This is a genomic window from Hungatella hathewayi WAL-18680 (genome assembly GCF_000235505.1).
Classification (GTDB): domain Bacteria; phylum Bacillota; class Clostridia; order Lachnospirales; family Lachnospiraceae; genus Hungatella_A; species Hungatella_A hathewayi_A.
In genome coordinates, this window is record NZ_JH379027.1 from 3,238,723 (window position 1) to 3,296,393 (window position 57,671).

Below are 57,671 nucleotides of genomic sequence, written 5' to 3' on the forward strand. Positions count from 1 at the left end.
TCCTTCCGCCATAAAATGCAATTTTTTTCCAACTCAAACCTTGCAATTTTTTACGAAAGTGGGTATAATAGACTATATTACGAAGGTTGATACCTTCTGTCAGATGTTTTAGATACCGCATAATACCAATTATGGGGTATTTTTTATTTTTATGCTGTGACAGCCGCTGTCAGCCAAGCACCAGCCGCATCCGCGACATCTGCCTCCTGGGCTGTTCCTCTGTGCTCATGGTGTAAATCCGCGTCGTGTTGATACTGGAATGCCCCAGCAAATCCATCAGCCGGACCACGTCCTTTTCGATGCTGTAAAAAATTCTGGCAAACAGATGCCGGAAATTGTGAGGAAATACCTTCGACGTGTCCACCCCTGCCTCTCTCCCCAACAGTTTCATCCGTTTGCTGATATTACTTCTATCCATCAGCTTCCCATTTCTGGTAATAAAAATACTTCCACTCCGGATTCCCACTTTCCGGCAATAGCTCTTCAATATCTTCACCAGCTCCGCCGGCAGCAATGCGATTCGGGATTTCCCTTTGTTGTAAATATCCGCCCGCCCAGTTTCCAGCGATTCCACGGTAATGAACGGAAGCTCGCTGATTCGGATTCCGGTGCTCCCAATGGTCTGAAGTAGCATGCTCATTCGAATATCCCCCTTCCGCTCCGCCGTATGCACCAGCCTCGCATAGTCTTTCTCCGTCAATTCCTTCTCCTTATCACTGAACTGGACCCGCTGGATTTTGAGCAGCTTCACTTTACACTCCCCGCGGTCTATGTATTCCAAAAAGCTGTTGACAGCCGCCAGCATGGAATTGACACTAGTCGTCTTATAATGTTCCCTGAGATACTGTTTATATTCCAACACGCTCTCTTTATCCAATCCCTCTCCGCCACACCTATGCAGATAATCCTCAAATTTTCTCACATCACGAACATATTTCTCCACCGTAGCCCGGCTTCTCTCCTCCTCTTTTAAATACTGCCCGTATTGTTTTAGCATCTCCTCTGTGATACAGTTCATATTTTTGCGTTGTTCCATAATAAAAAAAGTCCCCCTTTCCTTTGTATCAATATTAAGTATATCTTATACAATCCAGGCAATTTTTTCAACAACATCTTAAATAAAAAAGTGCAGAACTATCAAACATGATAACTCTGCACTTTTGCAATTAAAATTAGCTTTCCAAAGATTTTTTTATCTTTACTATCTGTTTCATCGGAATATCAGTGTCTTTATGAATTTCTTCTGCAGTTTTATTCTTTTTTAGCATCGTAGTCACAATTTTCACCATCCCGGTCTCCATACCATCTTCAAATATCATCTGTCCTAATAATGACATTTTCAACACCTCCTCCACATTTCCCAGCTCCGTGGGATTTAAAAACTTGTTTGCAAATGCATACACAATTGATTCCAATTTCTTGATATTCTCTATGCTTAATTTTTCATTTACATTTTTTTCACTTTCTTTCAGCAATGTCAGTATCGTTTTTATCCGCTCTTCTATACTGCCTGTTCCGGACATTAACGGCGTCAAAACTAATGGCAGCAAATTTTGTTTAGTCAATGGGACACCCTCATTGAGTTTCTCTTGCACACCTGCAATAATTTGGTCTCCATCCTTCTCCCCCATTAATATTGGGATTATCCGATATGTATTCACTCCCTCTGTAAAGGAGGTCATCGGATTTCTCACATTGCCTGTGTAAACCACATAAGTTGTTACTGCCACGCCATAAGTGCTGCTGACATTGACCTCATACTGCCGGAAGCGCTTTAAATCCTCTACTCCCCCATCTCGACTTTGAAACTCAAAATGAGACCAGCTCCCATCTTGCATCACATAATTAAAATCTTCATACATCTGCCGGATTTCCAACTCAATTATCTCCGTCGGTGCCACACTTATCGGCTCCGCCAGTCCTATAAACGGCAATAATTCCTTTCCGAAACTCTGCCCTGCATATTTCATCCCCCTATCCTCATACGGGAATGTATCTGCTCTTTTCTTCACACAGCCTGCCTTTCCGTAGGCGGCATAGTTTTTTATCTACCTTAAGTATAATTTGTTTTTTCTTCACAGACAATAGTTTTCCTACATTTGTTAATTATTTTTAATCTTTGAATTTTTTATAAGATATTGATTGAGTTTCTGATGAAATAACACCTGAATATAACTTGATAAACGGAATATAATTTGATATTCTGAATAAATAAGATAGACAATTTCTATGGCCTTCTCCTATCGTCTGCTTTTTTACTATAACACACGCCGCCTAAAAAATCCAGCATATAATTTTTGTGAGATAAATATAATAAATTCTAAAAAGAGACCGTCCAGTCATTCCAACTTTCCGGTCTCTTTCATCGAATATTATCCCTTGATTCCAAGCGTCTCCGCGATACGTTCCTTGGTCCGCTCACACTGGTTGCGGCCGTAGATGATGTCGCTGACGGTAGAATTGGCGATGCCTAAGCGTTTCGCCAGCTCCTGCTGGGGGATGTCCTGTTCTACCATTGCGATTTTCATTTTCTTGCCAAAGGGGGTGCATGGGATTCTGGTTGCCATATGGGTTCTCCTTTCTGCTTGTGGTCTTTGTTTTATTAATTCTTTCCTTAAATCGTCGGCGTCAATCCTACTGTGAAACTTGGTTTTACGGAGAAGATGTCATTCTGGGACCAGCCTTTGTTGGTCAGGCCGTAGATGTTCAGCTTCATCGTAGCTCCGGCGTCGATTTTCCCTTTGGTGGACGCTTTTAAAGTGTAATTCGCCGTGCTGTCCTTGAAACCAAAACCAGTACTCAAGGCTGCATTATTGGCCGGGATGGTTTCGGTGCTGTCTTTGATTGCCAGCAGCACGTATTTTAAGTTGGTCGCCAGAGCGACAGCATCCTTATCATCGGTCAGTGTGCAGGTAGAGGTGACTCTGCCACTTACGGTTCCCGTGGTAACCTTGCTGATATGTACATAGACCGGGGTTGCGGAATTGTTGACGATATCGTAGTTCGTTGGCGCGCCAATCTGGCGGGTCAGAAAATCTGCTTGTGATGGGTCATATTTACTTGGGTCCACATCGAAGGCCACTGTGATGGGCAAAGTCACACTCAGCGTGGTTGCGTTGATTCGTCCCAGCAGTTCTGTCTGGGTGGTTCCGACCGCTGATAGACTGGCGTCATTTTCCACCGCCGGGTCCCCTGCCTCCCCGTATGATGCCATGCTTCCTGTTACCGCCAGCCCCATGGCAAGGGCCAGGGCTGTCAACTGTTTTCTCTTCCTCATGATTCATTTCCTCCTGTATCCTTTTGTTTTTTGTTCTTTTTATTTAAACCAGCCGGACTTAATTGGCCCGTACTGCGCTGATTTTCAGTGTCGGCTTCACCGTAAACTGGTAGGCGCCATAGAAATCGGCCGCCGCCTTCCCATAAATCTGGAGCCCGGCATCCTCACCGGCCTGAAGGTCCGTTATGGGGATTCCTCTCTTTCCGGGATAAATCGCATACTGTTCAAAGTCCGCATCTCCGGTATAATGCCTATCCGCCCGTCCCAGAACCAGTATCGCCGTCCCCGGCTCCTTCACCTCCGATACCCGCTCCACCAGGCGGAAGGACTGGACCGGTCCTCCTGGAAATGTCTCCGAAAATGTGACATCCCCGGCTCCTACCGCCCCCACCTCCGCGATCTCCAGCCGCACCGGAACCACCGAGTTGTTGATGACCTTAAAGTTGCTGGCATCTGGCCCGATAATCTGTCCTCCCGGATTTGTCCTGGCGTCAAACCCGGCATCCGGGTTGACCTGAAATTCTACTCCGTCCGACGGCAGTGTCACGGAAATCAGGGAAACCGCAATGGTTCCAAACATCTCCGTCTCCAGCGACTTAATTCCCAGAGCCATATCAAACGACAGTTCCGTCTCCGTGACGGAGATTCTGTCATCCGCCCCGTACACCGCAGGAACAGACTGGCCGGTCAAACTCAGAATGATGGCTAAACTCAAGGCCGGTATCCGAGATATCTGTTTTCTTCTCACTTGCGCCCTCCTCCTCTCATTCCTGCAAAACCAGCTGTATCTGGGCCGCAGCCTGGCCGATATAGGTTTCATCTTCTTTGTATGCATAAAATCTGGCGGTACACCGGTATTCCCCCGGCGGCAGTTCCACACTCAGCGGAGCCGCTTCCACGTAGTTTCCAGGCGGGATGGCTCCTGTCTCATAGATTTTCTCCGCCGTGTCATCCCTCCACACCTCCACCCGGATCAGTTTCCCCTGATTGGACGGATTTTCAATCAGCCAGTTAATGCTTCTGTCCGCCCCGGTGGTCTTTCCGCAGGGCGTGGCATTGATGGACATGGCCAGCATTCCCTCCTCCACGATGGAATCCAGTTCCCGCTGGCGCTCCTCCGGCGTCTTCCCCGGAATATCCCCCTCCACGATGTTGGCCTCATACACCAGCCCTTCCGTCTCCACTTCCCGCTGCTTTCCCTGCAGATAGAAATGAACTGCCGCCAGCAGGGCCGCAAAGAAAAGAACCGTCAAGATCAGAAGCCCTATCTCTCTGTGCCCCCGTTTTTTCTGTCCATGCCTGTTCTGCACCGGTTCTTCCCCTCCGGATTTCTCCTGCCTGTATTTTTCCTGTATTTCCTGTCCTGCCATCCTTGTTTTCATCCTCACTTCTTAATTCTGCACATACAGGGTAATGCGGGCCGATGCTCTTCCGATATAGGCATTATCGCTGATGCGGTACGCATCGAAATTGGCGACACAGGGATATTCCCCGGCCGGCAGCTCCACATTTAACGGCGCTTCCTCTATGTACTGCTCCGGGTCCAAATACCCGGACTTATAGATTTCCTCCCCCGTATCCTCCCGGTTAATGGTCACGGTAAAGCGGTTCCCATTGTCGGGCGGGTTCTCAATCAGAAGATTGACCTCCGTTTCCCCCACTCTCATGGATGGAGTGGCATTGATAGAGAACGTCAGCATTCCCTCCCGGACAAGGGCATCCAATTCCGCCTGTCTCCCCGCCGGGTCATGGAGCGTTCCGCTCTGGACACGGGCCTCCGGCTCCAGCTGGGGGTACTGGATCTCCGTCTGTCTGTGGGTGTAGACGAAATACCCGGCGCCTCCCAGCACCGCCACACAGAATATCATGGCCAGAATGATTACCGCTATATTGGTATGCGTTCTTCTACTTCTCATCTTCCCCTGCTCCAATTTCTTATGTTTCTGAATTTCATTCTTTTATCACCCGCAATGTGATTTCCAGTTTCAGTTCTCCGGCCGGCTCCATTTCCTCAAAGAGTTCAATCTTCGCCAGCACCGGGTATTCCCCGGCCTCCAGTGTCCGGTCCAGTTCAATGGTTTCCACATACTTTCCCGGTTCCACCCGTTTTGTACCCCCGATACAGGCTCCGTCAGATGTCTCATAGAGACTTATCCGGGAACTGTATTGGTTCTCATGCGGATTCTCAAACTCGATATTGCACTCCCGGCTCCCCTCCGTCATGGTGGGCAGCTGGTTCATCACAATCCGGTACTGACCGTCTTCCACCCCATTTCCTTCTCTGGCGCGGAGCCGCCCGTCGACCGCGCGCTTATCCGGCATCATATCATTTCCTGTCTGGACGGATGCCGGAAAGCCCCACACGACCGTAACGGCAATCCCGGCGGTGGCAATTGTCACAGTCAACACCAGGAGCAGAAGGATATTCCTCTCTCTTCTCGCTGTCTCCCGCCTCTGCTTTCTTTTCCTGTGGCTGTATTTCCCCTTTTCAGATATCATTCCACCTGTCTCCTGTCTGTTGCAAAATCTCCACCTTCCTGAAGATATCCCTTTAACTTCCAACCACCTGCTTTATCTCATCGCCCACATCCCCTGTTGGGATTCCAAACTGGTAAATGATATCGAATCCGAACCTCTGCTCCGGTCCAATATGAAGCAGGCTGTATTCCATAAAATACTGATACGAAAATGTCTTCCCCCGCCCCATCTGACAGGTCATCCAGTAATTTCCCGGCGTATAATAGGCTTCCTTCTCCACAACACTTCCGCCTGTGGCAAAGTTCCCTCTGATTCCCAGCTTCACTCCCTGATTTTCATCGGTAATAGGGATGCTGTCATCAATGGTGTCACTGCCGTTCCCCAGCGCCAGCTTTACATCAATGCTGTCGGAAACTTCCTTGGCATTTACCCCGGTGATACCCAGCTGCATGGGAATATCGTTATTGTTCGTTATGGACATGCTGTCTGAGTAGGCTTTTGCCGGCGTATTTCCAGGCTTCAACGTGATGTTCGCCGTTGTTTTGGATAATGTGATATCCAGGGTGCTTCTCGTCGCCCCTTTTATCTCTATCTGCACCTCGTAGCGGGTAACCATGGTGTCGATGCCGCTTCCCGTTTTCGACGCCAGTTCCAGGAGAATGGTGCGGCTGTTCGGAAAGCTGTATGCCGCCCCGTTATATAGTTTCAGAGGACTCATGCTGCTGATAGAAGCGGATGGCTCCGCCAGGGATGCTGCCAATCCTGCCAGGTCCGTACCTCCCGCTTCCAGAGCGAGATTCTGATGGGCGTTATCTGTTCCATAGATATGGAAATTGGCGGTCACTGTGTTAACCGCTGTCAGATTAAATCCCGGCTGCGATACTGCCCCCGTCTTCTGGCTGATTCTGCGCAATAGCACGCTGGACGACGGAACGGTTCCGCTCCCCCAGACACCCACAGCACCACTGAGAACTCCGCCTGATTCCGTGACGGCAGATGGGTCAACAGTTACCGTCAGCATTTCCGGGGCGGTGAGCGTCGGCATGCCCTTGGTCGCCTCATCTGTCAGACTGGAGAACCAGATTCGGTTTTCTCCCTGAACTTCGCTTCCCCCATAGGTATTTAATCCATCTATCTGGCTCTGCCACAGGGCATCGGTTGAATGATCAAACATGAAAACTTTCCCTCTGTCTGCAAGTGATTGATCACTGTAACACTGGTTAATGTTATCGGCTCCCAATTTTCCGCTGATGGAACCGGTATTTCCGGCTGATGTCCCGGTGATACTGCCAGCAGTCAGACCGGCATAATAGCTGTTGTGAATCGTACCGGCGCTTCCGTCCCCAACGATTCCACCGGCATAGGCAGGTGTTCCGGTGACGCTGATGTCTGCTTCCAGCACGTAGCAGCTTGCCACCTCCGATGTCTCCGTAACCCGGCCTGCAATTCCTCCGGCGCAGGCCGTCCCTGTCACGGCTGCCCCACGGTTAAAGCATCTGGTAATTTTCGATGTTCCTGCGGTTATTCCCGCCAGGGTTCCTGCGGTCTGTCCACTTACGGATGACGCCGTGATGCCCACATTTCTAATGACACCACTGCCTCCCACATGTCCGAAAAGACCTGCGGCATCGTCATGTTCGACTATCATACGGCTGATTAATTTATCATTGCCTTCGAAGGTTCCCGTATAGGTGTGTGTGCCTGTTCCTATGGGATTCCAGTGAATCGGTTCATCCTCACTTCCTCCGTAAATGGCTCCGCTTAATGTAATGTCATTCATCAGTTTTGCGCAGGCATCCGGCTGTTTGCCGCTGTTTACCAGACAAGCAAATGCCGCCAGTTGTACCGCTGATTCAATCTGATATGGGGAATCCGCCAATCCATCCCCCGTGGTCAGTGCACCTGCAGTAATCAATTCATCCACCACTCCCTGTCCAATGGCTGACCAGTCGTCCGGCCGGGTGAGCGTTCCAAAACCAGGGTAACCATCGGGATTATAGGTCCATGCGCCATTCATAGACTGTCCATTTAACGCGTAAGCCAATGCCCAGGACTGCATCTGCACTGTCGTCAAACCTTTTGCACCACTGGAGCCATTAAAAGATCCTGATGGCATTACCGTTATGTCAAAATACGAATTCGGACAGCTTGAATACCTTATCAGCGGATATACCCCATTTGGACTCTCGATGATTCCAGCATTGTAGCAATCTGAAAAGACAGTTGATGTTGTCTTGTTTTTTTCATTGTTGTTTACCGGGCAGATACCACCTGCCAAACTCTCAGTTGCTGTAACCTTTCCCAGGTTATAACATTGAGTAACTATGTTTTGGCTGGAATCCACAGTTTCTATATAACTGAGAATTCCTCCTGGCATTTGTTTTCCCTCTACATTCCCCCTATTTACGCATCTCTTAATCGTCGAACTATTTTTTATCCATCCCGCGATACCACCGCAATGGATGAAGGATGTTGTGACCGAACCATAATTTGCACAGTCTTCAATCGTTCCTGAATCACATATACCTGCAATTGACCCCACCATGCTGTTACTAGTGACTATTTTGGAATTTCCCCCGATTGTCAGCCTTTTTACTGTTCCCGTCAGAGTAGTAATTAACCCGTTACTCTGATTATAAAGATAATCAATCGTAAATCCATTTCCATCCCAGACACCGCTAAAACTGGTAAGTCCAATCCAAATTAAAGGCGTATCTGCACTTCCGCCATAGGAACTGCCAGTTAAGTCAATATCTGCTCCCAGGATCATACATTTACCGATATAAGTATTGTCATGATTCACCTGATAGGCAAACCAGGCTAATGCTTCTGGACTGTTAACGACATATGCCTCCGCTTCACTTTCTCCGGATCCCCCTTCCAGCATTGGCACCGTTCTTCCATCAGGCAGCGTTACGGTATGATTCTTTAGGTAATTATCATCCCACCCTCTTTTCTCCACCGCTTCACTCCAGGTAGTCATGGGCGATTCAGCTGTCACAGCTCTCGTTTTTGCAAAAAATGTTTTCGACTCTCCATTTATTTCTGCAGTCAGACTGAAAGATTCCCCTGCTATTTCAGATTCTGGTTCCTTACTCTCTTCCACGGTATATAAACTTGCCTTCAACACTGTCGAATTGACTGGTACAAGTTCCGCCCTCTCTTCTGACTTCCATTGTATTTCCTGCCCATCCATCTCTGCCGGGAGAATCATCTCCTCCTTTCTTGACACATCACGAAGAGTCATCCCTTCCGGTAAAATCAACGCAATCGCAGAAACCTTGGAATTCGTTGCAATTATTTCCTGTTCATGTTCTGCAAAATAAGGAATCTGCGGATATGCCTGTTCTGTTGTATACCATGTTCCGGGAATCTGCATTTCCGGTCCCATCATGGCACTGGTATTCATACCTTGCAGCGTAAACTCCTCTCCCTCTGCCATAGTCGCAGGCTGCAGTTCCGGTTCCTCTTCTTCATCCACACACGCCATCTGCCTGTCATAAACGCAGCCTGACAGATTTCCATTCCCGATAGCATGAAACGCCCCCCGCACAGTTCCTGGTTCTCCAACTGCCACTGTGCTATAACTGTCCTGGATGCTTCCGTCATTGACCGCACTGAATCCTCCCGTCACTCCATTTCCATACACAAGACCGGATACATAACTGTTCTCTACCCTTGTCTCTTCTCCAATCAGCCCCACCGCGCCACCTGTATAGGTGTCAATATTTTCTAACTCTGATTCTATGGTTACCAGGGCAAAGCTATTAGAAATCAGGGTCTTTCCTGCTGTCTGGGCCACAAGGCCTCCCGCTGCAACGCGGTCCGCGGTTACCAGTATGTATCTATCATCAAAGGGGTTCCCCACATATTGGAGTTCCTCCGTCCCACTCGTCATTTCCTCCCCGGATTCCATGGCATCAGATGGGGTGCCTGCAGAGTACTCTTCCTCCGCTGCATTTGACGGGGTAGCTTCCAGAAATTCTTCTATATTGACATCCATGACGGAAGGCACCTTCATCTCAAGCAGCTGGCGGGTGACCGGATCATATCCAACGGTTTCCATTAATTCGTCTTCTACGTATATTGCTGCTGACACGATTCCTTCTGCCTTAACCGGTTCATCCGCAGAATTCCCCGGAAGTTGGGCATCTCCATCTGTTTTGTCTGTTTCTGCCGTGCCGTGGGATGTCTCTGATTGTGTCGGTTCCATTTCTACCTGATCCTGTTCTGTCTCCGTCCCGGCTGGTTTCTCCATCGGTTCCGTCCCGCCGGTCCCACTGGCATCTCCGGTCCCACTGGCATCTCCAGTCTCACTGGCACTTTCGGTTTCACTGGCATCTCCAGTCTCATTTCCCCCTCCGTCTTCACTGCCGCCTCCAGTTTCACTGCTTTCTCCAGTTTCACTGCTTTCTTCGGTTTCACTGCTTTCTCCGGTTTCACCGGACGGTCCAATTGACGGTTCTGTCTCCGTTTCCTTTTCCGGCTGTGCGGATGAGGTATCACCGCCGCCTTCCGTCATTCCAGGGCCGCCTCCAGCTTCTGTGGAAGATATCACTAAATCCTCTTCCGGCTGTGTTATTTCCGCCGTCTCCGTTTCTCCCGTCAGTTCCGGCCCACGCTCTAATTCATCTGCATGTTTCACTCCCGGGCCACTCAAAGCATCTGCATCTGACGGACTTGCCTTCTCCAATAGATATTCCGCTTCCGATGGACTCGCCGTATAGATCTCCCCATCCATCCCACAATTTCGAATCACGGAATCCACTGCATAGGCCACCAGCACACTGTATCCATCCACATAATGTTCCCCATCATAATAGGTAAACGGATTCTCTATCACTGCATTGTTCAAATACAAATTTTCTATCTCCGCATTCTTCATCACACCAAACAACGGCCTTGTAAGACCGTTTATCACATGGCCGTTACCATCCAATGTGCCGGTAAATGGCTCTAAATTTGTCCCAATTGACTGATACAGCCAGGTTAAGTCCAGGTCCTCTTCCAGCCGGTATCTCCCGTTTAGATTGTAATCTCCGCTCTCCGTATCCAGCAGATACTGTTCGAACTCTTCCTCCGTCGAGAGCAGTACCGTCTCACGGCTCTTCGCACGGGCTGTTCCGATACTATGAACCGCATAGCTTCCCACCAGCGCCAGCAATACCCCCGCAATGCCAAACAGCCACCAGCTTCGGTAATCCCTTTTTTTCTCCTTCATATGTAGTCTAAAATGGCTCATATCAATATCCTCCAGCATTTCTTTATACTTATCCGCTTGTTCTGATAATCAGGATCACTTTTCCAAGGATATCCTCCCGCGGCACCGTGCCGATCTTGCTGTCACGGCTGTCTATGGACACTCCACGGTTATCTCCCAGCACCAGATACTGGTCCTCCATCACGGTCATTGGCTGGCTCATCCGGCTCTCCATTTCTCCTTCTCCCGGTTTCGTCAAAATTACATAATTCGCCTGAACTTCCTCATGGTTCACGATCACACGTCCTCCCGATTTACTGATCTCAACCGTATCTCCTGGCAGTCCTGTCACACGTTTTACGAAGTTTTCCCCATATTTATCAAACACAATTACCTCATTTCTGGAAATTTCACTTCCCAGCTGTCGACTGTATATGACCCAGTCTCCGTTATTGAGATAGGGATACATGGAATTACCCACTACCCTGTCGATTCCAACTACAAAACCAAAGATTCCGGCCACACCGGCCGCCAACGCCAGCGTTCCCATAATCAGTTTCACATTTCTGCGCCTTCGTCTCGAAAAATAACGTCTCATCTCCACACGAAATCGAAGGCGGATCTGCTTCCCCGTCCGCTCCGCTGCTTCGGGGCTTCTCCGTTTCTTCCCCTGGTCTGCTTCCAGTGTTTTCACAAGGTCCCAAAGATAACACAGCACCTGTCCTTCTTCGAAGCCGCCAAAACAGACGGTACGAAAATGAGAACTCTTTTCTTCTTTTATCCCATGCACTTTCCGCTTCTGTCTGCGGGACTGCCCCCTGTTCTCGACCGTCTCCACGGGCTGGCACCTTCCTTTACTCTGTAATAAGCATTACAGGGTTGGCTGTTTGAAAACGGAACATATTAGATGGGGAACTTGGAGGAACATAATGGCCTTCCGGTGGCCTCTCAGACAATTATCCGGATAATTTTGAATGATTTTCAGAATACGGAAACCTGCTTTCACAAATCGTGACACGCCAAAAAGGCGATTTCAGCCCAAAGGCCCAATCACCGGGTTTCCCTGTCCATTTCACCACATTTCTGCGAACTCTCACTCACATTTTGCAATCTTTTCCATTTTAAATCTTGCAATTTTTACGAAAATGGGTATAATAGACTATATCACGAAGGAAAAATCCTTCAGAAATGATTTTTGATACCGCATAATGCTTATTATGGGGTATTTTTTATTTTTACCTCATAACCAACTGCGGTTGTCAGCCAAGCACCAGTTTCATCCGCGACATCTGCCGTCTGGGCTGGTCTTCGGTGGTCATGGTGTAGATTCTCGTTGTACTGATGCTGGAATGTCCCAGCAAATCCATCAGCCGGACCACGTCTTTTTCGATACTGTAAAACATTCTGGCAAACAGATGGCGGAAATTATGGGGAAATATCTTCGCCGTGTCCACCCCGGCCATTCTTCCCAGCTGTTTCATCTTCTTGCTCACATTACTCCTGTCCATCGGGTTCCCATGCTTCGTCACGAAGATACTGCCCGATGCAATTCCCGCCTCCCGGCAGTATTTTCCCAACACCCTCGTCAGCTCCACCGGCAGCAGCACCACCCGTGATTTCCCCTTGTTATAAATCTCCGCCCGCCCTGTCTTTAACGATTCCACCGTGATGAATTTCAGTTCACTGATCCGCACCCCCGTACTGCCAATGGTCTGAATCAACATACTCATCTTCGTATCCCCGTTCTTTCTGGCCGCCAAAACCAGCCGCTCATAGTCCTTCTCCGTCATCTCCAGCTCCGGCCTGCTGTACTGGGCCCTCTGTATCTTAAACAGCTTCACCTTCCACTCCGCTTTTCCCAGAAACACCAAAAAGCTGTTGATGGCCGCCAGCATGGAGTTAGCGCTGGTTATCTTATATCTATCCTTCAAATAGTTTTTATACTCCCTGATGACTTCTTTATCCAACGTCCGCCCCCTGTCGACCATACGCCCGTCATCATCAGCTGCTGCCCTGTTCTCTCTCCCATCCAGATACTCCACAAACGCCTTCACATCCCGAAGGTATTTCTCCACCGTAGCCCTGCTCCGCTCCTCATCCTGCAGGTATTTCCGATAAGTGTCCAGCATCTCGTTTGTAGCATTCACATTTTTGCGTTCTCTCATTTTAAAAAAAATCCTCCTCGGTAATATTCTATAATACTTACAACAATAAACGCAAGTAAGGAGAATTGCAACCATTTTACAAAATAATTTATAAAACGAAGGCCGCCTCCCACTCAAAGCTGCCTTCGTTTCTCAATTTCTCTCATAAGCCGATACACTGCCCACGCAATCACACTCCCGAGAACCGCTCCCGCCAGAACATCGGTGGGGAAATGTACAAATAAATACATTCTGGAAAATGCCAGAAGGAATGCAAAAACCAGCATCACGGCGCCGGCTTTGCGGTTTTGCAGCCAGATGCTGACGGCGCATTCAAATCCGATCAGCGTGTGGCCGGACGGGAAGGAATAGTCGCGGGGGACGCGGACCAGAAGGTCCACGGTGGGGTCCAGCCAGCAGGGGCGCTGGCGCATGAACATGTTTTTCAGCCATAGATTTCCAATCAGGAAGCCAAGCAGCATGGAGAAAAGCATGGCGGCTCCCATGGTTCTGGTCTTCTTAAACAGTAACAATATAACGGCCAGCAGCAGAAAAAATCTGCCGTGGTCTCCCAGGGATGAGATAAACACCATCGCGCTGTCCAGCCACGGGGTGTGCAGTGACTGTAAAAAATATAAAAATGCAAATTCGGTTCCTGCCATCGTAACTCTGTCTCTCCTCATTGAAAGCTGTGTGGGATAAGCGCCCTGTCATAACGGCGCTATCCATCATGATACTACCATGATATGTCAGCATCAGTTTTAGATACTATCATATCAGCTTTCCCACGAGAAGTAAACCCGGTTTCCGGCTTCTCTCCCGTTTCTACGCCAGATTGTAACAGTTCAAACGGCTCGTCTAAACTGTTACGCTAAGTTGCTATACCCCATCAGCATCTCATCCACCTCTCTGGCCGCTTCGCGGCCCTCGCGGATGGCCCAGACCACCAGGGACTGGCCACGGTGCATGTCTCCGGCGGTGAAGACCCGCTCCACATTGGTGCGGTAGCTGTGTTCCTCTGTCGCCACATTCGTCCGGCCATTCAGTTCCACGCCAAATGCTTCTGCCACATAAGTCTGGGCTCCTAAAAACCCAGCGGCAATCAACACTAAATCTGCGGGAATTTCCCTCTCGCTGCCTTCCACCGGAACCATGACGGTCCGGCCGGACTCCGGCTCCTTCTTTGGAGCCAGGCTGACGATGACGGCGGAACTCACACGGCCGTCTTTATTCTTCTTAAACTCCTTGACGGTAGTCTGGTAAATCCGCGGGTCGGCTCCGAAGACGGCTGTGGCTTCCTCCTGGCCGTAGTCGGTCTTGCAGACTCTCGGCCACTCCGGCCAGCTGTTGTCCTCCGCCCTCTCATCCGGGAGCTTCGGCATCATTTCCAGCTGGACCACGGAGGCGCAGCCGTGGCGGATGGCGGTTCCCACACAGTCGTTGCCGGTGTCTCCGCCGCCGATGACTATCACGTGTTTGTCTTTAGCCGAGATATATTTTCCATCCTCCAGATTGGAATCCAGCAGGCTCTTCGTAGTGGCTGTCAGGAAATCCACCGCAAAATGAATTCCCTCCCCGTCTCTGCCCGGAACCGCGATGTCTCTCGGATTTGACGCGCCGCAGGCCAGAATCACACTGTCATATTCCTTCATCACCTGTTTGGCCTTGTAATTCACCCCGATATTGGCCTCCGTGACAAATGTCACACCTTCCTCTTTCATCACGGCGATCTTCCGCTCAATAATGTGCTTCTCCAGCTTCATATTGGGGATGCCATACATCAACAGACCGCCAATTCTGTCAGACCGCTCATACACGGTGACACTGTGCCCCCGCTTATTTAACTGGTCCGCTGCCGCCAGGCCGGCCGGGCCGGAGCCAACGACCGCCACTTTTTTGCCAGTACGGATTCCCGGCGGGTTAGCGGCCGCGATTCCACTGGCATAGGCCCGCTCAATGATGGCCATCTCATTTTCCTTGATGCTCACCGGCTCCCCGTGAAGCCCGCAGGTGCAGGCCGCCTCGCAGGGCGCCGGGCAGACACGGCAGGTGAATTCCGGGAAGCTGTTAGTCTTTTTCAGCCGCTTGTACGCCTGGCCCCAGTTCCCCCTGAATACCAAATCATTCCACTCAGGAATCAGGTTGTTGAGGGGACACCCGGACGTCATCCCCTTTATCATCATGCCCGACTGACAGAAGGGCACTCCGCACTCCATACACCGCGCCCCCTGTTTCCGCTGTTCCGCCTCACTCAGAGGAGTGTGGAACTCGCGAAAATCTTTTATCCGGACCTTGGGGGTTACCGCCCCGCTGGTCACTCTGTCGTACTCCAAAAATCCAGTTGGTTTTCCCATGTTCTGCTCCTCCTTTCTACCCTTTTGTGTTAGCATAGAACGCTTCAATCTGCGCCTGCTCGCTGCTCAGTCCCTTTTCCTCCATCTGCACAATGGTGTTCATCATGCGGCGGTAGTCATGGGGAAGAATCTTCTTGAATTTGGGCAGATATTCCCCAAAGTTGTCAAGTATTTCCCGCCCTCTCTCCGAGCCGGTCAGGGCCACATGTTCCTCTATCATATCCTTTAACTCCGATACATCGTATTTGTTGGTCACTTCCTCTAAGGATACCAGCTCTTTGTTGAGGCGTTTGTATAAATCCCGCTTCTCATCCAGCACATAGGCGATACCGCCGCTCATGCCTGCCGCAAAATTCTTGCCCGTGGGGCCGAGAATCACAACACGCCCTCCGGTCATATACTCACAGCCGTGGTCTCCCACGCCCTCCACCACCGCGGTGGCTCCGGAATTTCGCACGCAGAACCGCTCACCGGCCACGCCGCTGATAAAGACCTTGCCGCTGGTCGCACCGTACAGCGCCACATTTCCAATAATAATATTGTCCTCGGCCTTGAACTTCACACCGGCCGGCGGATACACCACCAGCTTGCCGCCGGACAGTCCCTTGCCGAAATAGTCGTTGCTGTCGCCCACAAGCTCCAGGGTCAGCCCTCTCGGAATAAATGCCCCGAAGCTCTGTCCGCCGCTTCCCTTGCACTGAATGGTCAGCGTATCCTCCGGCAGTCCCTCCGGGTAAGCCCTGGTGATCTCCGAGCCGAGAATCGTCCCCAGCGCCCGGTCCACATTGGACACCTCAATCTGCAACGTCTTCTTCTGCCCGCTGCCAATAGCCCCTTTCAGCTTCTTCAGCAGCACCTTCTCATCCACCGTATTTTCCAGATGGAAATGATAGGGCTTCTTCTCGTGATACCCGGCCAGCTTCATCCCTGCATAAGGATTATCCAGAATATTGGACAAATCCACCCGTGACGCCCGCGGTGACGGCATCACGTCCTTCTTTTTCAGCAAATCGGTTCTTCCCACCAGTTCATCCACCGTGCGGACCCCCAGCTTCGCCATATATTCCCGCAGCTCCTGGGCCACAAAGTACATGAAATTCACCACATACTCCGGTTTTCCCTTAAAACGGGCCCTCAGCTCCGGGTTCTGGGTGGCGATTCCCACCGGGCAGGTGTCCAGGTTGCAGACTCTCATCATCACGCATCCCATGGTCACCAGCGGCGCCGTGGCAAACCCGAATTCCTCGGCTCCCAGCATGCAGGCGATGGCCACGTCGCGGCCTGTCATCAGTTTTCCGTCGGTCTCCAGAATCACCTTATCCCGCAGCCCGTTCATAATCAGCGTCTGGTGGGCCTCCGCCACGCCAAGCTCCCAGGGAAGTCCCGCATTGTAGATGGAGTTTCTGGGCGCCGCTCCGGTTCCGCCGTCGAAGGAGGACACCAAAATCACCTGGGCTCCCGCTTTCGCCACACCGGCCGCCACGGTTCCCACGCCCGCCTCGGACACCAGCTTCACGGAGATTCTGGCCTCGGTGTTGGCATTTTTCAAATCATAAATCAGCTGGGCCAAATCCTCGATGGAATAGATATCGTGGTGAGGCGGCGGGGAAATGAGCCCCACACCGGTGGTGGAATGTCTGGTCTTCGCCACCCACGGATACACCTTTCCGCCCGGCAGCTGGCCGCCCTCGCCGGGTTTCGCCCCCTGGGCCATCTTAATCTGAATCTCCTTTGCGCTCACTAAATACCTGGAGGTGACGCCAAACCGCCCGGAAGCCACCTGCTTGATGGCGGAGCATTTGTTCAGGCCATCCTCCGCCGGCTCCAGCCGCTCCAGACTCTCCCCGCCCTCACCGCTGTTGGACTTGCCGCCAATCCGGTTCATGGCCACCGCCAGCGTCTCATGGGCCTCCTGGGAAATGGAGCCGTAGGACATGGCCCCGGTCTTAAAGCGTTTCACAATCGACTCCACGCTCTCCACCTCCTCGATGGGAACGCCGCCCTTTTTATCAAATTTGAAATCAATGATGCTCCGCAGATTCACCGTCTGTCCCTCATCGTGAAGGGCATGGCTGTACTGCTTAAATATCTCGTAATCCCCGGTTCTGGCCGCCTCCTGAAGCAGATGGATGGTCAGCGGATTGTAGAGATGCTCCTCCTGCCCGGAGCGCAGCTTGTGGCTTCCCACGCTGTCCAGGGTCAAATCCACATCCAGTCCCAGCGGGTCGAAGGCGGAGGAATGAAGGACACTCACATCATTTGCAATATCCTCCAGGGTAATGCCGCCCACACGGCTCACCGTATCTGTGAAATATTTATCAACCACATCCTTGGAAATGCCGATGGCCTCAAATATCTGGGCCCCCTGGTAGGACTGAATTGTGGAAATGCCCATCTTGGAGGCAATCTTCACAATCCCGTGAAGGACAGCCGAATTGTAATCGCTGACCGCCGCATAATAATCCTTTTCCAGCATCCCCGTCTCAATTAAGTAACGGATGGACTCCTGGGCCAGATAGGGGTTGATGGCGCAGGCGCCGTATCCCAGCAGCGTTGCAAAGTGATGCACCTCTCTCGGCTCGCCGCTCTCCAATATAAGCGCCACGGAGGTCCGCTTCTTCGTCTTCACCAGATGCTGCTGGAGGGCGGACACCGCTAACAGGGACGGAATCGGCACATGGTTCTCGTCAATCTCCCTATCAGACAATATCATAATATTGGCCCCGTCCCGGTGGGCACGGTCCACCTCCAGAAACAGCCGCTCGATGGCTTTTTCCAGGGAAGTGTTTTTGTAGTAGGTAATCGGAATCACCTCCACCTTGAAGCCCGGCTTTTTCATGTATTTTATCTTCAGCAAATCCGTGCAGGTGAGAATCGGATTATCCACCTGGAGGATTTTACAGTTCTCCGCTTTCTCCTTCAGCACATTGCCGTCCTCCCCCACATAGACCGTGGTGGAAGTGACAATCTCCTCCCGGATGGCGTCGATGGGCGGATTGGTCACCTGAGCGAACAGCTGCTTGAAATAGTTAAACAATGGCTGGTGCTTTTTGGACAGCACCGCCAGCGGGCTGTCGGAACCCATGGCGGAAATGGTCTCCGCCCCGTTAAGCGCCATGGGAAGTATCATGGTCTTATACTGCTCGTAGGTGTAGCCGTAGGTCTTCTGAAGCCTTGCACGCTCCTCCGCCTCCATCTGATGCACGCCCACATTGGGGATTGGCAGATCATCCATGGTCACCAGGTTGGAGTCCAGCCACTCGCCGTATGGTTTTCTTGTGGCGTAATGCATTTTCAACTCCTCATCCTCCACAATTTCACCTTTTACTGTGTCGATGAGAAGCATTTTCCCCGGTCTTAAGCGATCCTTGCGGATGATATGGTTCTGTTCCATGTCGATGGCTCCCACCTCGGAGGCCAGAATCATCTGGTCGTCGTCAGTGATGTAGTACCGGGATGGCCGGAGTCCATTTCTGTCCAGCACCGCTCCCAGCAAATCCCCGTCGCTGAACACGATGGAGGCCGGGCCGTCCCACGGTTCCATCATGGTGGCGTAATAGTGGTAGAAATCCCGCACCTCCTGGGGCATGGACTTGTCGTGGCCCCAGGGCGCCGGAATGGTTATCATCACCGCCAGGGGCAATTCCATGCCGCTCATCATCATAAACTCCAGGGCATTGTCAAGCATGGCCGAATCGGAGCCCTCCTGGTTGATAATGGGGAGGACCTTGTGCATCTGGGACTTGAAGAACTCGGATTCCATGGTCTCCTCCCTGGCCAGCATTTTGTCCACATTTCCCCGGATGGTGTTGATCTCCCCGTTGTGGACGATGATGCGGTTGGGGTGGGCCCGCATCCAGCTGGGGTTGGTGTTGGTGCTGAACCGGGAGTGAACCGATGCCAGGGCGGACTCGTAGTCCTTATCCTGAAGGTCCGGAAAGAAGCGGCGAAGCTCCTTCACCAGAAACATGCCTTTGTAGACAATGGTCCGGCTGCTTAGGGATACCACATAAGTGTTGTCATTACTCTGCTCAAACACCCGTCTCGCCACATACAGCATCCGGTCAAAGTCCAGCCCTTTTGACACTTCCGCCGGTTTCCTGATAAAGCACTGGAGAATGCAGGGCATCCGCTCCACCGCCTTTTTGCCAATCAGTTCCGGGTGGGTGGGGACTTCACGCCAGCCAAGGAAGTCCAGCCCCTCCTTGCTCACGATAATCTCAAACATTTTCATAGCCTGGTTGCGGGATAATGCGTCCTGTGGGAAGAAGAACATTCCCACGCCGTACTCCCGCTCCTCCCCCAGATGAATCCCCAGCGGCTTCGTCACCTTCCGGAAGAATTTGTGGGATATCTGAAGCATGATGCCGACGCCGTCGCCGGTCTTGCCATCGCCGTCCTTGCCGGCCCTGTGCTCTAAATTTTCCACGATATGGAGCGCCTGCTCCACGGTCTTGTGGGTCTTGATTCCTTTGATATTGGCCACCGCCCCGATGCCGCAGTTGTCATGCTCAAATCTGGCGTCATAAAGTCCTGGCGCGCGGGCTGGTGTCTGTCTCATCTCCGTAGTCTGCTGATATCCATCCATCTATCTATTTCCTTTCTCATTTTCCATAATCGATAACATGATCCGCAACAAAAAAGAGAGCTTCGCACTGATTCCTGTGCAAAGCTCCCTCGCTTTTCTCAATTGATATTCTGTTATTACATCTCGCCCAGACCAGACTCGATTGCTCCGGAAACGGTCTCCATCGCCTCTGCCTCGTCCTCGCCGTCACAAATTAAAGTGATCTCCGTACCGGACTTGATTCCTGCCGCCATTACGTTCAGAACACTCTTTGCAACGATTCTTTTCTCTCCACACTCGATAATAACGTCACATTTAAACTTCATCGCTGTCTGGGATAATACACCCGCTGGTCTTAAATGAAGTCCTGATGGGTTCACTACTGTTAAGGTCTTTTTTAACATTGTATCAATCTCCTTTATCCTTAATTTAATACTTCCCTCTTATAGTCTTCGGTAATCTGAATCCTATTAAAAGTTTATTACAAATCCCCACCCATGTCAAGCACGAATAGAGTATACACACCCACAATAATTCTGCCGGTACAGTCCGTATTCCTCCGAGAGCTGGGTGGAGCGCTTATATCCCTCCCGTTTTTTGAAATCCGACGGCAGAAATTTCACACCGTACTCCCTTCCCATGGCCTCTCCAATCTCGTTGAGCTTCTGGGCTGACTTTAACGGGCTGATGGTCAGCGTGGTGGTAAAATAGTCGTATCCGCCCGCCTTCGCCACCTTAGCAGTCTCGCAGAGGCGCATCTCGTAGCATTTCATACAGCGGGCGCCGCCCTCCGGCTCCTTCTCAAGCCCCTTCACCACCTGGTGAAATTCCTCCGGCTCGTAGGCCCCGGCCACCAGATGCACCGGGTGCTTAAACTCCATGCGCTCAATCAGGCTTTTCTGCTCCTTCACCCGCTTCATGTACTCCTCCGTCGGGAAAATGTTGGGGTTATAGTAGTAAACCGTAATGTCAAAATACTGGGACAGATATTCCAGCACATAGCTGCTACATGGCGCGCAGCAGCTGTGAAGCAAAAGCCTGGGGACCTTCCCCTCCTTCTCCTGCTCACGGATTATGACATCCAGTTCCTTCTGATAGTTTCTCTGATGCTGGTTCTGATTCATACCCTTCTCACCGTTCATCTTCGCGACCTCCTGCGCACTCTTCCACGGCCAAGCCTGTGACAAGTCCCAGGCGGTCTTCTCCTTGTTTCGCTTGTTATGCAAAATCCGCTCGCTTATGCAAAAAGAGAGTGTAAAAACTTCTTACACTCCCCACTGTCTGCCAATTACAGGAAATCACGGATACGTTTGCTGCGAACCGGATTTCTCAGTTTCCGAAGAGCCTTCGCCTCAATCTGGCGGATACGCTCACGGGTAACATTGAACTCCTTGCCCACTTCCTCCAGTGTTCTCGGATGTCCATCCTCCAGGCCGAAACGCAGGACGATAACCTGACGCTCCCTCTCCTTCAAATCTCCCAGCAATGCATCGATATGCTCCCGCAGCATCACGGACTCCACATTGCCCTCCGGTGTCACCACGTTGCTGTCAGCCACGAAATCGCCCAGGTTGGAGTCATCCTCCTCACCGATAGGCGTCTCTAAAGAAGCCGGCTCTCTGGCAATCTGCATAATCTCCATCACCTTGTCTTCCGACATCTCAAGGGCCTCGGCCAGCTCCGTCACAGACGGCTCATAGCCCAGTTCCAGGGTAAGTTTTCTCTGCATTTTGGACATCTTGTTGATGGTTTCCACCATGTGTACAGGAACGCGGATGGTTCTTGCCTGGTCGGCCAGAGCTCTCGTTACGGACTGACGAATCCACCAAGTCGCGTATGTACTCAACTTATATCCCTTTGTATAATCAAATTTCTCGACACCCTTGATAAGCCCTAAGTTTCCCTCCTGCACCAAATCCAGGAAGCTCATGCCCCTGCCGGTATACCGCTTGGCGATACTGACAACAAGACGAAGGTTCGCCTCAATCAGACGCTCTTTCGCCGAATCATCCCCATCTGCCTTCCGTTTGGCAAGCTCCAGTTCCTCGTCTGCGCTGAGCAGCGGAACCGTACCGATTTCCTTCAGATACATGCGGACCGGGTCTTCCGTTCCGATACCTTCCAGCAAATCAATGGCGTCCAAATCAATGTCTTCTTCCTCCACATCCTTCATGAAGGTATCATCATCCACCTCATCCAGAAGCAGAGAGTCATCCACCAGAAGGCTGTCATCAATCACCGGGATTACATCAATATTGTGACTTTCCAGATAGCTGTAAATCTGCTCCATCTGTTCGGTCGAGAGATTATCCCCTATAAAAAAGTTATTAATCTCAGTTACATCTAACGCCTGGTGCTTCCCTTTCGAAAGTTCAACCAGTTTCTCCAGTTTTTCTAAAAAATTATCTTTTTCCACCAAGTAACGTCCTTTCAAATTTATAATCCCTTAAACGCCTACACAACTAGTCATTATATACTACCGTCCTCTATTTTTCAACTTTTTTTTACAAGACTCGCCATAATTTCTATCTTTCGCGATAAATTCTCCACTTCCACCTCGGTATGACTGCCTCCAAACTCCCCGTCCAGCACCCAGTCCACCGGCTCCTCCGAGGTAATCCGCAGATACGAAGTCTTGAATTTATGCACATACTCGTTCTGCTCCTCTTTTAAGAACATATAGGAAATGATATTGCTCAAATCCAGCGGCGTCTTGGGGGTGCGGATCATCAGAACCTCGAAAAGTCCGTCATTTAAAGCCACATCCTGGGTCACCAGCCCCTTAAATCCACCCACGCTGATGGTGTTGGTCACCATGCCGAAGATAAAATCGCCTTCCAGCGCGAAGTCCTCCGCCTCAATCCTCATATTGTAGGATTTCAGATTGACCAGGCTCTTGACCCCTTCCAGCATGTAGGCCTGGTGTCCCAGCACGTTTTTCTTGTCCTGGGGCGTCAGATAGGAGACCTCCGTAAATGCTCCGAACCCGGCCACATACACAAAATACCTATCCCCGCAGAACCGGCCGATGTCGATGGGATAACGGACGCCCTCCATCACATTGGCCGCCGCCGCTCTCATATTGGAGGGAATGCGAAGGCTGGACGCGAAATCGTTGGTGGAGCCCGACGGGATATAGCCGAGCACCGGCGGCTGTTCCAGCTCCATCATGCCGGATATGGTCTCGCTGAGGGTGCCGTCACCGCCGCTGCACACAATCATATCCACCCCGCCGCCGTACAGGGCCGCCCTGTCTCTGGCGTCCAGCGGGGCCTGGGTGATATGAACCTGGCACTCCCATCCCGCCTTTGTGAAAATATCAAGAATATCCAGCAGCCTGTTCTTAATCTGGGCTTTCCCGGAACGCGGATTCACGATAAACAACAGTTTACTCATGAAATATCTCTCCTCTCATGGTTCTCAAAATACCAGCTTTGTATACGCCAAAAATGCATTTGGAAGGGGATATTTCGTCTTTATCTCCTCTTTTTCCACCATCATGTAGTCTTCCGGCGCATTTCCTTCTATTTTAACACGGTATCCCGACATGTGCCACTCCACGTGGCTGAAAATATGTTTTGCCGACGGAAGGGGTATCATGCCGATAACATGTCCACCTGCCGAGGTGACAAACCGCTCGATTTCCGCCTCTCCCAAATGGCCTTCCAGATTGGGAAATTCATAGAGGGAGGCCAACAGCCCCTTATCCGGCCGCTTCTGGATGGCAATCCTGTCCCCCGATTCCAGCAGGAGAATGGTTCTCTCCTCAATCTTTCTCGGTTTCTTCGGCGCTTTGTAGGGAATCCTGTCTGTCAGATTGTGGCGTTTGGCCAGGCAGATGGACTCCAACGGACACTCGCCGCATTTGGGCTGGCCGTTTGGCACGCAGATGATGGCGCCTATCTCAATCATTCCCTGGTTGAAGGCGCTGGCCCTGCCGGCCGGTATCACCTGGCGCAGGGAATCCTCCATCTGTTTCTTCACCGACTGCTTTAAGATGTCCTCCTCGCTTGCCAGCACCCGGGACAGCACCCGCAGCACATTGCCGTCCACCGCCGGAACGGGAATTCCATAGGCGATGGAGGCGATGGCTCCCGCCGTGTAGCTTCCAATCCCCGGCAGCTTCAAAAGCTCCTCGTAGGACGGGGGCAGCTGGCCGCCATATTCTTCCACAATCACCTGAGCCGCCTTCTGAAGATTTCTGGCCCGGTTGTAGTAGCCCAGTCCTTCCCACAGCTTTAAAAGCTGGTCCTCCGGCACCTTCGCCAGATGCTCCACCGTTGGAAGGGCCTCCATGAAACGGTTGAAATAGGGCTTCACCGCCTCCACACGGGTCTGCTGGAGCATTATCTCCGATATCCACACCCGGTAGGGCGCCGGCTCCTCCCGCCATGGAAGGATACGGCGGTTCCCCTCGTACCAGGCAAGAAGCGGGCCGCTGATGGCCGCAAGACGTTCTTCCCGGTCAAGGGGGGCGTCCTCCCGCTCCAGTACCTTCAGTTTCTCATAAATGTTATTCATGTTTATCCTCTCATTCAGCAGAAAAAGGTGGCGCCGCAGATTTTCTAGCAGCTCCCCCTGATTCCCCCAAATTCCTATATCTGATTTACGTCATTGTTAATGTCATTTTTAATGTCATTTTTTCTGTCGTTGTGTAACCAAATCTACACATATCCGTAGATTCCTCTCACGGATACTTCCCCGGAAAACACATGGTTCACGGTTCCGTCTCTCAGTTGTACCAGAAGTTCCCCTGTTTTGTCAATCCCCAGACTGATTCCCCGGTACTCTCCGGCAGGCGAAAGCACCATCACTTCCCGTCCTCGGTTGACCAGGTGCTCCTCATACTCCTTAAGGAGACCGGACAAATCGCCGCACTCCAGAAACATCTGGTAATACCGGTCCATATGCTTCATCACCGCCGCAATCACCCTGCTGCGGACCACGGTCTGGCCGGATTCCAGATACAGAGACGTGGCCTTCTCCCGGATATCCTCCGGAAACTCCCGGATATTGGCATTGATTCCCATACCAATTACCACATAACTGATATGATCCAGCTCGGTACTCATCTCCGTGAGAATCCCACAGATTTTCTTCCCGTTCATCACAATATCGTTGGGCCACTTGATGCCGCTGTCAAGACCTGTGGCCTCCTTGATGCCTTTCACCACAGCCATGGCCGCCACCAGCGTCAGCATGGACGCGCCGGACGGTGGAATGTCGGGCCGGAGAAGCAGACTCATCCAGATGCCGGTGCCCCGCTCCGACACCCAGCCTCTTCCCCGCCGTCCCTTTCCAGCAGTCTGATAATCGGCAGTCACTAAAGTTCCCTCCGGCGCTCCCTCCTCACCCAGCCGTTTGGCCCGGTTGTTGGTGGAATCCAGCTCCTCGTGGTACTCCAGATGGCTACCCGCCAGTCCGCCTTCTATCTGGCTTTTCAGCTCTGCCTCCGTGATGACGTCCGCCGCCGACACCAGGCGGTAGCCCCGGTTGGACACCGCCTCTATCTGGTAGCCCTCCTCCCGCAGCTGTTTCATCACCTTCCAAACCGCCGTTCTGGATACCCCCAGACTGTCGCACAGCTCCTGGCCTGACAGATAGCCGCTGCTCTCTCTCAGTAATTTCAGTATCTCCGTCTTCAAACCATTTACCTCCAGATGCTGATGGCGCTGACCACCGCAATACCGGTCAGCACCGCCGCAATCACAATCTGACCGATAGCGGCCGCCTTCTTCCGCTTCTCACGGCCGCTCTGCCGGTAACGGTACAGACCGTTGACCAGATTCAGCACCGCCGCCAACAGAAATATCAGCGGAAACAGCATCATATACCCTTCCGGGTTCAAAAACGCCACCACGGCCATCACCACAATCAGAATTCCGATTATGATGTGCAGCCAGTCAATCATCAGCGTTAAATTTCTGGGACTCTTTCGTTTTTCCTGTCCATACATATCGTTATGCTCCTAACGTCGCCGCCATCACCGCTTTGATGGTGTGCATCCGGTTCTCCGCCTCGTCAAACACCTTTGACTGGGCGGACTCGAACACCTCATCCGTCACTTCCATATCCTGGATGCCGAAACGGCCGCTCATCTCCTTGCCAATCTTTGTCTTCAAATCGTGGAACGCGGGCAGACAGTGTAAAAAGATGGCGCTGTCCTTCGCATTACCCATCACCTTCGCTGTCACCTTGTACGGGGTCAGTTCCCGGATTCTCTCTTCCCACACTTCATCCGGCTCTCCCATGGATACCCACACGTCGGTGTAAATGACGTCGGCGTTCTTCGTTCCCTCTGCCACATCCTCCGTCAGGGTGATGGTGGCTCCGGACTGGGCTGCGTACTCCTGACACTGCTTCACCAGTTCCTCGTTGGGGAAATACTTCTTCGGCGCGCAGGCCACAAAATGCATGCCCATCTTGGCGCAGGCAATCATCAGGGAGTTGCCCATGTTGTAGCGGGCGTCGCCCATGTACACCAGCTTCACCCCTTTTAAATGGCCAAGCTGCTCTCTCACCGTCAGCAAATCGGCCAGCATCTGGGTGGGATGGTACTCGTTGGTCAGACCGTTCCACACCGGAACACCGGCATATTTTGCCAGTTCTTCCACAATATCCTGCCCAAAACCACGGTATTCAATTCCTTCATACATTCTGCCAAGAACCCTGGCCGTATCCGGAATGCTCTCCTTCTTGCCAATCTGGGAGCCAGTCGGGTCCAGATATGTGGTTCCCATGCCCAAATCGTGGGCGGCCACCTCGAAGGCGCAGCGGGTGCGGGTGCTGGTCTTCTCAAAGATAAGGGCCACATTCTTCCCCTTTAAAGTATCCGTCAAAATTCCCTGTTTCTTCTTTTCCTTATACTCTGCCGACAAATCCAGAAGATACCCTATCTCCTCCGGTGTAAAATCCTTCAGTGTCAGAAAACTCCTGCCTTTTAAATTCATAATCCCATCCTCCTAGCCTAAAGTCGTGTATTTTTATGCATTATTATAAATCATAATGCATAATTATGCAACCCTTTCTTTTGTACTCAGTCTACTATGCGTCCGCCAGTCCGGGCAGAATCCCCATCTCCTCCAGCGGGCGGCTGGTCTTGGCCAGCTTCGTCTGAATCAGCCGCACCAACTCCTCCACCGTATAGACCTGGAACCGGTTAATCTTCATCTTTTTTGCGATGGATTCCAAAATCGCGATATACAAATCCTTGTAGTCCCAATCCTCCTTCAGCTTCAATTCCACGGCCGCCGCCGGGAATATCCGTTCGGTGTAATTGCGGTAGCCCTCCAGACTCTCCATGGACTCCGCATCCAGCTCCGGCTGAATATAGGCTTTCATCAGTTCCAGCTCCGACATCATTTTATCAAAGTAATAGGCCTCCGTGTTGGGTGCATCAATATAATACCACTTTCCGTACAATCCGTACAGCAGACGTTTGGCGTCATAGTAGCCCAGCATCATATTCTTTTTGGCCCGCTTTTTGTCAAATTCCAGAATTCCGCCCAAATCCTGGCGTGGGGCGATGTGATATACCGTGCAGTCCTCCGGTATCTCCGTCACCTTCTCACTGTCAAAACCCAGGCCGTAGATACGGATGATGATAATATCCTTATAGTCATGCTCCAGCAGAATGGAGGTAGGCACATTGTTCCAGCCGCCACCGTCCATATACCGCTTTCCGTTAAGCTTCTCGTTCTTGAAGGCCGGGAAATAGGCGCTGGCCAGCAGCATATCTCCTATCTCCCCCTCCGGCGCCTCCTTCACATCCACGGTCAGCAGCCGTCTGTCGCTGACGGAGTAGGTGGTGATATAGAGCTCCCGGTCCGACGAGCGGATTTTCTCCTCATCGATGGTCTCCTCAATCAGCTCCTTCAGCGGCGTGATGTCAAAGCCCTTGTCCTTTAATATCCGCTTGGCGTCACTGATGAGGCTGCCGAAATTTAAGGATTTCAAATCCATCTTCATCACATTTTCAATGACGTCGTCCTCCACATCCATCACCTTGGAATAACTGATATTTTCCCAGATATATTCCGCTTTGTCAATATCATCCATGCAGATCAGCGCGCCGTTTAGGGAGCCCACGGACGCCCCGGCGATTCCCTTTATCCGGACACCGGCTTCCCGAAGCGCCTTCCATGCCCCTATCTGGTAGGAGCCCTTGGCGCCCCCGCCTTCCAGTACAATGCCGTATTCCTTTGACAAATCCAGCTTTAACTCCATATCGATGCCTCCTGCCTCTTAAGCCCTGCTGCATTTCTAAAATAGGGCGCCTTATTACAGGCACCCTATGATTTCCTTGCTGATTTTTAAATGATATCGATTTATGACTCCTTTGCCAGCTCGGCGATGGAGGTCACAAGACCCGCCATGTTCTGAATCTCCGACGGAATAATAATCTTGGTGGACTTGCCGTCTGCCACCTTCATAAATGCTTCCAGGCTCTTCATCTGAAGTACGGCCGCATCCGCACCGGCCTCTTTGAGGAAGCGGATACCGTCTGCATTGGCCTGCTGTACTTTCAGGATAGCGGCTGCCTGGCCTTCGGCCTCACGGATCATCTTCTCCTTCTCAGCTTCCGCACGGAGGATCGCGGACTGTTTCTCCGCCTCCGCATCCAGAATCACGGATTCCTTCTTACCTTCCGCCACAAGGATGGTGGACTTCTTCTCACCTTCCGCGCGAAGGATGGACTCACGGCGCTCACGCTCTGCCTTCATCTGTTTCTCCATGGCGTCCTGAATGGCAGCCGGAGGAATGATGTTCTTAAGCTCCACACGATTGACCTTGATGCCCCACGGGTCCGTGGCCACATCCAGGGAAGCTCTCATCTTGGTGTTGATGGTCTCTCTGGAGGTCAGTGTCTGGTCTAACTCCAAGTCACCGATGATGTTACGAAGGGTGGTGGCCGTCAGGTTCTCAATGGCCATAATCGGATTCTCCACGCCGTAGGTAAACAGCTTCGGGTCGGTAATCTGGAAGAAGACTACCGTATCAATTCTCATGGTAACATTATCCTTGGTGATAACCGGCTGTGGCGCGAAATCAACCACCTGCTCTTTTAAAATGACTCTCTTTGCCACACGGTCGATAAACGGAACCTTAAAATGCAGTCCCACGGACCAGGTTCCCTGATATGCGCCAAGACGCTCCACCACCATGGCCGTAGCCTGAGGTACAATCTTGATGCAGGATGTCAGCACCAGCAGCACAATGATAGCGATAATGATAAATCCAAAAAATCCAGCAATTGCTCCCATGTTTCATTTCCCCCTGTTCTTTTAGGTTTTATTAGTGTTCTTTGTTTTCGTTTAAAACATTCTTAACGGCAGCTCCATTTTTATTTTCCAAGCTGCTCACTATCAATTTCACTCCACGGATTTCCCGGATTACCACCTGGGTGCCTTCGGAAAAAATATCTTCGTCCCGCAGGGCCCTGGCCGTCCACTCCTGTCCGTTTACCACCGCTGCGCCGGTCCCTTTTAGGTTGTTCACCTCGGCCGTAATTCTTGCATTCCTTCCTATGAGACTGTCCACATTGGTCTTCACCGTCCTGCCGTTTAAGTACTTGGATGCAAGAGGTCTGGTAAAGAATAACAGGATAAAGGAGACAATGACGAAGACCGCCAGCTGCACTTCCACGCTCGCGCCAAACAGCGACAGAATAAACGCTAACAGCGCACCTCCGGCAAACCATATCGTTGTCAAAGCCATGGTTCCAATCTCAATTCCAACCAGAACTACAAAAGCAATTAACCAACAAATAGATGCCACGTTACATTCCTCCTTCCCGGACATTCTTATGTGCTTCTCAACCGCGGTTTCCACACGGATGAGTCTGCCTTGGCAGATGATTTATGCTATTCAAATTGCATAAGAACATTACAATTTACAGATAGTATACTATATTTTCGTTAAATTAACAACAAAGATTCTATTAACATCTTATTAAATCTTTTGACTTTCTTAATATTTCTTTCTTCGCTGCCTTGCCGTCTCATACATCAGGATAGCGGAAGCCACGGCGGCGTTTAAGGATTCCACCTGGCCCAGCATGGGAATGCGGATGAGAGTGTCGGCCATGGCGGCTGTCTCCTTCTCCAGGCCGCTGGCTTCATTTCCAATCAAAAATCCGGTCCCACCGTGATAGTCTTCCTCATCATAGCTGTTTTTACCCGCAAGATGGGCAGCATAAAGATGGATATTCTGTTTTCTTAACAGGTTCAGGGTAGCCCTCAAGTCGTCCACATAGACGAAGGGGACGCGGTAAATGGAGCCCATGGTGGAGCGGATGACCTTTGGGTTGTAAATGTCGGCGGTGCCATTGTTCATGATGATTCCCGTGACGCCGGCGCCCTCCCCCGCTCTCAGAATCGTTCCTAAGTTTCCAGGGTCCTGGATGGTCTCCAGAATCATGATGTGGGCCGGGCCTGGGCTTTTTAAAATGTCCTCCACCCGGTATTCATACTGTTTTACAAGCGCCAGAATGCCCTGGGGCGTCTGGGTGTCGGACATGGCTTTTAACACGTCCTCGCTGACGGTCTCCACTTTTCTGACGCCCTTCATCATCTCCCGGTGGGCGCTGTCCGCCAGGAATTTCTCGGTGGCGTAGACCGCGTGGATGCGCTCTTTTGGGAGCTCGGAGAACATTTTTCCGCCCTCCACCACGAAGAGGCCGGTTTCTTTTCTGTATTTTGCTTTCTTTGTCAGTGCCGCCACCTGTTTTACCTGGGCGTTGCTGGTACTGGTTATCATAGAATCTATTTCCCTTCTTAATCTAATGTGAGCTGCTCCAGCTCTTCCAGCCAGATTCTGCCGCAGGCGTCGCTTGGCATCCGCAGGTCGCCTCGCGGGGAAACGGCCACGGAGCCCACCTTAGGGCCGTCCGGCAGACAGGAGCGCTTGAACTGCTGGCTGAAGAAGCGGCGGTAAAAGACTTTCAGCCATTTGAGAATCGTTGCATTATCGTAGATTCCCTCAAAGGCATGTTCCGCCATCCGGAATATCTTGGACGGCTCATAGCCAAACCGCAGTACATAATAGAGATAAAAATCGTGGAGCTCATATGGGCCCACCAAATCTTCCGTCTTCTGGGCGATGACGCCGTCCTCCGGCGGAAGCAGTTCCGGGCTGACCGGGGTGTCCAGGACATCCAGCAGTACGGCGCTCAGTTCCTCCTCCCCGCAGGTATCCGCATAGAAGCGCACCAGATGGCGCACTAAGGTCTTGGGAACGGAGGCATTGACTCCGTACATGGACATGTGGTCGCCGTTGTAGGTGGCCCAGCCAAGAGCCAGCTCCGACATGTCGCCGGTGCCAACCACCAGGCCGCCAATCTGGTTGGCGATGTCCATCAGCACCTGGGTCCGCTCTCTGGCCTGGCCGTTTTCGTAAGTCACGTCGTGATTGCCCATGTCCTGCCCGATGTCTGAGAAATGCTGCATCACGGAGGCGCGGATATCCACCTCTCTCAAGGAAGCGCCCAACTTTCTTGTCATGGTGCAGGCGTTCTGGTAGGTTCTGTCGGTGGTGCCGAAGCACGGCATGGTCACGGCCAGTATCTGCTCTCTCGGCAGTCCCAGCATATCGAAGGCTCTGGCTGTCACCAGCAGGGCCAGCGTGGAATCCAGGCCGCCGGAGATTCCCAGCACGGCGTGGGTAGTCTTCGTGTGCTCCAGCCGTTTTTTCAGGCCCATGGCCTGAATGGAGAGAATCTCCTCACAGCGTTTCCGCCGCTCCTCCCCGTTTTTGGGAACGAAGGGGGAATTGTCGATATATCGCCTTAACACCACATCCCGCTCCGGGAGTGTAAACTTCACAGTCAGATAACCGTCATCGCAGGTCACCGGATGGGTGTTCATTCTCCGCCTGTCGCTGATGATTCTGTCCAGGTCCATATCCGCATAGATGGTCTCGTTTTGAAACCGTTTGGAGACAGCCAGGCAGGTTCCGTCCTCAGCGATAATGTTGTGGCCGCCGAACACCAAATCCTGGGTCGACTCCCCCTCGCCGGCGTTGGCGTAGACGTAGCCGCACACCAGTCTGGCCGACTGGCCGGAGATGAGGGACTCCCGGTAGGTGTCCTTTCCCACGGTCTCGTCGCTGGCGGAGCAGTTTACGATCACAGTGGCCCCAGCCATGGTGTGGGCGATACTTGGCGGACACGGGGCCCACACGTCCTCACAGATTTCCGCCGCAACCGTCAGGCCCGGCACAGTATCACAGGTGAACAAAAGACTTGTCCCCATGGGAACCAGGCCGTTCCGCCACGGAACCATGGTGATATCACGTTTTGCCGGAGTGAAATGTCTCACTTCATAAAATTCGGAGTAGTTTGGAAGATAGGTCTTTGGCACCAGGCCAAGAAGTTTTCCGTTGGCAAACAGCGCGGCCACGTTATAGAGCTTGCCGTCGTGCTGCCAGGGAAGTCCCACCACCGTCAGCATTTCCATCCCCTGGGACAGGGTGACCAGGCGGTCCAGTTCCTCCTTCGCCCGCCTCAATAAGGTGTCCTGGAGAAATAGGTCGCCGCAGGTGTAGGCCGTCAGGCACAGTTCCGGAAATACCATGATATCGGCCTGGTTTTCCACTCCCTCCTGCATTCTCTCATAGATCTGCTCTGCATTGTACGCCGGGTCCGCCACCCGGATATTCGGCGTTGACGCCGCTGTCCTGATAAATCCCTGTCTCATGATGCACTCCTTTATCTGTTATGGCTTATTCTGTTACTGTTTTTGAACTGTCTCAGCTGCCGGACACGGTGATTTCACCGGCTCCGGCGTGATGGTATAACGGGGCAGCCACTTGGCCTTGACGCAGTATACAATATCCATCAGCATGGTGGTAATCCAGGTGATGGGGTAACACAGCATGACCGCGCCGTAGCTTGGGAAAAACGGGACTGCCAGGTTGATATATATCATACGCAGGATACACATATTTCCCACGCCGATTAACATGGATACCATGGTCTTGCCGGCTCCCCGGAAGCTGCCCATCAGGATGTTGTGCACTGTCATGGTCATATAAAACGGGAGCAGCAGATACATGGTCCGGTGGCCGTATTCCAGCACCGCCGGGTCGGAGGAAAAGATTCTGAGAACCCGGTCCACCTGGAAGAACAGCACTGCCGACATGACCGCCGTGTAAACCGCGCCGATGACCAGTCCCTGAAAGATACCCTTTTTCACCCTGGGAATGTTTCTGGCACCCACGTTCTGGCCGGTAAAGGTGGTGGCCGCCATACAGAAGCTCTGAAGCGGCAGCATCACGAAGCCGTCGATTTTACAGTAGGAGCCAAACCCGGCCATGGCGGCCGCGCCGAAGCTGTTGACATTTGCCTGGACGATCACATTTGACAGGGAAATGATGGACTGCTGCACGCCGCTTGGGATGCCAATTTTCAGGATGCGGCTCATCATCCGCTTGTCAATTTTTATTTTCGATAATTCCAGCCGGTACGCCTCGTTTGAGCGGGTCAGGGCCAGCATGACCAGCATGGCCGAGATAAACTGGGCGGTCACCGTGGCATAGCCCACGCCGGCCACGCCCATGTGGAACACCACCACAAACACCAAGTCCAGCACAATATTGACCACGGAGGACACACACAGGTAATACAGCGGCCTTCTGGAATCTCCCACCGCCCGCAGGATGCCCGCGCCCATATTGTAGACCAGATTAAACAGCGAACCGCCGAAGAAGATGCGGAAATACACCACGGAATTGCTCATAACCTCCTCCGGGGTACCCATCCATCTCAGAATAATCGGGGAAATCGCAATGCCCAGCACGGTCAGGAAAATGCCGCCCCAGATACTGAGGGCCATACAAGTATGAACCGCCCAGTGCAGCTTCTGCTCTTCCTTCCCGCCATAATACTGGGAAATGATGACGCCGGCTCCGGTGGCGATTCCCATAAACATACCGATAATCAGATTGATCAGCGAGTTGCTGGAGCCCACGGCCGCCAGGGCCTCACTGCCGATATAATTGCCAACCACAACAGAGTCTACCGTATTGTATAACTGTTGAAATAAGTTGCCCATCAAAAGAGGCATGGAAAATGCCAGCAGCTGTTTCCAGATGACACCTTCCGTCATCATGATGGTCTTCGTCTTTTGTTTTCCTATCACAGATACGCTCCCCCTAACGTTTCTTGCTCTGACATGCCGCGCATGTACATCATAGGTTTTCATTATACATCTTTTGCCAATAAAATGGAAGTTTACTTTTTTGTACGCAATCGTGTACAATATGGATATCATACTAACTTGATAAGAATTATAGGAAGGCGGTATTTTCTAAATGAAAATTTCAACAAAGGGGCGGTATGCCCTGCGCATGATGTTGGAGTTTGCCCTTCACCCGGACGAATGTACGAAGATTAACCAGGTCGCCAAACGCCAGCAGATATCGGAGAAGTATCTGGAGCAGATTGTCACCATTCTCTCCCGCGCCGGCTACGTGAAAAGCATGCGTGGCGCCCAAGGTGGATATATGCTGACAAAGGAGCCATCAGAATACACGGTGGGCATGATTCTGCGCCTGACAGAGGGAAGCCTGGCCCCCGTGGCCTGCCTTGATGCGGACGAGCCCTGCGGCAGGAGCAGCACCTGCGTCACACTGGATGTGTGGCGGCAGTTAAATGATGCCATCAACCAGGTTGTGGACCATGTGACGCTGGCGGACCTGGTGAAAGAGCAGCTGGCGAAGCCGGGTTATACCTTGCTTTAGAAATTAGTATATAGTATACCCACAGGAGTCATCATTATGATAAATGAATTTTCACGAACACAGCTTTTAATCGGGGAGGAGGGACTGTCGAAGCTCTCCTCTTCCACTGTCATGGTCTTCGGGGTGGGCGGCGTCGGCTCCCACTGCATCGAGGCCCTGGCCAGATGCGGCATCGGCCGCCTGATTCTCGTCGACCCGGACGAGGTGGCACTGACCAATATCAACCGGCAGAGTATCGCGTACCACAGTACGGTTGGGCAGTTTAAGACGAAGGTGATGGAGCGGCGGATTATGGATATCAATCCGGCGGCCCAGGTTATCACGTTTGAGAGGTTTATACTTCCGGAGAATCTGGAACAGTTGTTTTCGGAGATTCCCGGAACGATTGATTATGTTGTAGATGCCATTGACACAGTCGCCGCGAAGCTGGCGCTGGTGGAATACTGCACGGCCCATGAGATTCCACTGCTGGCCTCCATGGGGACCGGGAATAAACTGCACGGGGAGTTGTTTGAGATAACAGACATCTCCAAAACCTCCGTCTGCCCCCTGTGCCGGGTGATGCGGCGGGAGTTGAAGAGCAGGGGGATATATCACCTGAAAGTACTCTACTCGAAAGAGGAACCGTTAAAACCCAAGTTCGAGAGCGAGGAAGTCACCAGCAAACGTGCCGTCCCCGGAAGTATCTCCTTTGTGCCGCCGGTGGCGGGGTTGTTGATTGCGGGGGAAGTGGTGAGGGAGTTGAGCGGAAGTTAAGCAAAAAAGGCAAGCCAGAGATGTCATGCTCCGGTTTGCCTTTTTCTTATTTTCTTATTTTCTTATCTTATACATTCGGTCCAGTCCTCATTTTCCCCGCAATTTGATATAATCCAGCAGTGCGCCGCAGCCTCTCATCACATCCCTATAAGTTGCGTCAAAATCTCCCGTATACCATGGGTCCGCAATATCACCAGGAGAATGGGTGAAATCCAGCAGCCGGAACATTTTCCCATCCGTATCTCTCCCCAGTATCCGCTCCATCTGCCTCATATTCCACTGATCCATCCCAATCAGGTAATCATACTTATCGTAATCACTCCGCTTCAACTGCACCGCCCTTTTCCCCGAAGTGTCAATCCCGGACTCTCTCAGCTTCTCCCGCGTCCCATAATGCACCGGATTCCCAATCTCCTCCGTGCTGGTAGCCGCCGACCCAATCAAAAACTGCCCCGTCATCCCCTCACGCTCTACCATATCCTTCATCACAAATTCTGCCATGGGGGAACGGCAGATGTTGCCGTGGCAGATAAAAAGTACTTTTATCATATCTTAAAAACTCCTTATATCTTCATTTTTTTAATCAATAGCTGCAACCGGATGAAAAATCTACCAAATTTGAAAAGGAAGTAAATGCTCCAGCAGGATAGCAAATATAATGCTCATTACCAATATAGGCATCATTTCTTTTAGCGGCCTGCGCAATACGGCTAAAACAGTAAGCAGTGTCAATAGCTGCAGGCTTGAGACAACAGAAATATAAATCATCCCATATGCAAATGTACAATTTATAAAGCATGCGATTATCCCTGCCGATATTACATGAGCGATAAATCCGCGGCCTCCTGCATACCAGCATAGATAGGCGAGAACAGGGGATATCGCAGTAAATACAGCCCAAATCATAGCATAGCTTTTCGGGAAGAAACCCGCTACAAAATTGCAGTATAAGTAATACCCGGAAACCATGGACGCAAAGAAGCAAAACACGTTGACGGCGGCTCTCATTGGAGTCTTACTATATACAGAAAGGCAGACAGCAATGAGCATCCAGGGGGCAAAAGAGCCTAAAAAATTGTGGAAATCAAAAGTCCTGTCAAACAAGCCCAATAAATATGGTAAATTGGCCTGACGGTAATCCAGATATTTCGAAAATACCCCCAGACAAAATCCAAATAACAGTACACCAACCGTAAGTAATATTTGTCTATAACGTGTACCCGTATTCCCTTTTTCTCTTATCAAATCAAGTTTCACCCTGAAATATCCCCCATGTCTCTTGCATTGTTCTCAACTTTTCGAAAGCCTAAGTAGTTTTGAGGCAATATAAAATTTCATCTGCAATCTCCCGTTTTCTCAATCGTTTACTGGTTTCCTAGCATGGCAGACTGGCATCAGCGGCGATTGCTGCCGATCCAGTAACACCCCGCCGCAAGGACAGCGGCCAACAGCTCAGTCGCACGAGCATTGATATCATAAACCCCAGACCCCATCAGATAAGGAGAGCCCCAAAATACAACTGCAAAAATCACAAGTGTAATAATAATTCGTTTAACCTCTTCTTTCATAATAAATCCCTCTTCCATCCATTTTCAAAACCAGGCTAATCTACTTCTTAACCCGCATCCCAACCAAAAATCCAATCAATGTCCCAAAACTGATAAAATAGGAAAGATACCCAGGCATGGAGGCGCCGATTCCTGCGCCGAGGCAGAGGCCCAGAGCAATCCCTTCTGACATATAGGTATCTGCTATGTCGCCCGATTCTCTTTTTTTCTTGATGGTTAAAATCAAATATACGGCCACCCCTCCTGCCACAATCACGGGAGCAATACTTTTTATGAACTCCATTGTGCCTCCTTCTATTCTCCTAAAGACCAACGAACATAACCCTGCTTTTTCATTCTAATAGCAGTATGGAGAAATGTCAAATAAAGGATACCTGAATGATACCCAAAAAGCCACATGCAGTCAGCTTTTAACCATAACCTGCATGTGGCTCTCTTTTTATTCTTATTCTACTGTCCCGGCTCCCCCATAAGCTCTCTAATCTCCTCCCACACCGGGCCGCCCACAAGGGCGCCTGGCCGGGCGGCGCAGAGGGCGCCGGCGGCGGAAGCCGCTTTTATCATGTGCTCCATCTGCTGGAGGGGGATGGCCTCCGGGCGGCTGCCGGTTTGGCAGAGTTCGTAGAGGAGGGTTCCAAGGAAGGCGTCTCCGGCTCCGTTGGTGTCCACGGCCTGTACCTGGTAGGCCGGCACGAATCCGTGACCACCCTGGCAGCAGTAATAGCTGCCTTTCTCACCGCAGGTGACAGTCACCAGGGAGATTCCACCGCCGTACAGCTGCTCCGCCCCCTGGGGGATGTCCGTGGTGCCGGTGAGCATGGTCATTTCCTCCTCGGAGACCTTGAGAATGTCCACCAGCGGGAGAAATGTTTTCATGATACGGATGGCCTTCTCCCTGTCCCAGAGGACATCCCGGTAATTGGCATCAAAGGAAACCGGCTTCTTCTCCTGCCTTGCATATTGGGCCGCGTAAAATGCTGCCTCCCGGCATGGCTCGTCTGTGAGAGCGGCCGCGCTGACATGGAAAATGCCTGTCTGCTTTATCATGTCCGTGCGCACCTGCTCTTTGCGAAGCTGGGTGTCCGCGCCAGGTTTTCGCATCACGGTAAAGCTCCGCTCCCCGCTTGAATCCAGATGCACGAAGGCCAGGGTGGTATAGGCATCGCCGGTGAAGCACAGACCCGTGCAGTCGATGCCGCAGCTCTCGGCCATGTCCTTTAAATAATAGCCGAAGCTGTCATCTCCCACCATTCCCATGATGGCCGCCTTTCCTCCCAGTCTGGCAACCGCCGCCAGGACATTGCTGGGCGCGCCGCCTGGCTGCCTCTCGTACAGGGCATGGTTCCCGGCGGAAACTCCTCCCGGCGAAAAATCAATCACAAGTTCCCCCAACGCAACTACATCATACATGAACTGCTTCCTCCTTTTCCCGTCCTTTTAATCGTCGTATGTACATCCCGCCTGAAGAATGATATTGGGACAGTGAATGCCATAGTTTCCCGTGCGGACCACGCCCTTCACACTCTCCATCATGTTATCAATCTCCTCATCCTTCACAAACACAATGGGGCATTTATCCCCGAAACGCTTCTCATACTCTTCCAGCTGCTTCGGCGCGTAGTGGTGGATTCCCTCGGACAGATACACCTTCTCCACGGAAAACTCATCCAGAATGCCGTCCAGCACCTGCAGAATCGCCGGCAGGTTAGGCAAAAATGCAAGGTCAACCACCTCTCTCCCCAGCGGGATATTGTAACCTGCGTCCGTGATGGCAAGGTGGTCTCTGTGTCCGGTTCTTGCCAGCAGGGAGCGCAGCTGTGCATTTAAGATTCCATATTTCTGCATAATATACTTCTCCTTCTTATATTAACACAATCAATCGTTCCGATTCACAATAATCGTTATAATCAAGACAATGGCCGATACCACCAGCTGCCAATAGGAATTAATCCCATTCACATTCAATCCATTGGTAATCATGGTGAGTAATAACGCTCCCATAATACTCCCCCATATGGTCCCGGAACCGCCGTTTAAGGACGTCCCGCCAATCGCCACCGCCGTAATTACATTCATATTCATGGTAGCCGCCAGCGTCGGCTGGCCGCTTCCGGTCCGGCTGCTCAGGATAATTCCGCCCACACTGGCGCAGATTCCGCTGACAATATACAGAAATATTTTCACCTTCTTCACATGGATGCCCGATAGCTTCGCCACCTCCGCATTGCCGCCGATGGCATACACATGGCGTCCAAACGGCGTCTTATTCAGCACCACCGTGGATACAATGGCAAACACCGCCAGCAGCCACACCTGATTGGGCACGCCTAAGAAGCTTCCTCTGCCGATGACCAGAAATCCTTCCGGCAGACCGTAAACAGCCGTTCCACCTGTCAGCAGGCTGGCGATTCCATTTGCCAGGTTCATAGTTCCAAGGGTCACCACCATGGGCGGCAGCGCAAACCTGGTCACCAGCGCCCCGTTTAAAAATTCAAGGGCCGCTCCCACCAAAAGCCCTGCAAGTAGTGCAAGCGGAATGCTGATGCCTCTGCTCATCAACAGTGAGATAACAATTCCCGTCAGGCAGGCCACGCCGCCCACACCAACGTCGATATCCCCTGTTATCATGATAAATGTCATTCCAATCGCCACAATCGCCGTGACCGCCATCTGTCTGAAAATGTTAATCACATTGTCTGTGGTCAGGAAATTTTTATTGGACAGAGTAAACACAATCCCTATCAATACTACCACAAATAAAATGCCATACTGGTTGATTATCTGTCTATATTTTTCCTTTTTATCCATCGTCTCACCTTCCAACGGCTGCTGCCATAATCCTTTCCTCTGAAAATTCCTCTCTGTCAATCCGGCCTGTGACCTTTCCCTCGTGCATGACCAAAATCCGGTCACTCATCCCCATGATTTCCGGCAGCTCCGAGGAAATCAGAAGGATGGCTGTTCCCTTGGCGGTCAGTTCGTTCATCAGTTTATAAATTTCCGCCTTTGCCCCCACATCAATGCCTCTGGTCGGCTCGTCCATGATAATGATTTTCGGCTCTCTCGCCAGCCATTTTGCAAGAATCACCTTCTGCTGGTTTCCTCCGGATAAAAACATGGTATTCTGGTCCGGCCCCGTGGCCTTCACATTGAGCGCCTTCATAAACCGCTGGCACATGTCCTTCTCCCTGCCCTTTCGAATCAGCCCGTGTCTGCACAGGGCTTTCAGATTGGGAAGCGCGATGTTGTGGCGGATGGAAAATTTGAGAATCAGCCCTTCATTTTTCCTGTCCTCGGTCAGCCACACCATCCCCAAATCCATGGCCTCCTTGGAATTCCGGATGTGCGCCTCTTTTCCAAACACCATGAGTTTTCCGCCCTTTTTCTGCGGGTCCTCCCCGAAGATGAGCCGCACCAGCTCCGTTCTTCCCGCTCCAACCAGACCGGAAAGTCCCAGAATCTCTCCCTGGTGCAGACTGAAGCTGATGTCCTCCGGCGTGTAGGCACTCCGGATGCCGCCAGAATCAATGCCGCTCATATGCTCCACCCGCAGGACCTCCTCCCCAAAGCAGGTCCGTTTCCGGTGATAATAGTCGTCATAATTTCGCCCTACCATCAGCCGCACAATCTCATCCTCAGACGTCTGGTCCGCCAAAAGCTCCGCCACCAATTCCCCGTCCTTCAGCACAAATACCTCATCCGATATCTCCAGAATCTCCTGCATCCGGTGGGAAATGAAGATGAAGGTGACGCCCTGGCGTTTTAAGTTATTCACAATGTCGAACAACTTTCGTATCTCCGTATCCGACAGGGAGGAGGTGGGTTCATCCAGGATGATAATTTTCGCATTTCCCCGCAGCGCCCTGGCTATCTCCACCAGCTGGCGGGCGGCGATGTCCAGACTCGACACCCTGGTCTCCGGCGCAAAGTCAAGACCGACCATGTCGAGAAGGGCCTTCGTCTGCTCCCGCATCTCCCTGCTGTCCAAAAAACCGTGGCTGCTGGTCTCATTTCCCACGAAAATGTTTTCCATTATGGTCATTTTCGGCAGAACCAGCAGTTCCTGGTGTACCATCCGGATGCCCATCTCCCTGGCCTTGTCAATGGAAATGTCGTTGAATGCCTGGCCGTCGATTTCCATGGTTCCGGAATCCGCATGGTAATTTCCTGCAATAATTTTGCACAATGTACTCTTCCCAGCTCCGTTTTCCCCCATCAGGGTCACCACATGTCCCTCTTTGATTTCCATGGAAATGTCGCTCAGTACCCTTACGGATGCAAAGGATTTCCCTATCCCCTGCAGTTTCAGAATCACTTTGTCCATAGTTTTTGCCTTCCCTGTTATTTGTAAGCCTCCAGTTCCTTCTTGAGGGCCGATTGCTCCTCGATATCCTGCTTTACATTTTCCTTTGTGATAATGCGGACCGGAACCTTGATGTCCCCCGCGCTCTCGCCGTCAATGGCCATCACCGCCGCCTCCACGGTCTGGGCGCCGATATCCGCCGCGTTCTGTGCCACCGTAGCCAGGAACGGTCCGTCTGTCTGAAGGGCGTCCAACAGTCCCTGCTCGTCGTCCACACTGAGGATGCCGATTTCATCACGTCCCGCCGTCGTCACGGAAGCCAGCGCACCCACGCCCATGCCGGCGCTGCTGCCAAAGATATAGTCGATGGAGCCTCTTGGCTGGCTGATCAGCAAATCGTCAATCAGAGACTGGGTTGCCTCCACGGTTCCGGCGCTGGGAACGATTTCCCGCAGTTCCACATTGTCCACTCCGTCAAATGCCTTCACAAAGCCGGCGCATCTCTGGGTATTGGACGCGGAGGACATGAAGTTGATGTAGTATATCACGAATTTATCCTTGTCTGTCCGCTTGGATATCTCATCCAGTATGAACCTGGCATTGGTCTCGCCGACCGCCCCGTTGTCGCTGGCCACTCTGGCCGCGAATTCTACCTCGTCGGACTCTAACCGGGCGTCAAAATTCACCATGGGAATCCCCGCCGCATTGGCCTCCTTGGCCGCCGGGATGATGGCCTCAAAGCCTCCGGTACAGATGGCGTCATACCCCTGGGCCACACAGTGGGAAATGTACTCGCCCACCATGGGGAAATCCTCCTGGCCGTCAAATACATCCAGCTGGACTCCCAGCTCGTCCGCCTTTTTCTTGGCGCCGGCGCACAGATACACGAAGAAATCATAGTGCTGGGCCGGGGATATCAGTGCTATCCGTTTGGCGCCGCCCACATCGCCGGTGTTGTCCGCACCGCTCTGTGCTGCCTCTGTCTTTCCCCCATCTTCCCCGTCTGTCCCGGCCTCCTGTTTCGTTCCTGCCTGTGCTGCCGCCCCCGTATTGCCGGTCTCCGTCCCGTTGGAGCATCCGCTCAAACTGGTAATTGCCATTGCCGCTGTTAATGCCACTGCTAATAATCTACTTTTTCTCATTGTCCCTGTCTCCCTCTTTTTGGTCTTATAGTCTCTTTACCCGCTTTAGTCTCCTGGCTTTTCAGCCCCTTCGTCTCTCAGGCTTTTTGCCTTTCGTTTGAACCTTTACTTTCCCTGCGCAATCATTTCCCCATAATACTTTGCCACTTTTTTAACAATCTCATGGTCCTCCTGCAGACCACACACCTGGGCGGCCGTCTTTTCAATCCCCATCTCCACTATCATTCTCTGAAGTTCCGCCGCCTTCTCATCTCCCGGCTGGTCATACGCAAAGCCGTTGGCCATGGATTTTGCCAGAGCCTCGTAGGGCAGATGATGTTTGTAACAGAAGCAGGCATTTCCCGTCAGTCTGTCCTCTCTCCCCAGCTTTCGGATGGGGTCATAGCCCACCCGGAAAATCGTGTCCACCAGCACCTCCTTGGGCGATGGCAGGGTGCAGAATTTCCATATTTCCTCTTCCTCGATATGGAATTCCAGGGAAAGGGCCTTCACCGCTTCCTTTAAAACCTCTTCCATCAGCGCGGCCACCTCTTCGTCCTGTTCCGCCTGGCCGATGGTCTCATAGCCCTTTTGATAACCGGCATACGCACAGGCGGCGTGAGGCGCATTGTAGGTGTAGAGCTTCATGTCCTTCAGCGCTTCCAGATTTTCCTGAAGCTCCATCCACGGCACTTCACTCAAATCCACATAGATGGGCGGCTGAATCAGAAGGGTTGCCACGGCCAGCGCCTCCAGCTTCAGGCTTTTTGCACTGTCCGCCCCCACCGAGCGGCGGACGATAACGTCCCTCACCGCCACATTGTCGGCAAACCAGGCCCTGGCCTGCTCTCCTAGGGCGTCCATAAAGTACCTTTCCACATCCCTGATAAAGTGATTCAAGTTGGTACAGGACAGAATAGTCAGTTTCTTTCCCCCCTGCTTCGCTCTCTCCTCGATACAGGGCGCCAGATAGACGGCCGCCTCCGGAATATCCTCCGGATAGATACAGAGGGCTATCAAATCCGCATCCAGCACCTCCCGCATGCAGGAATGCTCCTCGTCACAGCCGTAGGTCCGGTAACCGGATACCTCGGCGTAAACCGTTGCGTCCTCCTGCAGCAATTTTACCTCATAACTGCCATTCTGTTCCAGGGCTTCTATCACTTCTTCATCCCTGTCGAGAAATGCCACATTCCACGAAGCCGCTGAAAACACCTGGCCCAAAAAGCCCTTGCCTTCCCTCCCGGCTCCCACGATTAAAATGTTCCCCATTTCATTACCTCCTGGTTTTGATATATGCATTATAACCCGTTAAAGTTGCGTTCGCAATGTGTAAGTTGCGAAAATAATTGGGATATTTTTTGTGCATTCTGTATAAATCGCAACTATTTTACCGTTTTTCGCAAGTCTAAATGGTATTTTTTCCATTCAAACTTGCATTTTCCGCTGAAATATGGTTTAATAAAAGCAAATACAGTATGTGAAACACGGAGGCAGCAGCAATGAATCTAAATCAAAGACAAACCGACATTTTAAATCTGTTAATAGAAAAGGGAACGGTATATTCCTCCGACCTATCCAGCCAGTACTCGGTTTCCACGGAAACTATCCGCAAGGATTTCAACCTGTTAGAGGAGCTTGGCTACGCCCAGAAGCATCATGGATTTGCCACGGTTTCCGAGCAGTATACGAAGGAAGCCCTGAATCTGGACACCAAGCGGCCGCTTCACAGCCGCGAGAAGCTTCTGATTGCCAAAAAGGCGCTAGACTTTATCGAGGACAACAGCGTCATCTTCTGCGACAGCGGAAGTACGGTCTGTGAGCTGGCCCAGTATCTGACCAACTACTCTTCCCTGACGATTGTGACCTCCTCCCTGGCTATTGTGGATGCGTTTCGAAACGTACCGAATGGCCCCCACATTTTCCTGATGGGCGGCTATGTAAATTATGACTACCAACTCACCCGCTCCATGGAATTTGACAATTCCGTGGAACAGTTCCGCTTCGCCCAGGCATTTTTCGGCACCACCGGCGTCCGCTACCACGACGGTCCAACCTCCAGCAAATACCGGGAAGGTCTGGTGCGGCAGCGCGTCATGCGGCAGAGCGACTGCAATATTGTCCTGTGCGATAACAGCAAATTCAAGACCGGCGGCATCCATCAGTACGCCTCCTGGAGTGAATGTGACTATTTGATTACCGATGGGATACCGGATGAGAAGATGAAGGACAATTTGGAACATCAGGTGAAGGTGATTTACTGTGGGGAGGAAACGGGAAATTCCTGATAAAAACCGTCACAGGATGATGGCGATTGACGGTTCCTGTGGAATCAGGTATAATCAGAGTTATAAATTTTGTGAAAGGGTGAGTATGATGTTATTTGGAAAATTCTGCATTGATGGAAGCTCCGCACAATTTGAAATTTCAAGACATTGTACGGAGCCTGAAGGACACAAAGACAGCTAGAGCCAGACTCTCCCCCGCATTAGACGCGATTGGGGGCTGTTTTTGTGTTACTATCCTATTTTGATTTCATGGGCGGTGGACAGTGTTTTGTCTGCCGCCCTTTGTTTTTGTGAAATGAGACGTTTGAAGCAGAGGGCGCACGTGGTAACGCGTGGTGTCCTCTGTTTTTTGTATTAATAAATGAATGAAAGGAATTTTTGATTATGAATAACGAACAGAATTTGACAACGGGACGTGTGTCTGGGACATTAATGAAATTTGCGCTCCCACTCCTAGCCGCCAACCTGCTGCAGTCCTTTTACAGCATCGTGGATATGCTTGTCGTGGGAAATGTGGTCGGCGAAACGGGGCTGGCCGCTATCAGCAATGCCTCCATGATAAGCTTTATCATCAACTCCATCTGCATCGGCATTACCATGGGAGGCACGGTTTTAGCGGCTCAGTACAAGGGGGCCGGGGATGAGGAGGGGCAGCGGGAAACGACGGGAACTCTATTTTCAATCGCCTTTATCGCTTCCATCATCGTCACTGTGCTGGGGCTGCTGCTCTACGGCCCCGTATTTCAGGCGCTGGGGGTTCCCGCGGCTTCCATGGAGGACGCCTGTGACTATATGAAAATCATCTGCGGAGGCACGGTCTTTGTGTTTGGCTACAATGCGGTCTGCTCCATCCTGAAGGGATATGGGGACTCGAAGACGCCTCTCTATTTTATCGCGGCCGCGGCCGTCATCAATATCGCGCTGGATATGCTGTTAGTGGGACCTCTTGGCATGGGAACGAAAGGGGCCGCCTATGCCACCATTTTCTCCCAGGGGATTTCTCTCTTGATTTCCATCCTGCACCTAAGGAGAAAAGGGATTTTGTTTGATTTCCAGTGGAAACACCTTCGGATTCACCGTGATAAGCTGGTGATGATTCTGAAGGTCGGGCTGCCTTCCGCCGTGCAGATGGTCATTGTCAATATCTCCTATCTCCTGATTACGGGTATGCTGAACCGGTTCGGCGTATCCGTCGCCGCGGCTTCCGGTATCGGGTTAAAGGTCAACACCTTTGCGGGCATGCCCTGCTGGGCCATCGGGCAGGCGGTGACCGCCATGGCCGGGCAAAATATGGGGGCCGGCAATCTCCGGCGGGTGAAGGAAACCGTCAAAACCGGCCTGCGCCTCAACATCCTGGTGACATTGGCCGCGGTACTCTTTGTGCAGATATTCGCCGGACCAATCATCGCCCTGTTTGAGCCGGGAAGCCCGGAGGTTCTCGCCGACGGAATCCTCTATCTGAGAGTGTGCTGTGGGATAAACAGCCTGGTTTATGCGGTTATGTACACCCTTGACTCCTTCGCTATCGGAATCGGCTCCGCCAACATTGCCATGGTAAATGCCCTTCTTGACGCCGCCATCGTCCGCCTGCCTCTGGGCTTTTTGCTGGCCTTTGTGGCTGATATCGGGTTTGCCGGCATCTACATCGGGCAGGCGGTCTCCCCGGTTCTGCCGGCTATTGTCGGCCTGCTGTATTTTAAAAGTGGTATTTGGGAGAGAAAATCACTGATTCACTAGACAATACAAAGAGCCGGTAACCACAAAAGGCACATGTCAAAATACCCCCTAAGCAGATTTTGGTTATTTCCCATATCTGCTTAGGGGGTACCATATCAATTGCCTTTATCTGTTATCGCAGCTATCTTATACCGCAGCTATTTCAAATCTAAAATCAAAAATTTAAATCGTCGCTTTCACCAGCGCCTTGTGGTCGCCCTTGGCCAGTTCTCTGACTCTCTCCATATCAAGCCCTAAAGCCTCCGTCATCCGGCGGCCGTACTCCTCGTCTGCCCAGAAGCAGTGTACGGCGTGGCGGTACTTGATATTGTCGGTGACCGGCTCGATATTGCGGGCGGTGTTCTCGATGAGCAGGGCACGTTTGTCCTCCGTCATCACTCTCCACAAATCTCCGCCGGCTCTGAAGCAGTCGTCCGTCGGGTCATCCTGTGGGTCGTAGGCGTAAAGAGCGCCGGATAAATCTAACGGCGGCTCCATCACTTCTGGCTGGGCCGCCCACTCGCCCTGACTGTTGGGACTGTATGCAGGCGCTCCGCCGTAGTTGCCGTCGGTGCGCATCAGGCCGTCGCGGTGGTAGTCGTGGACCTCACATTTGGCACGGTTCACCGGAATCTGATTGTAGTTCACGCCAAGGCGGTAACGCTGGGCATCGCCGTAGACGAACAACCGGCCCTGGAGGAATTTATCCGGTGAGAATCCAATTCCCGGCACCACATGGGCGGGGGTAAATGCGGCCTGCTCCACCTCGGCGAAATAATTCTCCGGATTGCGGTTCAGCTCCAGCACGCCGACCTCATGCAGCGGGAACTCCGCATGGCGCCATATCTTCGTGATATCAAACGGATTCTCATAATGCTTCTTCGCCTGCTCCTCCGTCATAATCTGCACATACATAGTCCAGCGTGGATAGTCTCCCTTCTCAATCGCCGTAAACAAATCCCGGCCATGGCTCTCACGGTCTTTGGCGATCACCATCTCCGCCTCTTCATCCGTCAGGTTCTTGATCCCCTGCTGGGTCTTGAAATGGAATTTACACCAGACTCTCTCATTCTTCTCATTGTACAGCGAGAAGGTATGCTCCCCGAAGAAATGCATATGCCGGAAGGTGGCCGGTATGCCTCTGTCGGACATGACAATGGTCGTCTGGTGGAAGGTCTCCGGAAGCAGCGTCCAGAAATCCCAGTTATTCTGGGCAGAGCGCATCCCCGTCTGTGGGTCACGCTTCACCGCCCGGTTTAAATCAGGAAAGTTATGTACATCTCTCAGAAAGAAGGTTGGCGTGTTGTTGCCCACCAAATCCCAGTTTCCCTCCTCTGTGTAGAACTTCACGGCAACGCCGCGGATATCACGCTCCGCATCCGCCGCTCCCCGCTCTCCAGCCACAGTGGAAAAACGCAGAAACAGTTCGGTCTCGGCTCCAGGCTGCAGTACTTTGGCTCTCGTCCACTGGGAAATGTCATGGGTCACCGTCAGTTTCCCGTAAGCCCCCCAGCCCTTCGCGTGCATCCGCCGCTCCGGAATCACCTCGCGGTCAAAATGGGCCAGCTTCTCCAACAGCCATACATCCTGTAACGCTACCGGTCCCCGGGGTCCCGCAGTGAGCGAATGCTCATTTTCTGCGATAGGCGCCCCGGCCTCATTTGTTAATTTCTTGTTGTTTTCCATGTACTTCTCCTTTCTGATCATCTCTATGTACATATCTTTTCGATAGTTACACGCCCTGCTGCCTACACCCCCATTGCATTTAATTTTAAAAACAATAATTATTACTGATTTGATTATAGTACTGCTGGGAAATAATGTCAATTTATTTTTCATAAAAAAGGGATTTGCCACAATTTCCTGCTGGCAAATCCCTTTTCTATCATAACCTGTTATTCTTTTCCCTCTCTCCTCCGCTAAAAACCGTATATCCGTTTTTCCCTCTCTTCTTCGTCTCATAGAGGGCTTCATCGGCCTTCTGATAGAGGGATTTAAAGTCCGTCCCATCCCGCGGCGCCATGGCCACACCGATGCTGGCAGACATATTCCAGCTGCCTGTCTCATTGGTACAGACCGTATTCAAAGCGGCAGTTAACGCCTCAGCCAGCTTCACAACCTGCTCCATTTCAATCCCGGAGACAAACGCCACAAACTCATCTCCGCCCACACGGCCCAGGATATCGTGTTCCCCAAAATGACTTCTGATAATCGCTGTGAAACTGCGGATGCAGAAATCCCCAAACGCGTGACCAAAACGGTCATTGGTCTGCTTAAAATCATCAATATCGAAGATGAAAAAAGCAGATTTCCGGTTCGTCTCCTCCAAAAGCCTCCGGTCAATCATCCGCTCCGTGGCCTTCTTCGTGTAGAATCCTGTCATTTCGTCCCATTCCGCTCTCAGCTCTTTCTTTTTGTCCGCATCAATATTCTTCCGGTAGACAAACATATGGAGCGAATCATCCTCCGAGGAATAGAAAATATAGGCGTCTATCCTCATCCAGAAGTAATTGGTTCCGTCCTCCGTAATCATGAACTCATAGCAGAGATGATTGTTCCCGTTCTCATACTCTCTGGCGACATGCTCCGGCTTGAAGGTTGTGACATACCCCTCCCGGTATTCCTCCTTTATCTGCTTCCCGGCAATCACCTCCAGGCACTGGGAATAGGGAAGCCCTACGGCGCCAAGGCGCTCAAAATACCGCTCCGTCCTCTCCCCCACCGCACAGTCCTTCGTGATATTCAGTTCATAAATGTCATCGTAAAGCTGTTTTGTCGCCTTCTCGAAATAGGTATGGCGCTCCTCCTGAAGTTTGAGAATCTGTCTGTTAAAATTCCGAATGACGGAGGTGGTCACCACAAGAACCGTCAGCACAATGAAGGCAAGGATGATTCCCGACTGGCAGAGCTGGGCATTCATCTCCTTCACAATCTCACTGGTATCCTGCTGTACAAGCAGGCTCCAGGATAGCTCCGGAATATATCTGGATACCACATAATCATCGCCAGACTGGCTGGAGTCGGTCCAGACTTCCAGATTGGCCGTGTCATCCTTCCAGCTCAGCACCTGTTCTCTGATCCTCTCCTGTCCATGGAGGGTGAACCAGTCCACCGCCTCATAGCCCGTGTTGGTGGTGGAGATTTCTATAATCCCTCTCTCGTTGATTAAGCACGCCTCGACATGATATTTTTCCTCATAGCTCTTTAGCAGCTCCATCAGATGGTCGATGCGGATGCCCACCCCCACGATACCCAGGACGCCCCCCTGCTCATCCATGATTTTGCAGTTGACGAAGACAGTAATCGCATTGGACGCCCCAACCACCTCGTCATTGTCCACATTTAAGGAGTACTCCTCCTCACTGTCCAGCAAATCAAAATACCAGGTATTCTCCGAATCTCCCTCCACTAACACTCTGTCACATCCGTTAAAATTGTAGTAACGGCCAGTGGCGGTGGACACGAGAAAGACGGAGCTGAAATCATATTTTTCCTGATAGGCTCTCAAATATTCTTTCGTCGTTTCAATATAAAGCGGGTCCTCCAAATGCTCCTGCTCCACCTTCAGATGCTCCTCCAAAAGGCTGTCGTGAGCCATGGTCAGCGAGACGTTGACCGGTTTTGTGAATCTGGTAGTCAACTGGTAATAGATTCCCTCCGCGCTGAGGGCCGAGATATGCTCAATGTCATCCAGGGAAGCGCTGTAATTGGCACGATAACTGAAAATGGCAGTCAGAGCAAACCCGACTATCAAAATGACACTGACCAGCAGATTGGTCTTTAAAAGTTTATTGTTCACCCAGTTCTCCTCTTTTCAGTCACGATTTTTTAAGTTCTTGTCGGTTTATGTCGATTTCAGTTTAGCACAAATACCCGTAATTGTCATTTATTACTTTTACAGATTGATAAGTTTTGTCGCCACATGCTCCTGGAACATCACGTCGTGCTCCACGAACAGCAGGGTGGGCTGGTATTTTAAGATCAGTTCCTCGATCTGGACTCTGGACAGCACATCCACGAAGTTCAGCGGCTCATCCCAGATATACAAGTGGGCCTGCTCACAGAGACTGACGGCGATGAGAATTTTCTTCTTCTGGCCGCCGCTCAAGTTCTCCAGGTTTTTCTCAAACTGTACCCGCTCAAAATCCAGCTTGCGAAGCAGCGCCCGGAACAGGGTCTCGTCAATGCCTTGCTTTCTGGCGTACTCGCTGAGACTGCCCTTCAGATGGGAGGTCTCCTGGGAGACATAGCTGACAATCAGCCCGCTGGCCCGGGAAATATGACCGTCATGGTGGATATCTTCGCCCAGAATGGCCTTTAAAATGCTGGATTTTCCACATCCGTTTGCCCCGGATAGACAGATTCTGTCACCGTTTCTTATCTCCAGATTCACCGGACCGCAGACAGCCCTGTCATCATAGCGGATGACAACGTCCTGAAGCGTCACCAGCCGCTCCGCGTAATGACGCTGGGGATACAGTTTTAACGCCTCTGCCCGCTCAATATTTTTCAACAATCCGGATTTCTCCTCGATGGCGTTCTGCTGACGCTCCTCAATCTGTTTGGCCCGCTTCATCATCTTGGCGGATTTGTGGCCGATAAAGCCCCGGTCCGGCCGCAGGCCGCAGGAGTGTTTGCCCTGGAACTTGGTGCCTTCCACCTTGTCCGACCAGCCTGACGTCCGCCTCGACGCCTCCTCCAGCCGCTTGATCTCCCCCTTCAGCCGCTCATTCTGCGACAGCTCCAGATTGTCCTGCCGCTGCCGGTTCTCCTGCCAGGACGAAAAATTGCCCTTCTGCACCTCAATGTCCGCCCTGTTGATGGACAGAATATGGTCCACCACCCCGTCCAGGAAATGACGGTCATGGGACACCAGGATGAATCCCTGTTTCCCCCGCAGATACTCCGCCACCAGTTCCCTGGAAGCGGCGTCCAGATGGTTGGTCGGCTCGTCGATGAGAAGGAAACGGCTCTCACCGGCAAACAGCGCCGCCAGAAGCGTTTTCGTCTGCTCCCCGTTGCTCAGCGTGTCGAAGGGCCGGAACAGCACGTCCTCCTTCACTTTTAGCAGGTTCAGCTCCTTATAAATTCTCCAGCTCTCCTCCGCCGGAAGGATTTCCTCCAGAATCTCCATGGTCATCCTGCTCTTATCCCCCACCTCATAGGGGAAATACTGGAATTCCATCCCCGGCGCCGAAATCGTCCCGGAATATTCGTATTTTCCCAGCAGCAGGTTTAAAAATGTGGTCTTGCCACGTCCGTTCCTTCCGATGAATCCCAGCTTCCAGCTGGTGTCAATCTGGAAAGATACATGCTCAAATATATTGTCGTAACTGCCCTCGTAGGCAAATGTAAGGTCTGAGATATGAATCAATGCCATAAATGCCCCACCTCCTGTATATTCCTCCATATCGTGGGCGTGGGCCCGTGGTCATCCGCCTGTAGCTTCATCGCCCGGCATCACCCGGCCACCACCGGGCATCACCCGCCATCCGCCTGTCGGCAGTATATCGCCCCATCCCATATGGACAAAAAGAAACCGCAAGAAAGTCTCTTTCCTGCGGCTCCGTGAATACACAACAAATGGCCTGATTCCTGCAATACAGGCATCAGCTATGCTGGCTTCTATGTTTGGCGGAAATGATGAATACTTTCTTGCATGTGCATAGCGAAACAGACGGACATCTCCCGTCTTCCTCTCCCTATGCAGTTACCACTCATTAGCAAGAAATTGAACTCATCCTTTCAGCTCCTTTTATCTTTTATTTTGATTTGTAGACGGCATCGTCAGCGCCGCCACGTTTCATTTATATCACTGATCCGGCTGTTTTGTCAAGACCCTCTGGAACATTTTGCCGCGTCAATCGCCAGAACGATCATCAGAACGTGAAGCGCGTCCTGGGGATTCATCACATTGATCTCATAGGTATCGGTGACATTGAGAACCTTCTTCTCCACGATAGCCACCGTTCCGCCCATATTGTTCTCCACCTGATAATCCCACTCCAAAATATCGCCGGAAACGCTCCAGTCACGACACTCCAGATAGAATTTCGGTATGAAAAAAGTCAGTTCCTTCTTCACCCGGCCAAGGTAGCGCTCCCCCTCATAGAGGTCAAAAGCCGGCAAAAATGTCAGCACCCGCTCCTGAACGGTCCCCAGCTCATACCCGGCGCTGTCATAGATTTTCAGGCAGTGGCCCCAGGACAGCTGCCCCTTCACCACAAACATCACATTGCCCTGCTCGTCATAGATATCGTAGCTGTCAAACCAGGAGAACAGGCGCTGTTTGAAAAGCATTTTCATAGGAATCCCTCCATCACTCCGTCTATCGCTGTTATCTTTATCTTAACACAGACGGAAGGAACATGGTTCTTAAGATTCCTTATATTTTTCTGAATCATTTTCACCGTCAGGCCCGGCTTCGCCGCCCTTCCAGCAAACGTTTCTTTAAAATGCGGCCGCAGACCAGCTGGTATACCGTGGCCGACATGACCGCGGCGGCGATATCGATGATTGGCTCCGTGTAGAACACGGCCTCCACGCCGAAATACCGGGGGAGCAGCGTCACCGCAATGAAAAACAGTAGCTTCCGGTAGAGTGACAGCGAGATGGCTATCTTTGCAATCCCCATGCCGGTAAATCCGTCCACCACCGTATACTGGACCGCCAGCGGAATGATCATCAGGGTGCTGATGCGGATGGCCTTCACGGACATGGCGATATATTCCGGATTTCTGGTGAATATCAGCACGAAAAACCGGGAGCAGGTCTGGGATAACAGAAACATCACCGCGGTAAACAGAATCGTTATCTTCAGTATCTCCCGCTCCGCATGGCGCACCCGGTTCACCTGTCTGGAGCCGTAATTGTAGCCGAGAATCGACTGGGTCCCCGCCGTGATTCCGCCTAACGGCATGGTCACCATCAGCATAAAACTCTGCATAATGGTCCCGCAGGTCACCATCATATCGCCCCGCTCCGGCCCGCCATAGGTCTGAAGCACGGTGTTCATGGTGATAATCAGTACGTTATCCAGGGCGATGATGATAAACGGCGAAAAGCCCAGCGCCAGAATCCGCCCGCAGACCCGCCTGTCGAAGCCTGAAAATGTAATCTTCACCGGCACCTTTTTCCCAAACAGCACCAGCAGAATATAGATGGCGGAGCATGCCTGGGCCAGCACCGTGGCAAGGGCCGCCCCACTGACGCCCATACGAAAACCAAAGATAAACACCGGGTCCAGCACCAGATTGACAATGGCGCCAAACATGACGGATTTCATCCCGATTTTGGCAAAGCCCTGGCAGATGATAAACTGATTCATCCCCGCCGCAATCAGGGCAAACACGGTTCCGCACAGATAGATGGTGATATACTGGTTGGCATAGGGAAAGGTGGCCTCACTGGCCCCAAACCACATCAGCAGGTGGTCCTTCAATAACAGGGACGCCCCCGTCAGACAGACCGCCAGCGCCATCAGCATCATAAAGCTGTTGGCCACCACCCTTCTGGCCGCCTCCGTATTCTTCTCTCCCATCCGAATCGCCAAAAGCGGCGCCCCGCCAAAGCCTATCAGGGCGGAAAAGGAGCTGATCAGCGTCACAATGGGCCCGCAAATCCCCACTCCCGCCAGCGCCAGCTCTCCCACGCCGGAAATATTTCCGATATACATTCTATCCACAATACTGTAAAACACACTGACAAACTGGGCCAGCATGGACGGAATTGCCAGCCGCACTACCAGCGTCTTGATGTTGTCCCTGCCCAGATTATTTTCCAACTGCATCACTCATTACCCCTGTTCTTATGTATCTCAAATACACCCAATGTTCCTGGGAAATGTCCCAGCCTCACATAGTATATCAGGGATTCCGATTTTTGGCTATATCAATTGGAATGAAATTTATCGGGAGGGCAGATAAATGGCGGCATCGGCCTTTTTGGGGGGATAGTATTTGATTGGAGTTCGTAGTATAATGAAAGAAAATAAGGACAAGGGGGATTTATTATGAAAATGTGTTTGAAAAAGCTGGCCGTAACTCTGATGAGTGGTTTTCTTCTGGCATCCGCCATAATCGTGCTTCCGGCATCGCCGTTCGTCGTCGAGGCGGAGGCCCATTCGGGCAATACCGATTCCCACGGCGGACATCGGGACAATCGTAACGCCAGCGGCCTTGGCAGCTATCATTATCACTGCGGCGGCCATCCCGCCCATCTTCATACCAACGGGGTATGCCCGTATGCCACGTCTGATACCGGGACGAATCCCGCACCACAAAAACAGGTTCCGGAGAGCAAGGCTTCCGTGCCGGAGACTACGGCTGTTACGGTGGAACCCGGGTGGAAGGAGGACAGCGCCGGATGGTGGTACTGTACTTCGGATGGACAGTATTACAAGGACTGTTGGCAGAATATTGATAGTCAGTGGTATTATTTCAATCCTGACGGATATATGGCAACCGGCTGGCATTGTCAGACAGACCACTGCTACTATCTCGCTTCCGACGGCCACATGGTGACCGGGGAGCATGAGATTGACGGCGAACACTGCTATTTCAACACCGACGGCAGCCTGGATGACACCACCTCCCACCACGGCTCCGGCCATCACGCAGGCCATCACAATTAAATCCCCCTCCCTCCCCTCTCCCCGCTCATGTTGCAGGATTGTACTGGAATATATTACCAGCAACATCCCCTTTACAAAATGATATAATAGACTGGGGGGAGGGAGCATAAATGAGTAAACGTATCAAACCAGTCCAACCAGGCCAGACCTTCGGCGACCTGGAAACCAGATGGTACTGGAACACAAAATCCGGAGAGCGCGTCTGGAAATGCGTCTGCACCTGCGGTGGCTACTGCATGGTCAAAGAACGCGGCCTAACTGAACATTTGGTCACGAATTGTGGCTGTAAAGGGGGGTATGGGAGGTAGGTACATAAAAAACAAAAAAGCCGCCGCCCTGCCAATATTCTCAGCTCGTGCGGTGGCCATTTTAATCCAATAAATCTTGATAGTTTATCTTTAATACATCAGCAATCACTTTCAATTCAATATCCGTCACAAATCTCTTCCCACTCTCAATTCTCTGAATAGCATTTTTATCAACGTCCAACCCCGCCCGCTGAAGCATATCAGCCAACTGTTTTTGCGAAGTTTTCTTCGGCAGACCTTCTCTGATTATCTTTAACTTCCGACCGCAAACGTTATTACTGCCATCCTCCGCTTTATTTTTATACATAATTCATCTCCCATGTGACATTTACTAATTGTCATTTTTTATATTATATGATAGACTTAGTAATGGATTGACATTCACTAAATGTCACTTGAAATTAAATCTATTTAAGGAGATAACTATATATGAAAGCCATACTGAAACAGTTATATGATGGAGAAATTTACCCAGCCGAACAATTCTACCCTAAAGTAAAAGAATATAAAGCATTGCGGAGAAAGAATTTTGTTCATTATGAAAGTTTTACAAAAAAGCTGGAAACAATTTCCCCAGAATTAAGTCAGGAATTTACTCAGATTATGGATGAACAACTTAGTGCCATCCCTCTTGAAATTTCAGAAATGTTCATTGATGGCTTTCGCCTCGGTGCAAAAATGGTGATAGAAATTTATGGAAACGATATTACAGATGAAAAATAACCTTTGATACAAAAATAAAGAGCGAACATCTAAATCATTAGAATTACTCCTCCACAAAAGGAAAATAGAAGCCCCAGGAGCTACCGCTCTCTAGGGCTTCGTCTGTGTACCATTGGAACACATTATGCCACACGATTCAATAGACTTACCTTATCAATAAAATCTTTCATATTATCGATATAGGTATATGGTGCATATTCCGAATAAACTTCCGGATTGTCTAAAATTACAATCTGTACACCATCAGCTCTTAAAGCCTCCAACGTTCCCGGAAGACAACGTGCTTCATTTATTGATTTACACAAGTAAGCGATACATCCCTGTTGCTCAAAAACTTTTGCAACAATATATATCTTTTTATCACCCATCTAATTCACCTTCCCATAACTTAAGTCTCTCAACAAATTTCTGTTCATCAGTTATGATACCCTGCATATATTCTTCATAAAGAATTCGACCGATTTCCGGTTCTTTATATTTATAAATATACTGATGACTCCATATATTAAACAAATAATCTTTTCCGCACCACAACTGTACTTCTATCGGGTATGCCATATTATCTCTTTGGTAATACAGATGTACCGCATGGTAGCCATCATTTATTTTCTTTCCCTTTCGCAAATCAACTACACGAAAATATTCCGGATATTCTTCCGGGTATTCTTCAAATCGTAATCTAAATCCCAAAATATCATTGAAACATTGCTTAAAACCGCCACCTGTTCGAAGCGTCTTTTCATACTTTCGCCTAATTGAATCATCACTCTTAAATCTCGAGCCAATCAAGTTTTCTTGAACCAATATATCAATATAGCTAGCGCGATAGCGGGCAATATCTTGTAAAATAATATCAAGCGAAGTATCTCGCATTGAAATCTGCTTTAAACTTTTTCCTAATGTTGATTTATAAGAAAGATCATCTAAAACCTTTTTTGAAATAAATAAATCCATTCTGCCATCACCTCTAATAAAGTATAACATAGCAGGTTCAAAATATCACTATCAAAAATGCTTTCTAATCAAAAAAATAGGAGTGGCTTCTTATTCTTCATAAAAAGCCACTCCCAACTAAATTTAGATATTTCTAAAACCCGTTTGACCCAGTCAAACCTTAGAACTTCCCAGCCTTCGCCGCTTCCTCAATGGAAACAGGAAACCTTGTTTTTTAGCTATTCTTTTATCAAAAGTATAGGAATATTCAAGAAGTAAACGACATTTCTACACCTTTTTATACACCGTTTCACCCTGTAGTACATTATTCGAATTATCAAGAATCTTTTCTCCATTTGAATCCTGAAGAGGGTCAAGAAACGAATATCGCTCCGGATAATCGGCAAATGCTGTTCCCACAATCTGCGTCCCGTCTGCTCTGTGAGCCGTATAACCTCTTAGCAGAGTTTCTTCTGTCACAGTATCCCCAGTCAAATCTATGAGGGTTCTGCCGCTGTAAACGACTTTATTTGTAGCCATTTAAGCCTCCCTCCTACCCGATAG

54 protein-coding genes (1 of these 54 running past the window's edge) are annotated in these 57,671 nt (G+C 51.1%); 6 read left to right on the forward strand and 48 right to left on the reverse strand.

Annotated elements, in window-relative coordinates; all coding sequences use genetic code 11:
* Positions 1 to 169: 169 nt before the first annotated feature.
* From HMPREF9473_RS14675 to HMPREF9473_RS14810, 28 genes are all read right to left on the reverse strand, one after another.
* Positions 170 to 1,036, reverse strand: a complete 867-nt coding sequence (locus HMPREF9473_RS14675; protein WP_006780923.1) for a tyrosine-type recombinase/integrase — start codon at positions 1,034 to 1,036, stop codon at positions 170 to 172.
* A gap of 136 nt (positions 1,037 to 1,172) precedes the next feature.
* Positions 1,173 to 2,012 (reverse strand): hypothetical protein, encoded by an 840-nt coding sequence (locus HMPREF9473_RS14680; RefSeq protein ID WP_242830806.1) that lies wholly within the window; start codon positions 2,010 to 2,012, stop codon positions 1,173 to 1,175.
* A gap of 360 nt (positions 2,013 to 2,372) precedes the next feature.
* Complete coding sequence (locus HMPREF9473_RS14685; protein ID WP_006778881.1) at positions 2,373 to 2,567, reverse strand: helix-turn-helix domain-containing protein; 195 nt, start codon at positions 2,565 to 2,567, stop codon at positions 2,373 to 2,375.
* Between the two features lie 47 nt (positions 2,568 to 2,614).
* The gene (locus HMPREF9473_RS14690) at positions 2,615 to 3,277 is read right to left on the reverse strand and encodes a hypothetical protein (protein WP_006780925.1); all 663 of its coding nucleotides are present in this window, start codon (positions 3,275 to 3,277) and stop codon (positions 2,615 to 2,617) included.
* 58 nt (positions 3,278 to 3,335) lie between these two features.
* On the reverse strand, positions 3,336 to 4,025 hold the full coding sequence (locus HMPREF9473_RS14695) for a hypothetical protein (RefSeq protein WP_006780926.1): 690 nt from the start codon (positions 4,023 to 4,025) through the stop codon (positions 3,336 to 3,338).
* A 16-nt stretch (positions 4,026 to 4,041) separates the two neighbouring features.
* Positions 4,042 to 4,647 (reverse strand): hypothetical protein, encoded by a 606-nt coding sequence (locus HMPREF9473_RS14700; RefSeq protein WP_006780927.1) that lies wholly within the window; start codon positions 4,645 to 4,647, stop codon positions 4,042 to 4,044.
* A gap of 21 nt (positions 4,648 to 4,668) precedes the next feature.
* The gene (locus HMPREF9473_RS14705; protein WP_006780928.1) at positions 4,669 to 5,193 is read right to left on the reverse strand and encodes a hypothetical protein; all 525 of its coding nucleotides are present in this window, start codon (positions 5,191 to 5,193) and stop codon (positions 4,669 to 4,671) included.
* Between the two features lie 34 nt (positions 5,194 to 5,227).
* A complete protein-coding gene (locus HMPREF9473_RS14710) occupies positions 5,228 to 5,776 on the reverse strand; it encodes a hypothetical protein (protein ID WP_006780929.1) in 549 nt (182 codons plus the stop codon).
* Between the two features lie 52 nt (positions 5,777 to 5,828).
* Positions 5,829 to 10,997 (reverse strand): hypothetical protein, encoded by a 5,169-nt coding sequence (locus tag HMPREF9473_RS27780; RefSeq protein ID WP_006780930.1) that lies wholly within the window; start codon positions 10,995 to 10,997, stop codon positions 5,829 to 5,831.
* 28 nt (positions 10,998 to 11,025) lie between these two features.
* Complete coding sequence (gene lepB, locus HMPREF9473_RS26300) at positions 11,026 to 11,793, reverse strand: signal peptidase I (RefSeq protein WP_006780931.1); 768 nt, start codon at positions 11,791 to 11,793, stop codon at positions 11,026 to 11,028.
* 421 nt (positions 11,794 to 12,214) lie between these two features.
* Positions 12,215 to 13,120, reverse strand: coding sequence for a tyrosine-type recombinase/integrase (locus tag HMPREF9473_RS14725; protein ID WP_006780932.1), 906 nt, complete (start codon positions 13,118 to 13,120; stop codon positions 12,215 to 12,217).
* Between the two features lie 113 nt (positions 13,121 to 13,233).
* Positions 13,234 to 13,761 carry a phosphatase PAP2 family protein gene (locus tag HMPREF9473_RS14730; RefSeq protein ID WP_006780933.1) on the reverse strand — a complete coding sequence of 176 codons (528 nt, stop codon included), beginning with the start codon at positions 13,759 to 13,761 and terminating at the stop codon, positions 13,234 to 13,236.
* Positions 13,762 to 13,965: 204 nt separating this feature from the next.
* Positions 13,966 to 15,453 (reverse strand): glutamate synthase subunit beta, encoded by a 1,488-nt coding sequence (locus tag HMPREF9473_RS14735; protein ID WP_006780934.1) that lies wholly within the window; start codon positions 15,451 to 15,453, stop codon positions 13,966 to 13,968.
* Between the two features lie 16 nt (positions 15,454 to 15,469).
* Entirely contained in the window at positions 15,470 to 20,041 is a 4,572-nt protein-coding gene (gene gltB / locus HMPREF9473_RS14740) for a glutamate synthase large subunit (protein WP_006780935.1), read from the reverse strand.
* Positions 20,042 to 20,157: 116 nt separating this feature from the next.
* Positions 20,158 to 20,424, reverse strand: coding sequence for an HPr family phosphocarrier protein (locus HMPREF9473_RS14745; protein ID WP_006780936.1), 267 nt, complete (start codon positions 20,422 to 20,424; stop codon positions 20,158 to 20,160).
* Positions 20,425 to 20,520: 96 nt separating this feature from the next.
* On the reverse strand, positions 20,521 to 21,162 hold the full coding sequence (locus tag HMPREF9473_RS14750) for an epoxyqueuosine reductase QueH (RefSeq protein WP_006780937.1): 642 nt from the start codon (positions 21,160 to 21,162) through the stop codon (positions 20,521 to 20,523).
* A 146-nt stretch (positions 21,163 to 21,308) separates the two neighbouring features.
* The gene (gene rpoD, locus HMPREF9473_RS14755; RefSeq protein WP_034858494.1) at positions 21,309 to 22,436 is read right to left on the reverse strand and encodes an RNA polymerase sigma factor RpoD; all 1,128 of its coding nucleotides are present in this window, start codon (positions 22,434 to 22,436) and stop codon (positions 21,309 to 21,311) included.
* A gap of 77 nt (positions 22,437 to 22,513) precedes the next feature.
* Positions 22,514 to 23,416, reverse strand: a complete 903-nt coding sequence (locus tag HMPREF9473_RS14760) for a diacylglycerol/lipid kinase family protein (RefSeq protein ID WP_006780939.1) — start codon at positions 23,414 to 23,416, stop codon at positions 22,514 to 22,516.
* A 24-nt stretch (positions 23,417 to 23,440) separates the two neighbouring features.
* Positions 23,441 to 24,541, reverse strand: a complete 1,101-nt coding sequence (gene mutY, locus HMPREF9473_RS14765; protein ID WP_006780940.1) for an A/G-specific adenine glycosylase — start codon at positions 24,539 to 24,541, stop codon at positions 23,441 to 23,443.
* A gap of 143 nt (positions 24,542 to 24,684) precedes the next feature.
* On the reverse strand, positions 24,685 to 25,665 hold the full coding sequence (locus tag HMPREF9473_RS14770) for a biotin--[acetyl-CoA-carboxylase] ligase (protein WP_006780941.1): 981 nt from the start codon (positions 25,663 to 25,665) through the stop codon (positions 24,685 to 24,687).
* 5 nt (positions 25,666 to 25,670) lie between these two features.
* Positions 25,671 to 25,976 carry a DUF6637 family protein gene (locus tag HMPREF9473_RS14775; RefSeq protein ID WP_006780942.1) on the reverse strand — a complete coding sequence of 102 codons (306 nt, stop codon included), beginning with the start codon at positions 25,974 to 25,976 and terminating at the stop codon, positions 25,671 to 25,673.
* A gap of 4 nt (positions 25,977 to 25,980) precedes the next feature.
* Entirely contained in the window at positions 25,981 to 26,970 is a 990-nt protein-coding gene (gene argF / locus HMPREF9473_RS14780; RefSeq protein ID WP_006780943.1) for an ornithine carbamoyltransferase, read from the reverse strand.
* A gap of 94 nt (positions 26,971 to 27,064) precedes the next feature.
* Positions 27,065 to 28,246, reverse strand: a complete 1,182-nt coding sequence (locus tag HMPREF9473_RS14785) for a patatin-like phospholipase family protein (protein ID WP_006780944.1) — start codon at positions 28,244 to 28,246, stop codon at positions 27,065 to 27,067.
* Positions 28,247 to 28,347: 101 nt separating this feature from the next.
* On the reverse strand, positions 28,348 to 29,283 hold the full coding sequence (locus tag HMPREF9473_RS14790; protein ID WP_006780945.1) for an SPFH domain-containing protein: 936 nt from the start codon (positions 29,281 to 29,283) through the stop codon (positions 28,348 to 28,350).
* A gap of 31 nt (positions 29,284 to 29,314) precedes the next feature.
* Positions 29,315 to 29,797 (reverse strand): NfeD family protein, encoded by a 483-nt coding sequence (locus HMPREF9473_RS14795; RefSeq protein WP_006780946.1) that lies wholly within the window; start codon positions 29,795 to 29,797, stop codon positions 29,315 to 29,317.
* A 192-nt stretch (positions 29,798 to 29,989) separates the two neighbouring features.
* Positions 29,990 to 30,778: a TrmH family RNA methyltransferase gene (locus HMPREF9473_RS14800; protein WP_006780947.1), complete on the reverse strand. Its 789-nt coding sequence runs from the start codon at positions 30,776 to 30,778 to the stop codon at positions 29,990 to 29,992.
* 17 nt (positions 30,779 to 30,795) lie between these two features.
* Positions 30,796 to 32,715, reverse strand: a complete 1,920-nt coding sequence (locus HMPREF9473_RS14805) for an NAD(+) synthase (RefSeq protein WP_006780948.1) — start codon at positions 32,713 to 32,715, stop codon at positions 30,796 to 30,798.
* 33 nt (positions 32,716 to 32,748) lie between these two features.
* Entirely contained in the window at positions 32,749 to 34,155 is a 1,407-nt protein-coding gene (locus HMPREF9473_RS14810) for an MATE family efflux transporter (RefSeq protein ID WP_080568866.1), read from the reverse strand.
* 175 nt (positions 34,156 to 34,330) lie between these two features.
* Between HMPREF9473_RS14810 and HMPREF9473_RS14815 the strand changes: the two genes are divergently transcribed.
* Positions 34,331 to 34,759, forward strand: coding sequence for an RrF2 family transcriptional regulator (locus tag HMPREF9473_RS14815; RefSeq protein ID WP_006780950.1), 429 nt, complete (start codon positions 34,331 to 34,333; stop codon positions 34,757 to 34,759).
* A 36-nt stretch (positions 34,760 to 34,795) separates the two neighbouring features.
* Positions 34,796 to 35,515 carry a tRNA threonylcarbamoyladenosine dehydratase gene (locus HMPREF9473_RS14820; protein ID WP_006780951.1) on the forward strand — a complete coding sequence of 240 codons (720 nt, stop codon included), beginning with the start codon at positions 34,796 to 34,798 and terminating at the stop codon, positions 35,513 to 35,515.
* Between the two features lie 87 nt (positions 35,516 to 35,602).
* Here HMPREF9473_RS14820 and HMPREF9473_RS14825 read toward each other — a convergent pair whose 3' ends face one another.
* The 10 genes from HMPREF9473_RS14825 to HMPREF9473_RS14865 form a co-directional block, all read right to left on the reverse strand.
* On the reverse strand, positions 35,603 to 36,064 hold the full coding sequence (locus tag HMPREF9473_RS14825) for a low molecular weight protein-tyrosine-phosphatase (RefSeq protein ID WP_006780952.1): 462 nt from the start codon (positions 36,062 to 36,064) through the stop codon (positions 35,603 to 35,605).
* 60 nt (positions 36,065 to 36,124) lie between these two features.
* Positions 36,125 to 36,772 (reverse strand): hypothetical protein, encoded by a 648-nt coding sequence (locus tag HMPREF9473_RS14830; protein ID WP_006780953.1) that lies wholly within the window; start codon positions 36,770 to 36,772, stop codon positions 36,125 to 36,127.
* A 137-nt stretch (positions 36,773 to 36,909) separates the two neighbouring features.
* Positions 36,910 to 37,083 (reverse strand): hypothetical protein, encoded by a 174-nt coding sequence (locus HMPREF9473_RS27785; RefSeq protein ID WP_006780954.1) that lies wholly within the window; start codon positions 37,081 to 37,083, stop codon positions 36,910 to 36,912.
* A 40-nt stretch (positions 37,084 to 37,123) separates the two neighbouring features.
* On the reverse strand, positions 37,124 to 37,366 hold the full coding sequence (locus tag HMPREF9473_RS14835; protein ID WP_006780955.1) for a hypothetical protein: 243 nt from the start codon (positions 37,364 to 37,366) through the stop codon (positions 37,124 to 37,126).
* 167 nt (positions 37,367 to 37,533) lie between these two features.
* Entirely contained in the window at positions 37,534 to 38,493 is a 960-nt protein-coding gene (locus HMPREF9473_RS14840) for a carbohydrate kinase family protein (protein WP_006780956.1), read from the reverse strand.
* Between the two features lie 27 nt (positions 38,494 to 38,520).
* Entirely contained in the window at positions 38,521 to 38,928 is a 408-nt protein-coding gene (gene rbsD / locus HMPREF9473_RS14845) for a D-ribose pyranase (protein ID WP_006780957.1), read from the reverse strand.
* 30 nt (positions 38,929 to 38,958) lie between these two features.
* Positions 38,959 to 39,891 carry an ABC transporter permease gene (locus tag HMPREF9473_RS14850; RefSeq protein ID WP_006780958.1) on the reverse strand — a complete coding sequence of 311 codons (933 nt, stop codon included), beginning with the start codon at positions 39,889 to 39,891 and terminating at the stop codon, positions 38,959 to 38,961.
* Positions 39,892 to 39,895: 4 nt separating this feature from the next.
* Complete coding sequence (locus HMPREF9473_RS14855) at positions 39,896 to 41,407, reverse strand: sugar ABC transporter ATP-binding protein (protein WP_006780959.1); 1,512 nt, start codon at positions 41,405 to 41,407, stop codon at positions 39,896 to 39,898.
* A gap of 17 nt (positions 41,408 to 41,424) precedes the next feature.
* Positions 41,425 to 42,528: a sugar ABC transporter substrate-binding protein gene (locus HMPREF9473_RS14860; RefSeq protein WP_006780960.1), complete on the reverse strand. Its 1,104-nt coding sequence runs from the start codon at positions 42,526 to 42,528 to the stop codon at positions 41,425 to 41,427.
* 105 nt (positions 42,529 to 42,633) lie between these two features.
* Positions 42,634 to 43,779, reverse strand: a complete 1,146-nt coding sequence (locus HMPREF9473_RS14865) for a hypothetical protein (RefSeq protein ID WP_006780961.1) — start codon at positions 43,777 to 43,779, stop codon at positions 42,634 to 42,636.
* Positions 43,780 to 44,009: 230 nt separating this feature from the next.
* On the opposite strand from HMPREF9473_RS14865, the gene HMPREF9473_RS14870 reads away from it, so the two are divergent.
* Together HMPREF9473_RS14870 and HMPREF9473_RS14875 are read left to right on the forward strand one after the other, a co-directional pair.
* Entirely contained in the window at positions 44,010 to 44,795 is a 786-nt protein-coding gene (locus HMPREF9473_RS14870; protein WP_006780962.1) for a DeoR/GlpR family DNA-binding transcription regulator, read from the forward strand.
* A gap of 384 nt (positions 44,796 to 45,179) precedes the next feature.
* On the forward strand, positions 45,180 to 46,532 hold the full coding sequence (locus tag HMPREF9473_RS14875; RefSeq protein ID WP_006780963.1) for an MATE family efflux transporter: 1,353 nt from the start codon (positions 45,180 to 45,182) through the stop codon (positions 46,530 to 46,532).
* A 162-nt stretch (positions 46,533 to 46,694) separates the two neighbouring features.
* Here the strand turns inward: HMPREF9473_RS14875 and HMPREF9473_RS14880 are convergent, their stop codons facing one another.
* From HMPREF9473_RS14880 to HMPREF9473_RS14900, 5 genes are all read right to left on the reverse strand, one after another.
* Positions 46,695 to 48,197 carry a catalase gene (locus tag HMPREF9473_RS14880; RefSeq protein ID WP_006780964.1) on the reverse strand — a complete coding sequence of 501 codons (1,503 nt, stop codon included), beginning with the start codon at positions 48,195 to 48,197 and terminating at the stop codon, positions 46,695 to 46,697.
* A gap of 199 nt (positions 48,198 to 48,396) precedes the next feature.
* A complete protein-coding gene (locus tag HMPREF9473_RS14885; RefSeq protein WP_006780965.1) occupies positions 48,397 to 50,310 on the reverse strand; it encodes a sensor domain-containing diguanylate cyclase in 1,914 nt (637 codons plus the stop codon).
* 96 nt (positions 50,311 to 50,406) lie between these two features.
* Positions 50,407 to 51,891, reverse strand: a complete 1,485-nt coding sequence (gene abc-f / locus HMPREF9473_RS14890; protein WP_006780966.1) for a ribosomal protection-like ABC-F family protein — start codon at positions 51,889 to 51,891, stop codon at positions 50,407 to 50,409.
* A 452-nt stretch (positions 51,892 to 52,343) separates the two neighbouring features.
* Positions 52,344 to 52,817, reverse strand: coding sequence for an LURP-one-related/scramblase family protein (locus HMPREF9473_RS14895; RefSeq protein WP_006780967.1), 474 nt, complete (start codon positions 52,815 to 52,817; stop codon positions 52,344 to 52,346).
* Positions 52,818 to 52,923: 106 nt separating this feature from the next.
* Complete coding sequence (locus HMPREF9473_RS14900; protein ID WP_006780968.1) at positions 52,924 to 54,300, reverse strand: MATE family efflux transporter; 1,377 nt, start codon at positions 54,298 to 54,300, stop codon at positions 52,924 to 52,926.
* 222 nt (positions 54,301 to 54,522) lie between these two features.
* Here HMPREF9473_RS14900 and HMPREF9473_RS14905 point away from each other — a divergent pair, with 222 nt between their 5' ends.
* The gene (locus HMPREF9473_RS14905; RefSeq protein ID WP_006780969.1) at positions 54,523 to 55,143 is read left to right on the forward strand and encodes a YHYH domain-containing protein; all 621 of its coding nucleotides are present in this window, start codon (positions 54,523 to 54,525) and stop codon (positions 55,141 to 55,143) included.
* Between the two features lie 369 nt (positions 55,144 to 55,512).
* On the opposite strand, the gene HMPREF9473_RS14910 is transcribed toward HMPREF9473_RS14905, so the two are convergent.
* On the reverse strand, positions 55,513 to 55,758 hold the full coding sequence (locus HMPREF9473_RS14910) for a helix-turn-helix domain-containing protein (protein WP_006780971.1): 246 nt from the start codon (positions 55,756 to 55,758) through the stop codon (positions 55,513 to 55,515).
* Positions 55,759 to 55,880: 122 nt separating this feature from the next.
* Between HMPREF9473_RS14910 and HMPREF9473_RS14915 the strand changes: the two genes are divergently transcribed.
* A complete protein-coding gene (locus HMPREF9473_RS14915; protein WP_006780972.1) occupies positions 55,881 to 56,174 on the forward strand; it encodes a DUF6809 family protein in 294 nt (97 codons plus the stop codon).
* A 122-nt stretch (positions 56,175 to 56,296) separates the two neighbouring features.
* Here the strand turns inward: HMPREF9473_RS14915 and HMPREF9473_RS14920 are convergent, their stop codons facing one another.
* The 4 genes from HMPREF9473_RS14920 to HMPREF9473_RS14935 form a co-directional block, all read right to left on the reverse strand.
* Positions 56,297 to 56,542: a DUF6718 family protein gene (locus tag HMPREF9473_RS14920; protein ID WP_006780973.1), complete on the reverse strand. Its 246-nt coding sequence runs from the start codon at positions 56,540 to 56,542 to the stop codon at positions 56,297 to 56,299.
* Entirely contained in the window at positions 56,535 to 57,128 is a 594-nt protein-coding gene (locus tag HMPREF9473_RS28200) for a hypothetical protein (RefSeq protein ID WP_006780974.1), read from the reverse strand. Before HMPREF9473_RS28200 ends, HMPREF9473_RS14920 begins: the two co-directional genes overlap by 8 nt.
* 267 nt (positions 57,129 to 57,395) lie before the next feature.
* Positions 57,396 to 57,647, reverse strand: a complete 252-nt coding sequence (locus tag HMPREF9473_RS14930) for a hypothetical protein (protein ID WP_006780975.1) — start codon at positions 57,645 to 57,647, stop codon at positions 57,396 to 57,398.
* Positions 57,648 to 57,660: 13 nt separating this feature from the next.
* Positions 57,661 to 57,671: part of a hypothetical protein coding region (locus tag HMPREF9473_RS14935; RefSeq protein WP_006780976.1), annotated on the reverse strand (this coding region is incomplete at its 5' end). The annotated region continues 456 nt past the right edge of the window; the window shows 11 of its 467 annotated nt.

Bases quoted from the DNA above. Each gene is read 5' to 3' on its own strand.
- HMPREF9473_RS14930 (WP_006780975.1), bottom strand. From the start codon at position 57,647: ATGGCTACAAATAAAGTCGTTTACAGCGGCAGAACCCTCATAGATTTG.
- HMPREF9473_RS14785 (WP_006780944.1), bottom strand. From the start codon at position 28,246: ATGGAGTTAAAGCTGGATTTGTCAAAGGAATACGGCATTGTACTGGAA.
- HMPREF9473_RS14705 (WP_006780928.1), bottom strand. From the start codon at position 5,193: ATGAGAAGTAGAAGAACGCATACCAATATAGCGGTAATCATTCTGGCC.
- HMPREF9473_RS14870 (WP_006780962.1), top strand. From the start codon at position 44,010: ATGAATCTAAATCAAAGACAAACCGACATTTTAAATCTGTTAATAGAA.
- HMPREF9473_RS14825 (WP_006780952.1), bottom strand. From the start codon at position 36,064: ATGATAAAAGTACTTTTTATCTGCCACGGCAACATCTGCCGTTCCCCC.
- HMPREF9473_RS14815 (WP_006780950.1), top strand. From the start codon at position 34,331: ATGAAAATTTCAACAAAGGGGCGGTATGCCCTGCGCATGATGTTGGAG.
- rbsD (WP_006780957.1), bottom strand. From the start codon at position 38,928: ATGCAGAAATATGGAATCTTAAATGCACAGCTGCGCTCCCTGCTGGCA.
- HMPREF9473_RS14860 (WP_006780960.1), bottom strand. From the start codon at position 42,528: ATGAGAAAAAGTAGATTATTAGCAGTGGCATTAACAGCGGCAATGGCA.
- HMPREF9473_RS14865 (WP_006780961.1), bottom strand. From the start codon at position 43,779: ATGGGGAACATTTTAATCGTGGGAGCCGGGAGGGAAGGCAAGGGCTTT.
- HMPREF9473_RS28200 (WP_006780974.1), bottom strand. From the start codon at position 57,128: ATGGATTTATTTATTTCAAAAAAGGTTTTAGATGATCTTTCTTATAAA.
- HMPREF9473_RS14910 (WP_006780971.1), bottom strand. From the start codon at position 55,758: ATGTATAAAAATAAAGCGGAGGATGGCAGTAATAACGTTTGCGGTCGG.
- HMPREF9473_RS14730 (WP_006780933.1), bottom strand. From the start codon at position 13,761: ATGGCAGGAACCGAATTTGCATTTTTATATTTTTTACAGTCACTGCAC.
- HMPREF9473_RS14820 (WP_006780951.1), top strand. From the start codon at position 34,796: ATGATAAATGAATTTTCACGAACACAGCTTTTAATCGGGGAGGAGGGA.
- HMPREF9473_RS14725 (WP_006780932.1), bottom strand. From the start codon at position 13,120: ATGAGAGAACGCAAAAATGTGAATGCTACAAACGAGATGCTGGACACT.
- HMPREF9473_RS14805 (WP_006780948.1), bottom strand. From the start codon at position 32,715: ATGAGACAGGGATTTATCAGGACAGCGGCGTCAACGCCGAATATCCGG.
- HMPREF9473_RS14880 (WP_006780964.1), bottom strand. From the start codon at position 48,197: ATGGAAAACAACAAGAAATTAACAAATGAGGCCGGGGCGCCTATCGCA.
- argF (WP_006780943.1), bottom strand. From the start codon at position 26,970: ATGAATTTAAAAGGCAGGAGTTTTCTGACACTGAAGGATTTTACACCG.
- HMPREF9473_RS14760 (WP_006780939.1), bottom strand. From the start codon at position 23,416: ATGAGTAAACTGTTGTTTATCGTGAATCCGCGTTCCGGGAAAGCCCAG.
- gltB (WP_006780935.1), bottom strand. From the start codon at position 20,041: ATGGATGGATATCAGCAGACTACGGAGATGAGACAGACACCAGCCCGC.
- mutY (WP_006780940.1), bottom strand. From the start codon at position 24,541: ATGAATAACATTTATGAGAAACTGAAGGTACTGGAGCGGGAGGACGCC.
- HMPREF9473_RS14855 (WP_006780959.1), bottom strand. From the start codon at position 41,407: ATGGACAAAGTGATTCTGAAACTGCAGGGGATAGGGAAATCCTTTGCA.
- HMPREF9473_RS14920 (WP_006780973.1), bottom strand. From the start codon at position 56,542: ATGGGTGATAAAAAGATATATATTGTTGCAAAAGTTTTTGAGCAACAG.
- HMPREF9473_RS27785 (WP_006780954.1), bottom strand. From the start codon at position 37,083: ATGAAAGAAGAGGTTAAACGAATTATTATTACACTTGTGATTTTTGCA.
- HMPREF9473_RS14700 (WP_006780927.1), bottom strand. From the start codon at position 4,647: ATGGCAGGACAGGAAATACAGGAAAAATACAGGCAGGAGAAATCCGGA.
- HMPREF9473_RS14735 (WP_006780934.1), bottom strand. From the start codon at position 15,453: ATGGGAAAACCAACTGGATTTTTGGAGTACGACAGAGTGACCAGCGGG.
- abc-f (WP_006780966.1), bottom strand. From the start codon at position 51,891: ATGGCATTGATTCATATCTCAGACCTTACATTTGCCTACGAGGGCAGT.
- HMPREF9473_RS14710 (WP_006780929.1), bottom strand. From the start codon at position 5,776: ATGATATCTGAAAAGGGGAAATACAGCCACAGGAAAAGAAAGCAGAGG.
- HMPREF9473_RS14745 (WP_006780936.1), bottom strand. From the start codon at position 20,424: ATGTTAAAAAAGACCTTAACAGTAGTGAACCCATCAGGACTTCATTTA.
- HMPREF9473_RS14675 (WP_006780923.1), bottom strand. From the start codon at position 1,036: ATGGAACAACGCAAAAATATGAACTGTATCACAGAGGAGATGCTAAAA.
- HMPREF9473_RS14750 (WP_006780937.1), bottom strand. From the start codon at position 21,162: ATGAACGGTGAGAAGGGTATGAATCAGAACCAGCATCAGAGAAACTAT.
- HMPREF9473_RS14840 (WP_006780956.1), bottom strand. From the start codon at position 38,493: ATGTATGATGTAGTTGCGTTGGGGGAACTTGTGATTGATTTTTCGCCG.
- HMPREF9473_RS14775 (WP_006780942.1), bottom strand. From the start codon at position 25,976: ATGTATGGACAGGAAAAACGAAAGAGTCCCAGAAATTTAACGCTGATG.
- HMPREF9473_RS14835 (WP_006780955.1), bottom strand. From the start codon at position 37,366: ATGGAGTTCATAAAAAGTATTGCTCCCGTGATTGTGGCAGGAGGGGTG.
- HMPREF9473_RS14850 (WP_006780958.1), bottom strand. From the start codon at position 39,891: ATGGATAAAAAGGAAAAATATAGACAGATAATCAACCAGTATGGCATT.
- HMPREF9473_RS14900 (WP_006780968.1), bottom strand. From the start codon at position 54,300: ATGCAGTTGGAAAATAATCTGGGCAGGGACAACATCAAGACGCTGGTA.
- HMPREF9473_RS14875 (WP_006780963.1), top strand. From the start codon at position 45,180: ATGAATAACGAACAGAATTTGACAACGGGACGTGTGTCTGGGACATTA.
- HMPREF9473_RS14915 (WP_006780972.1), top strand. From the start codon at position 55,881: ATGAAAGCCATACTGAAACAGTTATATGATGGAGAAATTTACCCAGCC.
- HMPREF9473_RS14800 (WP_006780947.1), bottom strand. From the start codon at position 30,778: ATGATAACCAGTACCAGCAACGCCCAGGTAAAACAGGTGGCGGCACTG.
- HMPREF9473_RS14690 (WP_006780925.1), bottom strand. From the start codon at position 3,277: ATGAGGAAGAGAAAACAGTTGACAGCCCTGGCCCTTGCCATGGGGCTG.
- HMPREF9473_RS14685 (WP_006778881.1), bottom strand. From the start codon at position 2,567: ATGGCAACCAGAATCCCATGCACCCCCTTTGGCAAGAAAATGAAAATC.
- HMPREF9473_RS27780 (WP_006780930.1), bottom strand. From the start codon at position 10,997: ATGAGCCATTTTAGACTACATATGAAGGAGAAAAAAAGGGATTACCGA.
- HMPREF9473_RS14790 (WP_006780945.1), bottom strand. From the start codon at position 29,283: ATGGGAGCAATTGCTGGATTTTTTGGATTTATCATTATCGCTATCATT.
- HMPREF9473_RS14905 (WP_006780969.1), top strand. From the start codon at position 54,523: ATGAAAATGTGTTTGAAAAAGCTGGCCGTAACTCTGATGAGTGGTTTT.
- HMPREF9473_RS14895 (WP_006780967.1), bottom strand. From the start codon at position 52,817: ATGAAAATGCTTTTCAAACAGCGCCTGTTCTCCTGGTTTGACAGCTAC.